Annotated in this window: 61 protein-coding genes, 1 tRNA gene and 2 pseudogenes (1 of these 64 cut by a window edge); 32 read left to right on the forward strand and 32 right to left on the reverse strand. The window is 61.2% G+C overall.

All coding sequences use genetic code 11. The features are described from left to right. Positions 1-399 (reverse strand): annotated as a pseudogene (gene gatB, locus LJD17_RS04240) (Asp-tRNA(Asn)/Glu-tRNA(Gln) amidotransferase subunit GatB); the annotation flags it as partial. A 223-nt stretch (positions 400-622) separates the two neighbouring features. On the opposite strand from gatB, the gene LJD17_RS04245 reads away from it, so the two are divergent. Continuing rightward, positions 623-928 carry a hypothetical protein gene (locus tag LJD17_RS04245; RefSeq protein ID WP_227382923.1) on the forward strand — a complete coding sequence of 102 codons (306 nt, stop codon included), beginning with the start codon at positions 623-625 and terminating at the stop codon, positions 926-928. Between the two features lie 63 nt (positions 929-991). On the opposite strand, the gene LJD17_RS04250 is transcribed toward LJD17_RS04245, so the two are convergent. Then, positions 992-1,909, reverse strand: coding sequence for a DMT family transporter (locus tag LJD17_RS04250; protein ID WP_227382924.1), 918 nt, complete (start codon positions 1,907-1,909; stop codon positions 992-994). 133 nt (positions 1,910-2,042) lie between these two features. Here LJD17_RS04250 and LJD17_RS04255 point away from each other — a divergent pair, with 133 nt between their 5' ends. Continuing rightward, the gene (locus LJD17_RS04255; RefSeq protein ID WP_227382925.1) at positions 2,043-2,759 is read left to right on the forward strand and encodes an ArsR/SmtB family transcription factor; all 717 of its coding nucleotides are present in this window, start codon (positions 2,043-2,045) and stop codon (positions 2,757-2,759) included. A 46-nt stretch (positions 2,760-2,805) separates the two neighbouring features. Beyond that, entirely contained in the window at positions 2,806-3,330 is a 525-nt protein-coding gene (locus LJD17_RS04260) for a hypothetical protein (protein WP_227382926.1), read from the forward strand. A 106-nt stretch (positions 3,331-3,436) separates the two neighbouring features. Here LJD17_RS04260 and LJD17_RS04265 read toward each other — a convergent pair whose 3' ends face one another. From LJD17_RS04265 to LJD17_RS04280, 4 genes are all read right to left on the reverse strand, one after another. Continuing rightward, positions 3,437-3,730, reverse strand: a complete 294-nt coding sequence (locus LJD17_RS04265) for a hypothetical protein (protein WP_227382927.1) — start codon at positions 3,728-3,730, stop codon at positions 3,437-3,439. Then, complete coding sequence (gene gatA / locus LJD17_RS04270; protein ID WP_227382928.1) at positions 3,727-5,247, reverse strand: Asp-tRNA(Asn)/Glu-tRNA(Gln) amidotransferase subunit GatA; 1,521 nt, start codon at positions 5,245-5,247, stop codon at positions 3,727-3,729. The genes LJD17_RS04265 and gatA overlap by 4 nt, the downstream gene beginning before the upstream one ends. A gap of 106 nt (positions 5,248-5,353) precedes the next feature. Beyond that, the gene (gatC, locus tag LJD17_RS04275) at positions 5,354-5,641 is read right to left on the reverse strand and encodes an Asp-tRNA(Asn)/Glu-tRNA(Gln) amidotransferase subunit GatC (protein WP_227382929.1); all 288 of its coding nucleotides are present in this window, start codon (positions 5,639-5,641) and stop codon (positions 5,354-5,356) included. A 108-nt stretch (positions 5,642-5,749) separates the two neighbouring features. Continuing rightward, positions 5,750-6,448: a metal-dependent hydrolase gene (locus LJD17_RS04280; protein WP_227382930.1), complete on the reverse strand. Its 699-nt coding sequence runs from the start codon at positions 6,446-6,448 to the stop codon at positions 5,750-5,752. A 223-nt stretch (positions 6,449-6,671) separates the two neighbouring features. Here LJD17_RS04280 and ruvX point away from each other — a divergent pair, with 223 nt between their 5' ends. Next, complete coding sequence (ruvX, locus tag LJD17_RS04285; RefSeq protein WP_227383641.1) at positions 6,672-7,199, forward strand: Holliday junction resolvase RuvX; 528 nt, start codon at positions 6,672-6,674, stop codon at positions 7,197-7,199. A gap of 13 nt (positions 7,200-7,212) precedes the next feature. Here ruvX and LJD17_RS04290 read toward each other — a convergent pair whose 3' ends face one another. Beyond that, complete coding sequence (locus tag LJD17_RS04290; RefSeq protein ID WP_227382931.1) at positions 7,213-7,578, reverse strand: hypothetical protein; 366 nt, start codon at positions 7,576-7,578, stop codon at positions 7,213-7,215. 384 nt (positions 7,579-7,962) lie between these two features. Between LJD17_RS04290 and LJD17_RS04295 the strand changes: the two genes are divergently transcribed. The 7 genes from LJD17_RS04295 (at position 7,963) to LJD17_RS04325 (ending at position 13,349) form a co-directional block, all read left to right on the forward strand. Next, positions 7,963-8,370 (forward strand): hypothetical protein, encoded by a 408-nt coding sequence (locus LJD17_RS04295; RefSeq protein ID WP_227382932.1) that lies wholly within the window; start codon positions 7,963-7,965, stop codon positions 8,368-8,370. 173 nt (positions 8,371-8,543) lie between these two features. Beyond that, positions 8,544-8,617: transfer RNA gene (locus LJD17_RS04300), tRNA-Gln, on the forward strand. A gap of 130 nt (positions 8,618-8,747) precedes the next feature. Continuing rightward, positions 8,748-8,924 (forward strand): hypothetical protein, encoded by a 177-nt coding sequence (locus LJD17_RS04305; RefSeq protein WP_227382933.1) that lies wholly within the window; start codon positions 8,748-8,750, stop codon positions 8,922-8,924. 825 nt (positions 8,925-9,749) lie between these two features. Continuing rightward, positions 9,750-9,989 (forward strand): DUF3302 domain-containing protein, encoded by a 240-nt coding sequence (locus tag LJD17_RS04310; RefSeq protein WP_227382934.1) that lies wholly within the window; start codon positions 9,750-9,752, stop codon positions 9,987-9,989. Beyond that, positions 9,986-10,921, forward strand: a complete 936-nt coding sequence (locus LJD17_RS04315; RefSeq protein ID WP_227382935.1) for an HlyD family secretion protein — start codon at positions 9,986-9,988, stop codon at positions 10,919-10,921. Before LJD17_RS04310 ends, LJD17_RS04315 begins: the two co-directional genes overlap by 4 nt. A 66-nt stretch (positions 10,922-10,987) precedes the next feature. Further along, the gene (locus LJD17_RS04320) at positions 10,988-12,292 is read left to right on the forward strand and encodes a DUF1214 domain-containing protein (protein WP_227382936.1); all 1,305 of its coding nucleotides are present in this window, start codon (positions 10,988-10,990) and stop codon (positions 12,290-12,292) included. Between the two features lie 22 nt (positions 12,293-12,314). After that, the gene (locus LJD17_RS04325) at positions 12,315-13,349 is read left to right on the forward strand and encodes a DUF1254 domain-containing protein (protein ID WP_406600761.1); all 1,035 of its coding nucleotides are present in this window, start codon (positions 12,315-12,317) and stop codon (positions 13,347-13,349) included. A gap of 75 nt (positions 13,350-13,424) precedes the next feature. Here LJD17_RS04325 and LJD17_RS04330 read toward each other — a convergent pair whose 3' ends face one another. Then, positions 13,425-13,727, reverse strand: a complete 303-nt coding sequence (locus tag LJD17_RS04330) for a heavy-metal-associated domain-containing protein (protein WP_227382937.1) — start codon at positions 13,725-13,727, stop codon at positions 13,425-13,427. A gap of 276 nt (positions 13,728-14,003) precedes the next feature. Here LJD17_RS04330 and LJD17_RS04335 point away from each other — a divergent pair, with 276 nt between their 5' ends. The 10 genes from LJD17_RS04335 to LJD17_RS04375 all read left to right on the forward strand — a co-directional run bounded on the left by LJD17_RS04335 (position 14,004) and on the right by LJD17_RS04375 (position 24,419). Then, positions 14,004-14,093: a K(+)-transporting ATPase subunit F gene (locus LJD17_RS04335; protein WP_227382938.1), complete on the forward strand. Its 90-nt coding sequence runs from the start codon at positions 14,004-14,006 to the stop codon at positions 14,091-14,093. 14 nt (positions 14,094-14,107) lie between these two features. Further along, a complete protein-coding gene (gene kdpA, locus LJD17_RS04340; RefSeq protein ID WP_227382939.1) occupies positions 14,108-15,823 on the forward strand; it encodes a potassium-transporting ATPase subunit KdpA in 1,716 nt (571 codons plus the stop codon). A gap of 1 nt (position 15,824) precedes the next feature. Next, entirely contained in the window at positions 15,825-15,959 is a 135-nt protein-coding gene (locus tag LJD17_RS23985) for a hypothetical protein (protein WP_264478271.1), read from the forward strand. A 31-nt stretch (positions 15,960-15,990) separates the two neighbouring features. Next, positions 15,991-18,102, forward strand: coding sequence for a potassium-transporting ATPase subunit KdpB (gene kdpB, locus LJD17_RS04345; protein ID WP_227382940.1), 2,112 nt, complete (start codon positions 15,991-15,993; stop codon positions 18,100-18,102). A gap of 13 nt (positions 18,103-18,115) precedes the next feature. Next, entirely contained in the window at positions 18,116-18,718 is a 603-nt protein-coding gene (locus LJD17_RS04350) for a K(+)-transporting ATPase subunit C (protein WP_227382941.1), read from the forward strand. A 49-nt stretch (positions 18,719-18,767) separates the two neighbouring features. Continuing rightward, on the forward strand, positions 18,768-21,473 hold the full coding sequence (locus tag LJD17_RS04355) for a sensor histidine kinase (RefSeq protein WP_227382942.1): 2,706 nt from the start codon (positions 18,768-18,770) through the stop codon (positions 21,471-21,473). After that, positions 21,470-22,162, forward strand: coding sequence for a response regulator transcription factor (locus LJD17_RS04360; RefSeq protein WP_227382943.1), 693 nt, complete (start codon positions 21,470-21,472; stop codon positions 22,160-22,162). Before LJD17_RS04355 ends, LJD17_RS04360 begins: the two co-directional genes overlap by 4 nt. 41 nt (positions 22,163-22,203) lie before the next feature. Beyond that, positions 22,204-22,668 (forward strand): PTS sugar transporter subunit IIA, encoded by a 465-nt coding sequence (locus LJD17_RS04365; RefSeq protein WP_227382944.1) that lies wholly within the window; start codon positions 22,204-22,206, stop codon positions 22,666-22,668. Between the two features lie 616 nt (positions 22,669-23,284). Beyond that, positions 23,285-23,818, forward strand: coding sequence for an AAA family ATPase (locus LJD17_RS04370; RefSeq protein WP_227382945.1), 534 nt, complete (start codon positions 23,285-23,287; stop codon positions 23,816-23,818). Between the two features lie 103 nt (positions 23,819-23,921). Continuing rightward, positions 23,922-24,419, forward strand: a complete 498-nt coding sequence (locus tag LJD17_RS04375; protein WP_227382946.1) for a hypothetical protein — start codon at positions 23,922-23,924, stop codon at positions 24,417-24,419. On the opposite strand, the gene LJD17_RS04380 is transcribed toward LJD17_RS04375, so the two are convergent. After that, positions 24,395-24,643 carry a DUF6894 family protein gene (locus LJD17_RS04380; RefSeq protein WP_227382947.1) on the reverse strand — a complete coding sequence of 83 codons (249 nt, stop codon included), beginning with the start codon at positions 24,641-24,643 and terminating at the stop codon, positions 24,395-24,397. The two genes, LJD17_RS04375 and LJD17_RS04380, sit on opposite strands and share 25 nt — an antisense overlap. 778 nt (positions 24,644-25,421) lie before the next feature. Between LJD17_RS04380 and LJD17_RS04385 the strand changes: the two genes are divergently transcribed. Beyond that, positions 25,422-25,937, forward strand: coding sequence for a GNAT family N-acetyltransferase (locus LJD17_RS04385; protein ID WP_227382948.1), 516 nt, complete (start codon positions 25,422-25,424; stop codon positions 25,935-25,937). A 79-nt stretch (positions 25,938-26,016) separates the two neighbouring features. On the opposite strand, the gene LJD17_RS04390 is transcribed toward LJD17_RS04385, so the two are convergent. The 3 genes and pseudogenes from LJD17_RS04390 to LJD17_RS04400 all read right to left on the reverse strand — a co-directional run bounded on the left by LJD17_RS04390 (position 26,017) and on the right by LJD17_RS04400 (position 28,739). Continuing rightward, complete coding sequence (locus LJD17_RS04390; RefSeq protein ID WP_227382949.1) at positions 26,017-26,835, reverse strand: c-type cytochrome; 819 nt, start codon at positions 26,833-26,835, stop codon at positions 26,017-26,019. Beyond that, positions 26,832-27,248, reverse strand: a pseudogene (locus LJD17_RS04395) (cytochrome C oxidase subunit I); the annotation flags it as partial. The gene LJD17_RS04390 and the pseudogene LJD17_RS04395, both read right to left, overlap by 4 nt. Before the next feature lie 444 nt (positions 27,249-27,692). Then, complete coding sequence (locus LJD17_RS04400) at positions 27,693-28,739, reverse strand: MerR family transcriptional regulator (RefSeq protein WP_227382950.1); 1,047 nt, start codon at positions 28,737-28,739, stop codon at positions 27,693-27,695. Between the two features lie 200 nt (positions 28,740-28,939). Between LJD17_RS04400 and LJD17_RS04405 the strand changes: the two genes are divergently transcribed. Genes LJD17_RS04405 through LJD17_RS04415 form a run of 3 tightly spaced genes read left to right on the forward strand, consistent with a single transcriptional unit; the run spans position 28,940 to position 29,973 of the window. Next, positions 28,940-29,263 (forward strand): ArsR/SmtB family transcription factor, encoded by a 324-nt coding sequence (locus tag LJD17_RS04405; RefSeq protein WP_227382951.1) that lies wholly within the window; start codon positions 28,940-28,942, stop codon positions 29,261-29,263. Beyond that, entirely contained in the window at positions 29,260-29,691 is a 432-nt protein-coding gene (locus LJD17_RS04410) for an SRPBCC family protein (protein WP_227382952.1), read from the forward strand. Before LJD17_RS04405 ends, LJD17_RS04410 begins: the two co-directional genes overlap by 4 nt. Positions 29,692-29,745: 54 nt before the next feature. Next, entirely contained in the window at positions 29,746-29,973 is a 228-nt protein-coding gene (locus LJD17_RS04415) for a hypothetical protein (RefSeq protein WP_227382953.1), read from the forward strand. 62 nt (positions 29,974-30,035) lie between these two features. Here LJD17_RS04415 and LJD17_RS04420 read toward each other — a convergent pair whose 3' ends face one another. From LJD17_RS04420 to LJD17_RS04430, 3 genes are all read right to left on the reverse strand, one after another. Beyond that, positions 30,036-31,628 carry a putative bifunctional diguanylate cyclase/phosphodiesterase gene (locus LJD17_RS04420; protein ID WP_227382954.1) on the reverse strand — a complete coding sequence of 531 codons (1,593 nt, stop codon included), beginning with the start codon at positions 31,626-31,628 and terminating at the stop codon, positions 30,036-30,038. 282 nt (positions 31,629-31,910) lie between these two features. After that, positions 31,911-32,849, reverse strand: coding sequence for a hypothetical protein (locus LJD17_RS04425; protein WP_227382955.1), 939 nt, complete (start codon positions 32,847-32,849; stop codon positions 31,911-31,913). Positions 32,850-33,106: 257 nt separating this feature from the next. After that, a complete protein-coding gene (locus tag LJD17_RS04430; protein WP_227382956.1) occupies positions 33,107-33,415 on the reverse strand; it encodes a putative quinol monooxygenase in 309 nt (102 codons plus the stop codon). 238 nt (positions 33,416-33,653) lie between these two features. Between LJD17_RS04430 and LJD17_RS04435 the strand changes: the two genes are divergently transcribed. Beyond that, on the forward strand, positions 33,654-33,860 hold the full coding sequence (locus LJD17_RS04435; protein ID WP_227382957.1) for a NepR family anti-sigma factor: 207 nt from the start codon (positions 33,654-33,656) through the stop codon (positions 33,858-33,860). 38 nt (positions 33,861-33,898) lie between these two features. On the opposite strand, the gene LJD17_RS04440 is transcribed toward LJD17_RS04435, so the two are convergent. The 8 genes from LJD17_RS04440 to LJD17_RS04475 all read right to left on the reverse strand — a co-directional run bounded on the left by LJD17_RS04440 (position 33,899) and on the right by LJD17_RS04475 (position 40,221). After that, entirely contained in the window at positions 33,899-34,591 is a 693-nt protein-coding gene (locus tag LJD17_RS04440) for a sigma-70 family RNA polymerase sigma factor (protein WP_227383643.1), read from the reverse strand. Positions 34,592-34,952: 361 nt separating this feature from the next. After that, positions 34,953-35,339, reverse strand: a complete 387-nt coding sequence (locus tag LJD17_RS04445) for a VOC family protein (RefSeq protein WP_227382958.1) — start codon at positions 35,337-35,339, stop codon at positions 34,953-34,955. A 76-nt stretch (positions 35,340-35,415) separates the two neighbouring features. Continuing rightward, positions 35,416-35,742 (reverse strand): hypothetical protein, encoded by a 327-nt coding sequence (locus LJD17_RS04450; RefSeq protein ID WP_227382959.1) that lies wholly within the window; start codon positions 35,740-35,742, stop codon positions 35,416-35,418. An 895-nt stretch (positions 35,743-36,637) separates the two neighbouring features. Beyond that, entirely contained in the window at positions 36,638-37,333 is a 696-nt protein-coding gene (locus tag LJD17_RS04455) for a formylglycine-generating enzyme family protein (protein WP_227383644.1), read from the reverse strand. Between the two features lie 154 nt (positions 37,334-37,487). Then, positions 37,488-38,174, reverse strand: a complete 687-nt coding sequence (locus tag LJD17_RS04460) for a hypothetical protein (RefSeq protein WP_227382960.1) — start codon at positions 38,172-38,174, stop codon at positions 37,488-37,490. Positions 38,175-38,304: 130 nt separating this feature from the next. After that, on the reverse strand, positions 38,305-38,583 hold the full coding sequence (locus LJD17_RS04465) for a GNAT family N-acetyltransferase (protein ID WP_227382961.1): 279 nt from the start codon (positions 38,581-38,583) through the stop codon (positions 38,305-38,307). A 158-nt stretch (positions 38,584-38,741) separates the two neighbouring features. Then, the gene (locus LJD17_RS04470; protein ID WP_227382962.1) at positions 38,742-39,458 is read right to left on the reverse strand and encodes a carbonic anhydrase; all 717 of its coding nucleotides are present in this window, start codon (positions 39,456-39,458) and stop codon (positions 38,742-38,744) included. Between the two features lie 127 nt (positions 39,459-39,585). Beyond that, positions 39,586-40,221 carry a GNAT family N-acetyltransferase gene (locus LJD17_RS04475; RefSeq protein ID WP_227382963.1) on the reverse strand — a complete coding sequence of 212 codons (636 nt, stop codon included), beginning with the start codon at positions 40,219-40,221 and terminating at the stop codon, positions 39,586-39,588. Between the two features lie 153 nt (positions 40,222-40,374). Between LJD17_RS04475 and LJD17_RS04480 the strand changes: the two genes are divergently transcribed. Continuing rightward, a complete protein-coding gene (locus LJD17_RS04480) occupies positions 40,375-40,602 on the forward strand; it encodes a hypothetical protein (protein ID WP_227382964.1) in 228 nt (75 codons plus the stop codon). Positions 40,603-40,632: 30 nt separating this feature from the next. On the opposite strand, the gene LJD17_RS04485 is transcribed toward LJD17_RS04480, so the two are convergent. After that, entirely contained in the window at positions 40,633-41,268 is a 636-nt protein-coding gene (locus tag LJD17_RS04485; RefSeq protein WP_227382965.1) for a pentapeptide repeat-containing protein, read from the reverse strand. 548 nt (positions 41,269-41,816) lie between these two features. Here LJD17_RS04485 and LJD17_RS04490 point away from each other — a divergent pair. Both LJD17_RS04490 and LJD17_RS04495 read left to right on the forward strand, forming a co-directional pair. Further along, a complete protein-coding gene (locus tag LJD17_RS04490; RefSeq protein ID WP_227382966.1) occupies positions 41,817-42,548 on the forward strand; it encodes an outer membrane protein in 732 nt (243 codons plus the stop codon). Between the two features lie 245 nt (positions 42,549-42,793). After that, entirely contained in the window at positions 42,794-43,081 is a 288-nt protein-coding gene (locus LJD17_RS04495; RefSeq protein ID WP_227382967.1) for a hypothetical protein, read from the forward strand. A 44-nt stretch (positions 43,082-43,125) separates the two neighbouring features. Here the strand turns inward: LJD17_RS04495 and LJD17_RS04500 are convergent, their stop codons facing one another. The 7 genes from LJD17_RS04500 to LJD17_RS04530 all read right to left on the reverse strand — a co-directional run bounded on the left by LJD17_RS04500 (position 43,126) and on the right by LJD17_RS04530 (position 49,592). After that, entirely contained in the window at positions 43,126-43,920 is a 795-nt protein-coding gene (locus LJD17_RS04500) for an ABC transporter permease (RefSeq protein ID WP_227382968.1), read from the reverse strand. Positions 43,921-43,929: 9 nt separating this feature from the next. After that, complete coding sequence (locus tag LJD17_RS04505) at positions 43,930-44,811, reverse strand: ABC transporter permease (protein WP_227382969.1); 882 nt, start codon at positions 44,809-44,811, stop codon at positions 43,930-43,932. After that, a complete protein-coding gene (locus LJD17_RS04510; protein ID WP_227382970.1) occupies positions 44,808-45,926 on the reverse strand; it encodes an ABC transporter ATP-binding protein in 1,119 nt (372 codons plus the stop codon). Before LJD17_RS04510 ends, LJD17_RS04505 begins: the two co-directional genes overlap by 4 nt. Positions 45,927-45,966: 40 nt before the next feature. Continuing rightward, the gene (locus LJD17_RS04515) at positions 45,967-47,007 is read right to left on the reverse strand and encodes an ABC transporter substrate-binding protein (protein ID WP_227382971.1); all 1,041 of its coding nucleotides are present in this window, start codon (positions 47,005-47,007) and stop codon (positions 45,967-45,969) included. A gap of 43 nt (positions 47,008-47,050) precedes the next feature. Next, positions 47,051-47,722: an RraA family protein gene (locus LJD17_RS04520; RefSeq protein ID WP_227382972.1), complete on the reverse strand. Its 672-nt coding sequence runs from the start codon at positions 47,720-47,722 to the stop codon at positions 47,051-47,053. 13 nt (positions 47,723-47,735) lie between these two features. Then, the gene (locus LJD17_RS04525; RefSeq protein WP_227382973.1) at positions 47,736-48,542 is read right to left on the reverse strand and encodes a carbon-nitrogen hydrolase family protein; all 807 of its coding nucleotides are present in this window, start codon (positions 48,540-48,542) and stop codon (positions 47,736-47,738) included. A 138-nt stretch (positions 48,543-48,680) separates the two neighbouring features. After that, entirely contained in the window at positions 48,681-49,592 is a 912-nt protein-coding gene (locus LJD17_RS04530) for a LysR family transcriptional regulator (protein WP_227382974.1), read from the reverse strand. A 250-nt stretch (positions 49,593-49,842) separates the two neighbouring features. On the opposite strand from LJD17_RS04530, the gene LJD17_RS04535 reads away from it, so the two are divergent. The 3 genes from LJD17_RS04535 to LJD17_RS04545 all read left to right on the forward strand — a co-directional run bounded on the left by LJD17_RS04535 (position 49,843) and on the right by LJD17_RS04545 (position 53,452). Further along, positions 49,843-50,505 carry a Crp/Fnr family transcriptional regulator gene (locus tag LJD17_RS04535; RefSeq protein ID WP_227382975.1) on the forward strand — a complete coding sequence of 221 codons (663 nt, stop codon included), beginning with the start codon at positions 49,843-49,845 and terminating at the stop codon, positions 50,503-50,505. A gap of 145 nt (positions 50,506-50,650) precedes the next feature. Next, positions 50,651-51,691: a Fe(3+) ABC transporter substrate-binding protein gene (locus LJD17_RS04540; protein WP_227382976.1), complete on the forward strand. Its 1,041-nt coding sequence runs from the start codon at positions 50,651-50,653 to the stop codon at positions 51,689-51,691. A gap of 51 nt (positions 51,692-51,742) precedes the next feature. Beyond that, positions 51,743-53,452: an ABC transporter permease gene (locus LJD17_RS04545; RefSeq protein WP_227382977.1), complete on the forward strand. Its 1,710-nt coding sequence runs from the start codon at positions 51,743-51,745 to the stop codon at positions 53,450-53,452. A gap of 472 nt (positions 53,453-53,924) precedes the next feature. Here the strand turns inward: LJD17_RS04545 and LJD17_RS04550 are convergent, their stop codons facing one another. Then, positions 53,925-54,589, reverse strand: partial view of a 3-oxoacid CoA-transferase subunit B gene (locus LJD17_RS04550; RefSeq protein WP_227382978.1) — the 3' portion only. The gene runs 16 nt beyond the window's last position; 665 of the gene's 681 nt are visible here — the last part of the coding sequence; the start codon falls outside the window, past its right edge; it ends in the stop codon at positions 53,925-53,927.

The following is a 54,589-nucleotide window of genomic DNA, read 5'->3' on the forward strand; positions in this document are numbered from 1 at the left end:
GACCGTGATCGTTTCGCCGGTCTCCGGCACGTCCACGATCACCTGTCCTTCGCCGACGATCGGGCTCTTGTACTGGCTGATCTGGTAGCCCTGGGGCAAGTCCGGATAAAAATAGTTCTTCCGGTCGAACGTGCTCTTGAGGTTGATCTGCGCCTTCAAGCCGAGGCCCGTGCGGATCGCCTGGCGCACGCATTCCTCGTTGATGACCGGCAGCATTCCGGGCATGGCGGCGTCCACCAGGGAAACGTGGCTGTTCGGGTCGCCGCCGAAGGCCGTGGATGCGCCGGAGAACAGCTTCGCTTGGCTGGTCACCTGGGCATGGATTTCCATGCCGATGACGATTTCCCAATCGCCTGTCGCACCCTTGATGAGCTTCTTTGGATTGACCGGAGCGTTCATGCGGCCTCGCGCCTTCCGAATGAAAGTAATTTGAACCGGAGTAAGAGGCTCGGGCCGCTTCGGTCAACCCTTTTTGAAGCTGAACATCCGTTCATATTAAAGCAGAGTATTGTTAAGGTCTTTTATAATTTGTGCACAGTTATCTCACCATAAAGCCGAGCCTCCATGAAACCACGATCCACATCAGGCGTTGTCCGGCTGGTAAATAGTCAAGGAGACAACAATGGCTGTAGATCCGATGGATCGCGATCCCAACCTCTACAACCGCGAGAATGAGGTCTATGACCGCGAAACTCGTGGCTCCAATACTCTTGCTTACTTGATTGGCGGTCTTGTCATCGCTCTCGGCTTGCTTGCCTTCCTGTTCTATGACGGCGGCAACCGCGACGTCAGCACGACCGGCAGCACCACGGCGCCGCAGACCCAGACTGCGCCGACATCTCCGAGCGCGCCGAGCACCGGCTCTTCCGGCAGCTCCACGACGGCTCCGGCCTCCCCGGCTGCTCCGTCGACCGGCACGACCCGGTAACCTCGCAGTACGCGAGAAGGTTCATGGGCCTGACAGAAGTCAGGCCCATTTTCTTTTCCGGCATCAAGTCACTTTGAAGGCAGGAGCGCTTTTCCGTCCCGGAAGCGTCATCAGGGCCACTCCCGCGAGGATGCATAGGAGCCCGATCCAGGCCGACGGATCGAGCCGCTCACCCAGGACATAAGCCCCGATGGCCACGCCGATCGGTGCCCGCAGATAGCCTTGTGCGGTCGTTCCCACCGATCCGAGCGTATGAATGAGCCGGAAATACAGCACGAATGCGAGGGACGTCGAGAAAACCGAAAGCCCGATCAGAGCACCGATCGAAGTCCCTGACGGGGACAGGGTCCAGGGCTGATCGACCAGAAGACTGACCGGGATCAGGATCGCGGCGCCTGACACCAGGGACCCGGCGGCCGGAACCATCGGGTCGAGGTTCTTGAAATTACGACCGAAAATCGCCGCTCCGGCGTAGCAGACGGTTGCCAGTACGACCGCAAGCTGGCCGAACAGTTCCTGCCCCACATGGTTGATGGCCTGAGTGCCGACGATCACGCAGGTGCCGGCAAGGCCGATGAGAACCCCGGCCATCTTTCGGAACGTGGTCGGTTCGTGCCGGGTCCAGAGAAACGTGATCAGGAACGTGAAAACCGGTGTCATGGCATTGAGAATGACGGCGAGCCCCGCATCCACGGACTGCTCCGCCCACGCGATCAGCGTGAAGGGAATGACGCTGTTCAGGCAGGCCTGGAAGGCGAACTTGCGCCAGGTCGCGGCATCCCGCGGCAGGCTGATGCCCCGCAGCCGCAGGATGGCCAGCAGGACGCCACCGGCAATGATGGTTCTCGCGGCGATGAGGGTCACCGGCGGGATGGTCTCGATGCCGAGCTTGATGAAGGTGTAGGACGCCCCCCAGAGGCTCGCCAGAGCGGCCAGAAGGCACAATTCGAAACCGTAATGGGGAGCTTTATGCGCACTCATTCGACTGCATCTTTCGTTGTTCAGGTGCCGCCGACCTTCGCACGCCCCTTCCCTCCCGTCCCGTCGGAACATTTCGGCCGCGAACGAAGCATGATTGGCTGATCTTTCCGCGCCATGGCGCTAAGATCGTCCCATGACAACCATGGTCTCCGGCACCACACTGGCGGAAATCGCCGCTCTCATCGGCGACGTCGCACGCGCCAACATCCTCTCGGCGCTGATGGACGGGCGCGCGCTCACCGCGAGCGAGCTCGCATGGCATGGCGGCGTGAGCGCCTCCACGACGAGTGGGCATCTGGCAAAGCTAGCGGACGCGAATCTCGTGGCCATGGCCCGGCAGGGACGGCACCGCTACTACCGCCTTGCTTCCCCTGAGGTGGCCCAGGCCATCGAAGCGCTGATGGCGGTCGCATCCTTCGGGCCGAAGCGTCATCGTCCGGTCGGGCCGAAGGACGAGGCACTGCGGCGCGCGCGGACATGCTACGACCATCTCGCGGGCCGCCTGGGGATCGCGCTCGCCGATACGCTCACCGAACGGCGCTATATCGTGCTGTCCGACAGCGCCGGAGCCGTCACCGACGAAGGCCGCCGCTTCCTTTGCGATTTCGGCATAGAGCTGGAACACGGCAATGGCCATGGCCGGGCCCTCTGCCGCACCTGCCTCGACTGGAGCGAGCGTCGCCCCCACCTCGCCGGACGTCTCGGCGCGGCCCTGTGCAGCCGAATGTTCGAGCTGGGCTGGGTGGAGCGGATCAAGGACAGTCGGGCGCTCGCCATCACATCTCAGGGGCGGCAGGGTCTCGCACAGACCTTCGGCGTGACGGAACCAAGCCAAGCTTCTGGCGATTGAGCCCCCGACGGCAGCCGCCGCAGCACATCATTCAGAGGGGAATCCCATGGCCAGCAAGTCGAACTTCACCGCGGACGAATGGGCCCGGCTCATGGCGAGCCCCATTGTCGCCGGCATTGCAATCACGGCTGCGGATCCGGGCGGTCTCTGGAGCGTCCTGAAGGAGTCCATGTCCAGCGGATGGGCTCTTCTCGACGTGAAGAAGGATCCCAACGCCAATCCCCTGGTCAAAGCGGTTGCCGACGATATCGGTGATCCCGCCTCCCGGGACGCCATGCGCCACTCGTTCCAGGAGCGCTTCAAGACTCATGATCTCAGTTCGGTGAAGCAGAAGGCGATTGAAGAGTTGCACGCGGTTGCCGGACTACTGGAGGCGAAGGCCCCGGAGGACGCTCCTGCCTTCAAGGCCTGGCTTCGGCATGTGGCGCAGCAAGCGGCCGAGGCCGGATCTGAAGGAGGATTCCTGGGATTTGGCGGCGTCGCCGTGAGCGATGCCGAGAAGGCGACCCTCGCAGAAATCGACACTGCCCTTGCGGCAACCGGCACGCCAGCCGGAATTCTGCCGACCTAGCGCATCGCTTCAAAAAGCAGCGCCGGTTTCCCGCGCCGAAAGACGCGCTCCTCAAGAGTGGAAGCGTCGGGCCTGCAAAGTGGCGCGTCCTTTGGGGCTCGATGCTCTAGCGCTTCAGGAGGCGGCGGATCGCGTAGGCGCCGCCTGCCCACACCAATGCCGCGACGGAGCGGACAGGCAGGAGGGTCGGCGTGTCATGGCTGACGGGAGCGAACCAGGGGATATCGAGCCCCGTGATCACCCACGAAAACAGCACCGCGATGCCGAGCGCCGCAATGGCTGCGATGAAGACCTTGCCGACCTGATCCGCTTTCCAGCCGAGCCATACGGCGGCAATCACCAGAACAGGGTCGAACGCTCCCCAGAGCCAGACCGCGAGGGGAATGGAGGGAGGCGTCACGCGCCCGCCCACCAAGCGCCCGGAAGCTCTATCCGGCCCGCAGCGTCCTCGATCACCTGGCCGGCGGCGAAGAGGGTTTCCTCGTCGAATGCCCGGCCGATCAGCTGGAGCCCGAGAGGCAAGCCCTGGGCGTCGAGCCCGGCCGGCACCGCGATGCCCGGCAGGCCCGCCATGTTCACCGTGACGGTGAAAATATCGTTGAGATACATCTCGACCGGGTCGCCCGATCCCTTCTCGCCGATGCCGAAGGCGGCCGAAGGGGTCGCCGGGGTCAGGATCGCGTGAATGCCCTGCGCATAGACTTCCTCGAAGTCGCGCTTGATCAGGGTCCGGATCTTCTGGGCGCGCACGTAATAAGCGTCGTAATAGCCCGCGGACAGCACATAGGTGCCGATCATGACGCGGCGCTTGACCTCGCGGCCGAAACCGGCGGCGCGGGTCTTTTCGTACATGTCGCTGATATCCTTACCGTTTTCGCGGATACCGTAGCGAACCCCGTCATAACGGGCGAGATTCGACGAGGCTTCAGCCGGAGCGACGATGTAGTAAGCCGGCAGTGCGTATTTCGTGTGCGGCAGCGAGACCTCGACGATCTCGGCGCCCGCGGCGCGCAGCCATTCGGTGCCCTGCTGCCAGAGCTTCTCGATCTCGGGGGACATGCCGTCGACGCGGTATTCCTTTGGAATGCCGATCTTCATTCCCTTCACGCCCCGCGACATCGCGGCCTCGAAATCGGGCACCGGCAGGTCGGCACAGGTGGTGTCCTTCGGGTCGGCTCCGGACATGGAGCGCAGCATGATGGCCGCGTCCCTCACCGTGCGGGTGATCGGACCCGCCTGATCGAGGGACGAGGCGAACGCGACGGTGCCCCAGCGGGAGCAGCGCCCATAGGTTGGTTTGATGCCCACGGTGCCGGTGAAGGCTGCGGGCTGACGGATGGAGCCACCGGTATCGGTCGCCGTCGCGCCCAGGCAAAGACGGGCTGCCACGGCGGCAGCGGAGCCGCCCGACGAACCGCCCGGAACCAGGTGCGTGCCTTCGATTGACCCCGAGGAGCCTGCGGAAACGTTGGAACCGACGCGCCGCCACGGGGACACCACCGGACCGAACGCGCTCGTCTCGTTGGACGAGCCCATGGCGAATTCGTCCATGTTGAGCTTGCCGAGCATCACCGCGCCGTCATTCCAGAGGTTCTGGGTGACGGTCGATTCATAGGGCGGCTTGAAGCCCTTGAGGATCTTCGAACCGGCGGTGGATTCCACCCCATTCGTGCAGAACAGGTCCTTGATCCCCAGCGGAATTCCCTCCAGGGCGCCGGCCTCGCCCTTGGCGATCCGCTCGTCCGAAGCCTTTGCCATGGCAAGAGCCTTTTCGGGCGTTTCCAGCACATAGGCGTTGAGCGCCCTCGCCTTCTCGATGGCGCCGATATGGGCCTTGGCGAGTTCCGTCGCCGAGAAGGTCTTGGACTTCAGCCCGTCGCGGGCTTCTGCAATGGTCAGGTGGGTCAGTTCTGTCACGGGACTTGATCTCAGTTGAGCGTCTCGGCCGGTTCGACTGGCCTTGATCTGGCAGGGATTCCGGACCGCGAAACGCGTCTCCGGGGAGGATCGAACGGCTCGCGGCCTATTCGATCACCTTCGGTACGACGAAGAAATCGTCCTCCCGGGCCGGAGCGTTGCGGAGGACCTTTTCGGCGCTGTCACCGTCCGTCACGCCGTCTTGGCGCTTCTTCATGGTCATCGGCGTCACCGAGGTCATCGGCTCAACGCCCTCGACGTTCACCTCGTTGAGCTGCTCGACGAAGGACAGAATAGCGTTCAGCTCCCCCTGAAGGTGAGGAACATCCTGTTCCTGGACGGCAATGCGCGCCAGATGCGCGATCCGGCGAACGGTTTTCTGATCGACCGACATGGATGGCCAAACCCTTTGATAATGCTGGGGCGGGCTATAACACCCGCCCGCATCGCGCCGCAATGTCGGAAAATATCCAGGCAGCCCGAAGGCTGGCCGTTCCCCTGCCTAGATCTTGAGGCCGACCGTCTTGTGCGGCACCACGACCTGCGTGCCCTTCCCGTCCAAGGCGGCCACGAACTTGTCCGCCGTCTGGTCGATCATCGGAAACGAGCCGTAGTGGCAGGGAATCGCCGCCTTCAGCTTGAAGAATCGCTGAACCGCCAGAGCCGCAACCTCCCCGCCCATGGTGAACCGGTCGCCGATCGGCACCATGGCCACGTCGGGCTTGTGGATTTCGGCGATCAGCTCCATGTCGCCGAAAATATCCGTATCTCCCATATGGTAGATTGTCGGCTCACCCGGAGCCTTGACGATGAGGCCGTTCGCGCTCCCGAGCGGGAAGTTCACGCCCATTTCCACAAGGCCCGCGGAATGATCGGCCCGGACCATGCTCACGGCGAATCCGTCCTGCTGGACCGTGCCCCCGGTGTTCATGGGATCGAAGCTCTCGACGCCTTGGGAAGCCAGGTACATGCAAAGGTCGAAATTGGTCACGACCTTCGCACCCGTGGCTTTCGCAATCGCGACCGTATCGCCCACATGGTCGCCGTGCGCGTGGGTGACGAGGATGTGGGTCGCCCCCTCATAGGCCTTCTCCATGCTGCCTTCGAATGCCGGATTGCCGGAAAAGAAGGGGTCGATCAGCACGACGCTGTTGGCGAAATCCAGGCGGAAGGCGGAATGCCCGAACCAGGTGATCTTCATATGAAAGGTCCTCGATGATGGGTGAGACATGGGGCGGCGACGGCGCCCGACCATATCCCGGTCGGCGCGCGCCCCCCCCGCATTCCACGGCAAGCTAGGCAACAAGCCGCGGCGGGAAAAGACCTGTCCGTCAGCCGGGACGACTTCCTCACCGTCTTCCTGTAAGGTGCCCCATGACAAGGAGGCCTCATTGCTCGCCACGGATCAGGAGCTCACGACCCTTATGGACGGCCTTGCGCCGCGCGCGCGTCTCATGGGGGTCGATCTTGGCACCAAGACCATCGGTCTTGCCCTCTCGGATGTGGAGCGGAGAATCGCCACGCCGCTGGAGACGATCAAGCGGGTGAAGTTCACGCCGGATGCCCAGCGGCTGAAAGTCCTGATCGATCGGTTCGACGTCGGCGGGCTCGTCATCGGCCTGCCGCTCAACATGGACGGCACCGAAGGTCCCCGCTCTCAGGCCACGCGCGCCTTCGTGCGCAACCTCAAGCCGATCTATCCCGGTCCGGTTCTCTTCTGGGACGAGCGGCTTTCCACGATGGCCGTGACCCGCACGCTCCTCGACGCCGATGCATCCCGCGCCACACGGGCCGACGTGGTGGACAAGATGGCGGCGGCCTACATCCTCCAGGGCGCCCTGGATCGCTATGAGCGCATTTCGGCTCTGGATGAGGACGCCGAGGATGATGCCCGCCTGAGATCGGAGCTCGACATGGATGCGCCGCCCGAAGGCGGCGCGATGGACGATTGATCGAGGCGGCGTCTTAGAACCCGTTACGACGGTTCCAGGCGCGGATCTGATCCTTTGTCATGTCCTTTTGAGCCCGCCTGTAGTCCTTCATGTATTCCTTCGCGGCTTCGCGGTTGTAATAGCCACGCCCGGGAGGCGGATAATAGCCGGGCGGAGGCGGCGGCGGACGGCGATAGCCCGGAGGCGGGCCGTAATAGCGCCGCGGGGGCGGATCGTAATAATCCGGGCCATCATCGAAGAACTGGGCCTTGTGAACCATCGCCGGCGCATTCGCGGCTCCGGCAGAGAACGGGGCCGCCTGCGCGTTCACGGCGCCGAGGCACAAGGCCCCTGCGACAGCCCCTAAGGTCCACCGAGGAACCCATTCACCGAACATCATTCTGTCATCTCCTGTCCGGCTGCCTTGTCGACGCAGCCGCGATGGGCGCCACAATGCTGCAGCCTAGTTGAACAAACTCTGAATCAACAGAGCCCTATCCCTCCGGCCAAGCGGATTGATCGCACGCAAGGAGCCCTTTCGCCGCTTGAGCTCGTGAATCTCGGCGCAGGTTGCATTGCCGATGGATCGGCGCTTTTCGGAAGGACGCTCCACGAATCGTGTGCCTGTTCTCCAATCGAGACTGACCCGTCCAAAGGCGCCTTTGTCGATTTGCTTGGGCATGAGCCGACAAAGGCACCGATACCTCTCTGTTTAGAGGGGGAATGCGGCTCTGCCTCATGCTATGGCGGCTCACTCGCATCATTCGACAACAGGCTCGGGCCAGTGCCGCTTCCCATCAGAATTGCCGCAAGTGCCGTGGTATCCCTCATGGCGCTCGTCGGGTGCCAGAGCGCCGGTCCGGCGGCAACAGCAACGCCTCACGGCACCGGCATCTTTGAGCAGGGAACGGCCTCGGCCAAGGCCGCGGCCGAGGCGGAGGCCGAAGCGAGCGCTCTCGGGACCGCTCAGGGCGTTGCCTCGATAGCGGCATCTCTGGACAAGACCGGCGCATCGTCCATTCCGCTCATGATCGGCGGCAAAGTTGCGCGGGAGGGATTGCGTGCCAAATGGGATGCCCGCATGAAAGCCGCCCAGGAAGAGGATTTGCAGGCGACCTACCGGTATTACGGCATGAATCCTGACGGAACGCCTTCCGGCAAGCCAGGGCCAGGATCAGCTCCCGAAAACTAGCTCCCTTGCCCCCTTGCAGCGTGGGGAAAAGTCGTGGCTGCGTAATCGCTGCAGCAGGGTTGACGATCAGCCAAAAAGCTCCTATTTCCAGCGCCACCACAGACGCTGATGAAAGAACCTTGGCCCCGGATCGCAGAACGATCCAAAAAGGCCAACACATTCAGCAGGTTCGGTGGGGGATAGTTTAATGGTAGAACAGCGGACTCTGACTCCGTTAGTCTTGGTTCGAATCCAGGTCCCCCAGCCACTTTATTTTCCAAGATCTTGACGCAGAAAGCCCGCTCTCTTTCGAGAGCGGTTAGGCGCGCCTTTTGCGCGAAAGCTAGACAAATCTCTTCGCGCCTCCGCCCTTCCCTTTCTTGTTCTAGGAGGACGGGATGAGGGGGAACGTTATGGCTTGGCTGAAGTCCGGGCAGTATCTCCCGGCCTCCCTTCGCGACCTCCACGATCGGAAAGATGTGTTCAAGGGGCTGGACGAAGGCCTGTTCACGGTTGCCTTCCCGCTCGCCGGGCGCAGAACGCCTGAGCTGCAACAGCTCATTCTCGTAAAGTAATAACGCCGGCGGGAAATACTTCCCTCGCTCAAACTGGCAAAGCTCCATGTCATCACAAACAAAAATGTGAAAATGCTTACCTTCAATAGTTAGCGTTCATGAAACTGGGCTTGCCGTCGCCAGGTTGGAACCTAACTACTATCAAAAGACAAGCTGTCCAGCGTTGCTAACTCGGCTCTCGACGAGCCGCATTTGATCGACAGGCCTGTCGAAGTCGCTCCAGTTACATGCGGTCGCGTACCCCTATAGCGGAGCCCCCGTCTATGCCGAGACCATTTGCGTCCGCGTTCGCCGTCGCGTTTCTGCTGTCTCCCTTTTTTGGCAGTCCGCAGGGGCCGCGATGCCGGTGGGAGGTTCGTCCGTGACGAATACTCCTCCTGCCCTCATCGAGATTGTGCAGCCTCGCGATGGAGCTGCTCGAGGCGGCGTCGTCGTCCGTGCCCCCCGGGGTGACACGGTCGCTGGGTGCAGGCCAGGCGTTGCAAGACCCGGATACCGCCCTGCCCCGGTCCGGCCTGTGGGGCCCGCATGGGTCCGCCCGCCAGGCTGCTGGTGGCGTCCCGGTGCAGCGGTCGCCGCAGGAGCAGCCGTAGGATTCGGGACCGCCGCGGCCGCTACGGCCCGTGTTACCTCGCCGCCACCTGCGCCAGGCTATGGCTGGCTCTATACCACCCGCAGCGAATTCAGGGTTTCTGGGATGTCCGCCGCCGTTGAATTTCGCGTCGCTTGTTACTCAAGAAGTTCAAATCCCAGGACCATCAACGGAAGCTGGAAGCCGGGCGATTTCGAGCAGACCAATTGAGCGCACATGGCATGGAGGTCTGAATGTCGGGTCTCGACATCTTCGCCTGGATCGTCCTGATCGTCCTCGTCGCGACGGTCGTCGCGGTCTTCATAGCGCTCGGGATGATGCCGGGGCACATCGCCCGCAAGCGTGGGCATCCTTGGCCCGAGGCCGTCACGGTCGGGAGTTGGGCAACACTGATCCTCGGCTTCGTCTTCTGGCCACTCGTGCTCATCTGGGCCTATGTCGACGTGCCGGAGCGACGGGAGATATCCAAGTGATCGTCGTCCTGCTCAATTCCTACATTGCCCTTCTGGCGCTGTTCGTCTGGCTGCGATTCATTCCGTTCAACACATTCTGGAAACTGTCTCCTGTCCTCGTGCTGCTGCTTCTCCTGGTCGGCCTGTTCATCCCTATGGGATGGGGGGCGCCTTCAGGACCGGCGGCGGTGTTGCGAAACTCGGTGCAGATCATCCCCTCCGTAGCCGGTGAGGTCGTGGATGTGCCTGTCGCGGCGAACAGCCCGGTCAAGGCTGGCGACGTGCTGTTCCGGATCGATCCGACCACCTACCAGGCGCAGGTCCAGGCCATCGAGGCGCAGCTCAAGCTCGCGGAACTGCGTCTGTCCCAGTTCTCCGAGCTGCAACGCCGCGACACAGGCCGCGCCTTCGATGTGCAGGAGCGGCAATCCGAGGTCGATCAACTGAAGGCCCAGCTTGAGGGTGCCAAGTGGAATCTCGACAAGACTACCGTGCGAGCGCCGACCGATGGCTACGTGACCAATTTGGCGTTGCGCAAGGGCGCGCGGGTCACCGGCCAGTCACCCGTCATGGCCTTCATCGACGCTTCCGAGGCGATCTTCGGCGTCGAGATTCCGCAAATCGGCGTGCGGTATGTCGAGGTTGGACAACCGGTGGAGATCACTTTCAAGACGCTCCCGGGCGAGGTCTTCGCTGCGAAGGTGGAGACGGTGTTGCAGGCGATCGCCACCGGGCAGTCGCAGCCCGGTGGCCTCGCCGTCATGCCTTCGGAGGTCCAAGCGGCCCCCTTCATCGTTCGGGTCACGCTGAACGATCAGAATGTAGCGAAGCGTCTGCCGGCCGGGAGCACAGGCGTAGCCGCCATCTTTACCGAGCGCGTCAAGGCAAGTCACGTCATCCGGCAAGTGTTGCTGCGTCAAACGGCAATCCTGAACTACATCAATCCGTTCTGATTGGCCTCAGCGAGGCGGCAGGACCTGGGAGGAGAAAGCTCGATGGTTCCGAACCGCAGATATGCGATGGCCATGCTGGCTATTGTGTTCGCCGCACCGACGTTCGCTCAGGCGCCAACCAGCGTGCCGGGGCCCAATGAGGCCACCCTAGCCGATGCATATATCTACCTGCTCGGCCGCGCCCTTGTGATCAGGCAAGAGCATATGGACCGCAAGGCGCCCGGCTTCGCCTACAACACCATCCACTACAACCCGCTGGGATCGGCCGACTTCGTCAACCCAAACTTTGACGTCGCCTACCTGGAGGCCTGGTTCGCGGTGGATGATCGCACCCCGGTCATCCTGGAGGTGCCGGAGGTCAAGGACCGCTACTACACCGTCCAGATCCTCGATGAGTGGGGCGAAGTCATCGTCAACATCAATGAGCGCACCTTTCCCTCAAAACCCTTCGGCAAGTTCGCCCTGGTCAAGCCCGGCTGGAACGGCGCGCTTCCGGAGGATCTCTCGCGGATCGAACTGCACTCGAGCAAGGCCAAGATGCTCGCCCGGATCGAGCTGAAGGGAGATCCTGACGGCGCAGTGAAACTCCAGCGTCAATTCCAAGCCGCTCCGCTTGGAACTCCGATGATTGCCCAGCCCCCGGCGATGCGGATGTTCGGAAACAAGGAGCTGCTTGGGGTCGAAATATTCGATGATGTGGAGCAGACACTCGCGAGCGCGCTCGATGTGTCGCCGAACGCTGCCGAAATGCAGCAGCAAGTCCGCTCCGTCGCAGCCTATGTGGCATCGGGCGACGAGGCCAGGACCGCCGTGGACGCCCAGCTCCGCAAAATCATCCCTGAGTTCCAGGAATACGCCTTTACCAAAAGCGCCCCCTATCGCAACCACTGGATCGGCGGAAGCACAACGGGCAACTACGGCAAGGACTACAAGCTCCGCACCGTCGTCAATTTCGCCGGCATCTGGGCCAACACGACGGACGAGGCGGTCTATTTTGTGGCCACCCGCGACGCCGACGAGAACCCGCTCACCGGCAACAACAGCTACGTCATGCACTTCCCGGCGGACCGGCTCCCACAATCCGCCGTCGATGGCTACTGGTCAGTCATCCTGGTCGGCGTGCCGGACTACCGGGTCGTGCCCAACCCACTCAACCGCTTCAACTTCGACACCTACTCGAACCTGACGACCGAAGCCGTTGGTTCGCTCAAGATCGGCATCGGCCCCAAGCCCGTTGCCGGCGTGCCCGAGTCGAACTGGCTCCCGTCCCCGGAAGGCAAGCCGTTCTCGCTGACATTCCGGACGTACGTGCCCAAGGACATCGTGAAAGGCGGTCAGTGGCAGCCCGCAGCCGTAACGCTGGTGAGGTGAGCAACCAACGCAGGAGACGATCATGATCCGGATGAGACATGCAGCCTTCGCCATCGCAGCGGTGCTGCTCCCCATGCAGACACAGGCCCAGGCTCCTTCGGCCGGCACCGTTCCGGTCAACGCCGACAATTTCGCCAGGGCCGAGAGCGACCTGTACATGAGCAACATCATCAAGGATGGTGGTTTCGGCAAGTTCGTGCATCGTCGCGAGCCTGCCGCTATCGACAATCAGACGGTCATCCGTCTCAACCGCGATACCCTCTACTCCGCGGCAGTGTTCGACCTCGATGCCGGCCCCGTTACGATTACTCTGCCTGAAGCAGGCACACGGTTCATGTCGATGCAAGTGATCGACGAGGACCAGTACACGCCGGAGGTCGCCTACGGCACCGGAAGCCATACCCTGACCAAGGAGAAGATCGGGACGCGCTACGTTCTGGTCGCCATCCGGACTCTGGTCGACCCAGCAGATCCGAAGGACGTGGCCACCGTTCATACCTTGCAGGACGCGATCCGGATCGACCAGCCTGGAGGCCCTGGAAAGTTCGAACCACCGAAATGGGATCAGGCCAGCCAAAAGACCGTCCGCGACGCGCTGCTGGTCCTCGCCTCGACTCTGCCCGATACGAAGCGCATGTTCGGGCCGAAGGATGCCGTCGATCCGGTCCGGCGGCTGATCGGCGCGGCCTCGGCCTGGGGCGGGAACCCGGAGACGGATGCGCTCTATCTCAACATCACGCCATCCCGGAACGACGGCAAGACGGTATACAGGCTGTACGTCAAGGAGGTGCCGGTTGATGGGTTCTGGTCGATCAGTCTTTACAATGCCCAAGGCTACTATCAGCCCAACCCCTACAATGCCTACTCGATCAACAACATCACGGCCCGCAAAGGTGCGGACGGTTCAGTCGCGATTCAATTCGGCGGCTGCGATGACAAGGCCGTCAACTGTCTGCCGACCATGCCTGGCTGGAACTATATGGTCCGGCTATACCGTCCAAAGCCCGAGGTTTTGAATGGGACATGGAAGTTTCCGGAAGCGCAGCCCGTGAATTGATGTCTCGTTTTTCGGACATACGTCGGCTCTTGGAACAACGCGCGCCGACGCCTTGGCGCAAGCGACGAGGCGTGGTCAGCTCCATATCTCGAGCTGCGCTCGCATGACCGCTCCAGCCTTCGCAAGCCCGTGAATGACCAACCTCCATGCGGTGGGATCGGCCGCGACGCTCGTGCCAGGCAAGCCTGTCTCGATGGTCTTCTTGATCGTACCGGCGCAGTGGCGACAGGTCGTATCCTCGACCTGTAGGGTCAGGGCATCCGCATGATGCTCGACAAGGGGGTGGCTTGGCTCTGGTGGGGACCGCATCCGCACAATGCGCGACCAATCGTGATACCCGATGCCGTCGCCGCTTTTCCCATGGGCGGTGCATCTCATGCTCGCGGAAGCCCGTTCGGCCTAGCACGTGCCGGCTCCGCGCCGCGCTCCCGCGAGGCCCAATCTTTATAACAATTTTATACCCACCGCCGGGCAGCCCTCTCGAATCTTTATACGAGTTTCGACATCTCTACGGCACAGGCGAGCGGCGTTCCTGCGGCACGCCTTACGCATGGAACCTTATGATGGACATCCTGATGCTTGCGCTTGGGCTCGGCTTCTTCGGCCTTGCCATCGCCTATACCACCGCCTGCGACTGGCTCTGAGGACCTCGCCATGACCCTCGACTACACCCTGGCCGGCCTCGTGACGGCTGGCCTTGTTTTTTATCTCACTTACGCTCTCGTTCGACCCGAGCGGTTCTGACGGAGGCCGCCATCATGACTATCAATGGATGGATCCAGATCCTCATCTTCTGCGCCATCGTGGTCGCACTCGTAAAGCCCCTGGGCTGGTACATGATGCGCGTGTTCAACGGCGAGCCCACCTTCCTGTCTCCCATTTTGCATCCTGTCGAGACCATACTCTACAGGCTGTCGGGCACGAGCGAGCGAGAAGAGCAGCATTGGCTGACCTACACGTTCGCGATGCTGGCCTTCAACCTGCTGGGCTTTGTCGTGCTCTATGCCCTTCAGCGCTTCCAGGCGGTGCTGCCGTACAATCCCATGGGTATGTCGGCCGTCGCTCCTGATCTCGCCTTTAACACCGCCGTCAGCTTCATGACCAACACGAACTGGCAGAACTACGGCGGCGAGAGCACGATGTCGTACCTCGTGCAGATGGCCGGCCTGACGGTGCAGAACTTCGTCTCGGCCGCGACTGGCATTGCCATCGCAGTGGCGCTCATCCGCGGCTTCTCGCGCACCTCGGCGAGGAGCGTCGGCAATTTCTGGGCCGACATGACGCGGGCGACCCTTTATGTGCTGTTGCCGCTCTGCGTGGTGCTGACCCTGCTCTATGTCTCACGCGGTGTGCCTCAGACCCTGTCCGCCTATATCGATGCGAGGACGCTCGAAGGCGCGAGGCAGACGATCGCCGTCGGACCTGTGGCGTCGCAGCTTGCCATCAAACTGCTGGGCACGAATGGTGGTGGCTTTTTCAACGCAAACTCGGCCCATCCGTTTGAGAACCCCGACGCATTCTCAAACCTCCTCCAGATGGTGTCGATCTTTGCCATCGGCGCAGCGCTGACTAACGTCTTCGGCCGCATGGTCGGCGACCAACGTCAGGGTTGGGCCATCCTTGGTGCCATGGGTCTCATCTTCTTCGTCGGCGTTCTGGTGGCCTACTGGGCAGAAGCCGCTGGCAATCCTCTCGTACATGCCCTTGGCGTCGACGGCGGCAACATGGAGGGCAAGGAGGTCCGCTTCGGCACAGCCATGTCCGCACTCTTTGCAGTGGTCACCACCGCTGCGAGCTGCGGTGCGGTCAACGCCATGCATTCGAGCTTCATGCCGCTCGGTGGCATGATACCGCTCATCAATATGGAGTTGGGCGAGATCGTCATCGGCGGCGTGGGCGCTGGTCTCTATGGAATGCTGCTCTTCGTCGTGTTGACCATGTTCGTAGCTGGCTTGATGGTCGGACGCACGCCGGAATATCTCGGCAAGAAGATCGAGGCCAAGGACGTGAAGATGGCGATCCTGGCCATCCTGTGCCTGCCACTCGCCATGCTGGGATTCACGGCTCTAGCCGTGGTTATGCCCACAGGTCTTGCCTCGATCGGGAATCCAGGCCCGCACGGGTTCTCCGAGGTGCTCTATGCCTACGTCTCGGGAGCTGCCAACAACGGCAGCGCCTTCGGCAGCCTCTCAGGTAATACACTATGGTACAATCTGACCATCGGCGTCGCCATGCTGATGGGCCGATTCCTGGTCATTGCTCCGGCCCTTGCGATTGCCGGATCCATGGCGGCCAAGAAGACCGTGCCGACCTCCGCTGGCACCTTCCCGACCCATGGTGGCCTGTTCATCGGCCTTCTTGTCGGCGTCATCCTGATCGTCGGCGGCCTGACTTTCTTCCCGGCTCTCGCTCTTGGTCCCATCGTCGAGCATCTCTCAATGATCGCCGGCCAGACCTTCTCTGCGGGGGGCTAGCATGGCCCGGCCCCTCCATCGCTCCCGCCTGAGAATCAGGTCCTGGAGCCCACTTGGTGTCGTCCTGGCGATGACCGTCGGGATAACGGTCCTGATTGGTCTCTTCCATTTCATCATCCGCATCGCCACCGCCTGACGGCCCGATCACGTTTGCCAGGAGTTCATTCATGAATACCGCACACACCCATGGCGGCGCCCCGCAGGCTTCGCTCATGGACTCCAAGATCATCATCTCCGCACTTGGGGCAGCCTTCACCAAGCTCGACCCCAGGGTCATGATCCGTAACCCGGTCATGTTCGTCGTCGAGGCCGTGGCGGTTCTCACAACCGTGCTGTTCTTCAAGGATCTGGCGATAGGTGGGACGGGTCTCGGCTTTTCGTTCCAGATCATTCTCTGGCTCTGGTTCACCCTGCTCTTCGCGAATTTCGCCGAGGCGGTGGCCGAAGGCCGGGGCAAGGCCCAAGCAATGTCCCTAAGAAAGACGCGGACGGAGACGCAGGCCAAGCTGCTCTCCGGCGCGTCAGGGCGCGACTACAATGTCGTTCCCGGCACGCAGCTCAAGGTGGGCGATGTCGTCCTCGTCGAGGCCGGGGACATCATCCCTAGCGACGGCGAAGTGGTCGAGGGGGTCGCCTCCGTCAACGAGGCCGCCATCACGGGAGAGTCAGCTCCCGTCATCAGGGAATCGGGCGGCGACCGCTCTGCGGTCACGGGCGGCACCCAAGTGCTGTCGGACTGGATCCGGGTACGGATCACCGCAGCACCGGGCTCGACCTTCATTGATCGCATGATCGCGCTGGTCGAAGGCGCGTCACGTCAGAAGACCCCAAACGAGATTGCCCTCAACATCCTGCTCGCTGGTTTGACGCTCATCTTCATCATCGCTGTTGCGACGATTCCGAGCTTTACCGCCTATGCAGGCGGCGCCATCCCGATCACTGCGCTGGTCGCTCTTTTCGTGACGCTGATCCCTACGACGATCGGCGCGCTACTGTCCGCCATCGGCATTGCCGGCATGGACCGTCTGGTGCGCTTCAACGTGCTCGCCATGTCCGGACGTGCGGTCGAGGCCGCTGGTGACGTCGACACGCTTCTGCTCGACAAGACCGGCACAATCACGCTGGGCAATCGCCAGGCGACGGCTTTCCGGCCCGTCAGCGGCGTGAGCGAGCAGGAATTGGCGGACGCCGCCCAGCTGGCATCGCTCGCGGACGAGACGCCCGAAGGCCGCTCCATCGTGGTGCTCGCCAAGGAGAAGTACGGCATCCGCAGCCGCGACATGACCGAGCTCCATGCAACCTTCGTGCCGTTCACCGCCCAAACCCGCATGAGTGGTGTGGATCTCGGTGGGAGCTCGATCCGGAAAGGTGCCGTGGATTCGATCCTGGCCTCGCTGAGCGCCGCAGACCCCGTTGCTCGGGGCGGTGCAGCACAGGCACTCAAACCTTCGGTGAGCCTGGAGCAAGCGCGTGAGCTCCAGGCGATCTCGGACGAGATCGCGATGGCCGGCGGGACCCCCCTGGCCGTATCCCGAGGTGGACGCCTGCTGGGCGTGGTCCAGCTCAAGGACATCGTCAAGGGCGGCATCCGCGAGCGCTTTGCCGAACTGCGGCGTATGGGGATCCGCACGGTCATGATCACCGGCGATAACCCCATGACGGCGGCCGCCATTGCCGCTGAGGCCGGTGTAGACGATTTTCTTGCCCAGGCGACACCGGAGGACAAGCTCCAGCTCATCCGCTCGGAGCAGGCGCAGGGCAAGCTCGTGGCCATGTGCGGGGACGGCACCAACGACGCGCCCGCTCTGGCGCAGGCCGACGTCGGCGTTGCCATGAACACCGGTACGGTGGCCGCGCGCGAGGCCGGCAACATGGTCGATCTCGACAGCGATCCCACCAAGCTGATCGAGATCGTAGAGATTGGGAAGCAACTCCTGATGACACGCGGCTCATTGACGACCTTTTCGATCGCCAACGACGTCGCCAAGTACTTCGCGATCATCCCGGCCATCTTCGCTGGGATCTACCCCCAGCTAAGCATTCTCAACATCATGGGTCTCGCGACACCTGAGAGCGCAATCCTATCCGCTATCATCTTCAACGCGCTCATCATCATCGCGCTGATTCCGCTGGCTCTCAGGGGCGTTAAGTACCGGGCCGTCGGCGCCGGGCCTCTCCTGCGCCGCAACCTGCTCGTCTACGGTCTCGGCGGCATCGCCATCCCGTTCATCGGCATCAAGGCGATCGATCTTGCGATCAGCGCCATTGGCCTTGCCTGAAAGGAAAACCATCATGCTTCGTCAACTTCGCCCCGCCCTTGTGATGATCGTCGCCATGACGGCGCTCACGGGACTTCTCTATCCCCTCGGCATGTCCGGCATCGCCCAGACCGTCATGCCCGACAAGGCGAATGGCAGTCTCATCACGGTCAACGGCCAAGTGGTCGGATCCGAGCTGATCGGCCAGAACTTCACGGGCGAACGTTACTTCCATGGCCGCCTATCTGCTACGGTAGGCCCTGATCCCGCAGATCCGAGCAAGATGTCCTCCGTGCCGTACAATGCAGCGAACTCCGGCGGCTCAAACCTTTCGCCCACGAACCGCGCCCTGATTGACCACATCAAGGGCGAGGTCGAGGCCCGCAAGAGCCAGAACCCGAACCAAGGCGTCCCCATCGATCTCGTGACAACCTCCGGCAGCGGTCTCGATCCACACATCTCGCCGGAAGCAGCCCTGTTCCAGGTGCCGCGGGTGGCCATGGCGCGACGTCTGCCGGAGGATCTGGTGCGTCAGCTTGTGGCGGAGCATACCGAGGATCGGATGTTGGGCCTGCTGGGCGAACCGCGGGTCAACGTTCTCAAGCTCAACCTCGCCCTGGACCGTGCAAACGGGTAATGTCACGCCGGAGGCGGCTTGGGATAGGCCCCTCCTTTCCTGAGAGCCCATGTCAGACAGCCGTTCAGCTTCCGACCAACGCCCTTCGCCGGACGCTCTGCTTCAGGCAGCCCGGCAGGAGAGCCGTGGCCGTCTCAAAATCTTCCTCGGCGCCGCGCCCGGTGTCGGCAAGACCTACGAGATGTTGCAGGAGGCGGCGGCCAAACGGCGGGAGGGCGCGGACGTCGTCATCGGAGTGGTCGAGACCCACGGTCGCCAGGAGACGCAGGCGCTGGTGAAGGGGTTCGAGATCGTGCCGAGGCAGGTGCGCGACTACAAGGGTCACCGTCTCGAGGAGATGGATCTCGACGCCGTTCTGAAGCGTCGGCCCGCGCTCGTCCTCGTGGACGAGTTGGCCCACACAAATGCCGGGGGAAACCGGCATCCCAAACGCTACATGGACGTGGAGGAGCTTCTCGCGGCAGGGATTGACGTGTTCACCACAATGAACGTCCAGCATGTCGAGAGCCTGAATGACGTGGTCGCGCAGATCACCCGCATCCGCGTGCGCGAGACCGTCCCGGACGCAATCCTGGAGCGCGCGGACGATATCCAAGTCATCGACATCACGCCCCAGGACCTGATTCAGAGGCTCAACGAAGGCAAGGTCTACGTTCCGCAGACGGCACAGCGCGCCGTGGCCCACTACTTCTCGCCTGGCAATCTGACGGCCCTGCGGGAGCTGGCCCTTCGGCGCACGGCCCAGCGGGTGGATGCGCAGCTCCTGAACCATATGCAGGCCAACGCGATCCCTGGACCCTGGGCCGCCGGGGAACGGATCCTGGTCTGCGTCGACGATACCCTCGGCAGCGAGGCCCTGGTCCGCTATGCCCGCCGCATGACCGAGCGGCTTCAGGCGCCCTGGACGGTGCTGCACGTGGAGACGGCGGCGTCCCTCCGGCGTCCCGATACCGCGAGCGACCGGATCAGCGAGATGCTGCGCCTTGCCGAACGCTTGGGCGGCGAAGCAGTGACAATTCCCGGTCGCGATGTGGCCAGCGAAGTCATCCGTTATGCCGAGACCCACAACGCGACCCATATCATCATCGGCAAACCTGCCAAGTCACGCTTCCAGGAAATGATCCAGGGCTCTGTCGCCCATGACATCATCCGGCAGGCCGGAGACATAAGCGTCCACGTCATTGCGCTCCGCGACGAGCAGGAACAGTCCATGCGGCAGCGTCGTCTTCTGCCCGTACATACGGAACGTGACGCGCGCGCCTATCTTGCGAGTACGGCCTTCGTTCTCGGAGCCCTCGTCTTGGGCATCGTCCTTGACCGTTTCATGGACGTCCAGAATATTGCCCTGGTCTTCCTGACGGCAATCCTCGGCGCGTCTGTCACGTTCGGCCTCTGGCCAGGTCTTTATGCCAGCATCATGAGCGTGCTGGCATTCAACTTCTTCTTCCTGCCACCCGTCCGGACCTTCACCATCGCCGATCCCGAGAACATCTTCGCCTTCTTTTTCTTCCTGCTCGTCGCCCTCATCGCCAGCAATCTGACGGCCCGGGTGCGCAGCCAGGCGATCGTCGCGCGCCAGCGCGCCAAGACCACAGACGATCTCTATCTCTTCAGCCGCAAGCTCTCGACCGTCGGCTCCCTGGACGATCTTCTGTGGGCGACATCGTTCCAGATCGCTTCGATGCTCAAGGTCCGCGTCGTCGTCCTGATGCCGGAACATGGTCGACTGGAACTGAAGTCCGGCTATCCGCCGGAGGATGTGCTCGACGAGGCCGACCTAGGCGCCGCCAAGTGGGCCTTCGAACATGATCGCGAGACAGGGCGTGGCTCCGACACGCTCCCGGGAGCCAAACGCCTTTTCATTCCGATGCGGACGAGCCGGGGGACGGTGGGCGTGATCGGCATTGACCGCGACAAGCCAGGTATCCTTCTCTCGCCCGAGCAGCGGCGCCTGTTCCATGCCCTCGCCGATCAGGCCGCGCAGGCCGCGGAACGCATCCGTCTGGTTGACGATGTGGACCGCGCCCGCCTTGCAGCCGAGTCGGATCGCCTGAGGTCCGCGCTCCTGACGTCCATCTCCCATGACCTGAAGACCCCGTTGGCTGCGATCATCGGCGCGGCGGGAACGCTAAAGGGCTATTCGGCAGACTTGGACGAGGAATCCAAGGAGGACCTGCTCGCGACCGTGCAGGACGAGGCGGAAAGGCTGAACCGTTTCATCGCCAATCTGCTCGATATGACACGCCTGGAGGCTGGGGCTATCGCTCCGAACATCGCGCTCAATGACCTGAGCGACATGCTCGGCGCTGCCCTCCAGCGTGCGCGCAAGGTCCTGTCGAATGACCGGGTCGAACTTCACCTCGCCGCCAACTTGCCCATGGTCGCCGTCGACCCGGTGCTGTTCGAGCAGGTCCTCTTCAACCTGCTCGATAATGCGGCCAAGTACTCGCCGCCGCAAGCAATCGTCCTGATCCAGGCATGGGAGGAATTGGGAAGCATTGTCCTCCAGGTCCTGGACGAAGGAGACGGCATTCCGGAAGAGGATGTCGAGAGGATCTTCGACAAGTTCTACCGTGCGCGGAAGGGCGACCGCGTCAGGGCTGGAACCGGCCTGGGTCTGCCGATCTGTCGTGGCTTTATCGAAGCCATGGGAGGAACGATCGTGGCCTTGAACCGCACCGACCGAAAGGGAGCGGTCTTCACGGTAAGACTGCCGGTTCCAGATCAAGGAAAATTGGAGCAAGACGTGGCATGACCGCATCCAGCATCAAGGTCCTCGTGGTTGACGACGAACCGCCGATCCGGCGGCTCCTGCGCGCCGGGCTGACCACGCAGGACTACGACGTCCGCGAAGCCGGCAGCGTAGAGGAGGCGCTCCGATCCATCAGAGACGGTGCCCCGGACGTGATGCTGCTCGATCTCGGCCTTCCGGACCGCAACGGCATGGACCTGCTGGCCGAACTCCAAGGCGACGGCGCGCCTTTCCCTATCGTCATCCTGTCGAGCCGCGCCGATGAGGCTGGCATTGTCCAAGCCTTGGAATTGGGCGCGGACGACTACATCACCAAGCCGTTTGGCATGAAGGAGGTGATCGCTCGCCTCCGCGTCGCCATCCGCCACCGCTTGCAGCAGCAGGGTGAGCGGCCGATCTTCCAGGTTGGCGGGCTGAAGGTAGATCTTGTGCGCAGGATCGTGACGGTCCATGACCAGGAGGTGAAGCTTTCGCCACGCGAGTACGACATCCTGCGTATCCTCGTTCAGCATGCCGGCAAGGTCCTGACACATCGCTTCATCATCCACGCAGTCTGGGGAGGCATCGCGGAGGCCCAGAATCTGAGGGTCCATATCCGCCAACTGCGCCAGAAGATCGAAGACGATCCTGAGCAGCCTGCTCTCATTCACACAGAGACCGGCGTCGGCTATCGCCTTCAGGCACCGGACTGACCCAAACGGCCTGCCCTATTGAAAATAAACTCAAGGCAATCATGAGGATCGAAGAGTTTTTGCAGCTGGCCAACGTGATCATCGATCTGCAGGCCCACCGCAAGGAAGACATTCTTGAGGAGCTCGCACGAAGGGCGGGCGCGGGGCTTCACCGGGATTGGCAGACACTGTTGAAGGCGATGTACGCGCGTGAGGCCTTGGGTACGACCGGGGTGGGCGATGGAATTGCGATCCCGCATGTCCGTCTTGACGGCATCGATAGGCCGTTCGGGATCCTTGCCCGCCTGAAGCGGCCCATCGAGTTCGAGGCGGTTGACGCGAAGCCAGTGGATATCCTGTTCTTCCTCGTGCTGCCACATATGGTGCCGCGTGGAGAGCAACTGAGTGCGCTAGCCTGCGTGGCGCGCCGCCTGCGCGAGCAGAATACGGTGGGGGCCATCCGGCGAGCACCTGACGCCGAAACCGCCTATCATGCGATCGTCAGCCCATCCCGCAGGTCTTTGTGACATCTCTCGATCTGCGGGCTTGGCGCCCTGCCGACCCATTATACGCCGATCCCTAAAATACCAACTCGATTGGCCGACAGCCTGACATCGGACTTGTTATGTGCAGAGGCAACAAGCCCGCTATCCGGATCCACGAACTCTGCCGCTGTTGAACAGGACGCGGGAGATGGCGGCTCATGCATTCCCTAAAACCGGAACATAACAAGAATAACGGACGCAGGCAGGGACAGGGAAAAGCCGCTGCGAGGCGGCTACGAATTGTTTACAATCAAAGGCGCAACATGCGGGTGGGCGCGTTGTGTATCAGCCCGATAGGTCCCCCCCGACCTATGAGAAGCGTCCCCAGCTGGGAGCTGCATTCTCCTGGCTGGGGATCGATTTGCTAGGGTCAGGCCTGATTTGCCGAGCCAGGGGATGACTGCCGCGGCCATGCCGATCGCTCTGAAGAAGGTATGCGCAGCGGTCAAAGCGAATGGCGAGTCCGTGCCAATCTTCGAGCTGTGCGAACATGTTCTGGATCCTGTGGCGCTCCACCCACAAAACCGCCCCATGCTGCAATAGCAACCGGCGAAACGACCAGGCCACGAGCGCAAGACGACCAAGCCACGAGCGCAAGATGTTCAGACCCGAAGAGATTCTTATCGTGACCGGAACCCCTGGTTCAGGCAAAACGACTGCCGCGAACAGCATTGCGCAGCTGTCCGGCAGCCCGAAGGTCCACCTGCATTCGGACGAATTCTGGCATTTCATCAAAGCAGGCTCGATTCCACCGTGGCATCCCGAGGCCCACCGCCAGAATGCAACAGTGATCGACGTACTGGCCGGGGCTGCTGCCCGCTATGCGAAGGGCGGCTACTTCGTACTGGTGGATGGCATCATTGGGCCTTGGTTCCTAGACGCGTTCCGAAATACCGGAGCGGTCCTGCACTATGTGATCCTTCGTCCGGATCTGGAGGAGGCGATCAGACGATGCCGCGAACGAGGCGGTGACACCCTTTCAGATCCGGTTGCAATTTCTGCGCTGCACCAGCAGTTCGGGAATTTGGGCGCATTGGAGCGCCATGCGCTGTCGGTGGCAGGCCTGAGCGCTGACGAAACCTGCGATGCAATCGGCAAGGCGGTGGAAAGCGGACGCTTCCGGCTGAGGTAGACCTGAAAGTGCTTGAGAAGAATGTCCGCTCAAGGGTCGAAGCCTTCATCCGACGCTTCCACTCGTTTTACAGGTCCTGAGCCAAGAAAGAAGATCTCTTCGAGTGCAGCAAAATCCGGTGCGGGTTCAGTATCGAGCTGGGGCTCGACACCCGCTGCAAGCAGGCCTCCGCTACGACGTGCAGGATCTAGAAGCTTGGATCGATAACCTCGGCAATGGCGGGGACAAGAGAACTAAAGAATGGCTGGCAGCTCTCAATGACGGAAAAGATGAAGGTTCCGGGCATCAAGGCATGCGCGTCGAAAGGGGCGGTCTCGTCACCCTCTATCGAGAGATCGGCCGTTTCGCTGGCCTCGCACACCGCACGAAGGAAGACCCATTCGGCGTCCTGGACTGGACCAAGCCCCTTCGTGACATGCCGCTGGACACGTGCACACGCGGCTCCGTGGCTGGACTACGCAACAAGGCGCATAAGCCTTCAGCCTTCCTGTTGAAAATGCCAGCCACCCACATCCCTGGGCTCGATCTGGCGATGGAAGCCCAAGTGTCCGCTTGTTTGTTGACTGGTATGGAGCGTCAGTGCGGTTGCTGTGTGAACTGAACAGCTTCCAAGAACGGAAACTCCAGGACAATCTCACCGGCCTCGTCTATTACCTCGATATGACAGGTCGACCAGTTTACCGGCTTGGAAAACTCAGTGGCCATGAGGTCCTGAGCCATCGCCTTGGCCGCCTCCCACGCCTCACTCGCATTGGGGAAAACTTGTCCCTCAGGGTCGCTGATGAGGTGTTCACCGATATGCACATTGAAGAAATAGCGAGACATGGCGTTACCTCGGGTCATCGGTTCAGGCTGCGGCTTGGCATATAGTTTCGCCGCACCCAAAGCCCAAGAGCCAGAATAAGGACCTGATAAATAATGACGGTCGTGAGGAGTCCGTTGAATGTTTCAGCCGGCAACCCAGACGCCTCATAGGCATCGTTGCGATGCGCAACCGTCGCTATTGGCCGGAAAGGCCAAGCCCTATGGACGCCGAACGGCCAGGATCATACTTCCACTCATTACCTTCGGACATATCCGAGCAGAACCCGCTGCACAGCAACCTAGGCCGAGACTCTTCGGAATCGACCGGCAGAATGGGAGCATCGTTCTGGGAGTGGCCAGGCGTTTTTATAGGATTGGCGTTTTGGATCGCTGTCGGCTGCTTCGTCCCAAGCGTTGCTTGCTCTGGTCAAATTGTAGACGCAGCCGACCTTCTGTCGATTACCTGTACAGCCCCGGTCACTTCGAACCGATCTTGTGGTTTATCGCGTTGGCAATATTGTTCCTGTGAAACACATGCCGGTTGTAAACTGTCGAGCATTTACGGTTGCTATGCCATTGATGTGAACGGCGCCTGATGCGGTTCCTGTGTCGTCAGCGGCGTTGACGCTTCCGTAATGCCAGTCAAGATCGATGCCCTCAGCATTCCCCCCTTCGTCAAGAGGGCCGATAAGCCCGCAGAATTCGAAAGTTGCCGAAAAATCTTCTGACTATCAGACAGCGCATAAGTTGTGCCGAGAGTGCCGGGCCGTTATTCCTATTCCGACAGGGATGAAATCCGATGATCCGAGTAGCGACGGCCGCCGATGCAGGAAACCTTGCGGCCTTATCCGTCCAGGTTTGGCTCCACACTTATGCAAAGCAGGGGCTCCGGAGCGCACTTTCCGACTATGTCTTGGAAGAGTTCACAGCTCAAAAGCTGGCGGCAAGCATCGACGACAAGAACCAGGTCTTCTTTGTTTATGAAGAGAATGCGCACCTTGTCGGCTATCTGAGGCTGCTTCTGAACTCGCCCTCTCCTACTGACCCGGAAGCCCGTGTCGAGATTGCCAGGCTTTATGTTCAGGAGCACTTTCTCAGACGCGGCATCGGCAGAGCGCTCCTCCAACACATGTACGCGTACTGCGCGAGGTTTGAGATTCCCGGAGTCTGGCTTGCCGTCAATCACGAGAACACGCGGGCGATACGCTTTTACGAGCAGCATCGCTTTGAGCGGACGGGCTCGGCGTTTTTCCATCTGGACAATGAACGGCATGAGAATTTCATTCTCTACAAGCCGGTCCCCTCGCCCGCCTGAGAGCAGGAAAACGCGACAAGCGAACGATGCCGCACGACGCTTGCCATCCCGACAAGAACGCCGATCGAAGCAACGTGCCTTATGGGGTGCTTACCCGCTTCGTCTGCGAGGGTTGCGCCGAATAGTACTGGGCGACCTCGTCGATTTCCTCGGGGGTCATCTGGCGCGCGATATTGCGCATCTGCTGGCTGATGTCGTTACGCCGCGCTCCTGACGTGAAAGCTTCGAGCTGCGCTTTGATGTAGGCTGCCGATTGGCCCTCCAGCCACGGACTGCCGGCCTTGTTGTCGAGAGCTCCATGGCACGACCCGCACGAGGCGACATTGCGCAGCGGTGCTCCGTTCACGACGATCCGTGGCGCCGGCTTATCCTGTTCGGGATGGTAGGCCGGAAGACGCGGCAGGTAAGCGTAGTACGCTGAAAGGTCCACCATGTCCTGCTCGCTCAGCGGAACGGCGAACGGCGTCATGATCGCATTGACGCGAGCGCCCGTCTTGAAGTCCTTGAGCTGCTTGTAGATCGCGGGGGCGTATTGGCCCGCAAGGTTGGGAGAATCCGCCCGGCTGACTCCGACCGGGCCGTGCCAGATCGCGCATTGCTGCGCGAGGGTCGCGCCCCGTCCGATGGATTCCTGGCTCGGATTGCTCAGCATCGTCGCGGTTACGACCACCGTGGAGAGCTTGAAGTCCGGCTGCACCGGGGCGGCGCTCGACCGCGTCAGTGGAACGCCCGCCGCGCTGCAGATCGCGTCCCAGATCCCCTCGAAAGTCACGTCACGCTGGGCGAAGGGCAGCTCGATGAGCCCGAGGATGGCGGTGAAAACGAACAGGCCCGCAGCGAGGCCCACGGCGCCAACGAACCAGCGGTTCTTCAACGAAAAGACGGAGTCCGTACTCATCGTTGCGCTCCCACGTAGACGGCCGGCACCGATGTTTTCGGCCGGACCAGAAGCTGCATGATCGGGAAACCGTAATTCGTAACCGTCAGGCCGACCATCAGTGCGACCCAAAGGGCATAGCCGTTGAGGGCAGCCGGAAGCGCCACAGGCGGATGGATGGCTGCGGCGAAGCGGTATTCGCCCGCGTCCACCTCAGGCGCCCGATGGCCCTGGAGCAGCACCACGAAGAACAGAACGCCGGAAGCCACCAGGATGAAACCGCCGAAGGCCGACATCGTCACCGACATCGCATCCGCCGCGAGCGCCGGGCTGCTGTAGTCGAAGAACGCCATGCGGCGCGGCGTGCCGAGAATGCCGACCCAGTGCCACGGGAACGTGGTCACGATCATGCCGATGAACCAGAGCCCCAGCTGGTTTGCCTGCAAGGCATGGGAAGTACAGATCGTTCGTCCCCTGCCCCTGCGCGCCGTGACAGGGAGCGCAGCCGAGCACCCGAGCTGCCGGGGTATCGGGGGCGTGATCTGTCGTCTGTGCGAGGGCTGTCTCGGAAAGTGCTGAGCTGAGGATGAGCCATCCGAGTGCGGAGAAGAGGGACAAACGGAGAAGGAGGGAGCAGCGGGATGGCAACGTGACGATCTGCTGTAATCTTCCAGCGCAGACCTACGTGATCGTAGGGTTCACCGACCCACTGACAACCCCTGATGCAACCGTCGCGACTGCAAATCGATCAAAGTCGTGCGCAGGCTCCACCTCCGGCTTGGTTCGGACAAGCCCTGCCCGGCTGTCGTCGACCGTTGTTCGAAACGAGGAAAAAACTCGCTCGAATGTTCGTCACGAAGCCGCCGTGAAAGATGGTTTCACGAAACATGGGTTCCTGCATGGGGGCGCCACGCGATGACGCCTTCGGTTCGCGCCCTGACCTCGGGCGAGGCCAAGCACGTCGCGACGGCCTCGTAGCCCGGAGCACCCGGATAGGGAGGGACGCGAACAGGCGGACTATGGTTCGCGGGACAGAGGATGATCGCCTCGTTGTCACCCACGGCAGTCAAATCGAGAATCGCGCAGGAGCGCGTGAGAATGAAGAGCCGCTTTCCACTGCTGCCACGGCGGCGCAGATGAGCGATCAGAGCTTCCTGCGTCCCCTGGTCCAGCCCCTGCTCGATCATGTCGATGACGAGGACAGACGGCTCCTCGGTTTCCAGCCACGTGATCAACGACGTCAGTGCGTCCGACTCCGTAGCGCCATCCTCGACGAGCCATGCCATGGTCCGATCGACTCGGATCTTGAGAGCCGCGTCACCCTGCAATCGCTCCTGAGCCGCGACACCTCCCTCGATTTGTCGTTCAAGCCCGAGGAAGGCGGCATCGGGCAACGCTCGCGCCAAGCATTGCGCCAGCCGGGTCTTTCCACTGCCAAGGGGGCCGATGATGTAGTTCAGCGGCCGAATATCGCGCAACTCGAACCTCTCGCCTCCCCAAGGCCAAGGGAGATCGAAAGCGACCTGAACCTCGGAGGCTGGCGCGATCAGTCGGGTGAGTTCCCCGACCGTTGGCTTCTGGCCCCGCGCGAGACCGTCGCTCAGGCTCCGCAGTGTCTCGATGCGACCGGCAAGCTGACGCATCTGCCCTTCGAGCATCGCCCGATGAGTTCCGAGAGCCGATTCCAGGCACCTGGGATCTCCCTTCAAAACCCGCGCCACCTGCATGAGGCTGAAGCCGAGCGCCCGCAGCGCAACGATCTCGCTGGCCCGTTGCATTTCGTCCGGCCCATAGGCCCGCCATCCGGCCGCAGTGCGAAGGGGCGTGATGAGGCCGCGCTGCTCGTAGAGCCGCAGGGCCTTCGCGGAAACACCGAGCCGCTGGGCGGCTTCAGCTGGGCTCAGGAAGAGAGCGGAAGTGCTCATGAATCACCTTGTCATCGACGGACCGCGTTCCGTCATCGGGGCTTCCCCAGGGGCCGGGTCAAGGGAAATGTGACTGCCCTTCCGACACCACTTGGCCGGCGGTTGGGTGCGGGAACATGGTAGCGCTTCATGGGGTGCTTGACTCATACATAACTCGACGGTTATTGGTCCAATCAATAACCATCGAGTTATCAATCAAGATGCCACAAACCCATAACGTCCTTTTCAGAGCGCTTGCCGATCCGACGCGGCGAGCGCTTTTCGAGCGGCTGTGTCGCGACGGAGACCAGACCGTGGCCGCCCTGACGGCGCAAGCCAAGGTCTCGCAACCGGCCGTCTCGAAGCACCTCGGGGTCCTGAAGCAGGCCGGGTTGGTGCGCCACCGCCATGAAGGTCGTCAGACGCATTACAGTGCACAGCCTGGAGCCCTGGCTCCGCTGATCGACTGGACAAGCCAAATGGCCGGCTTCTGGGAAAGCCGGTTCGACGACCTCGAAGATCTGCTGAAAAGGATGGACCAATGAACGAAACGTCGACCGAAATACGCTCCGTCGTTGTTCAGCGGGAGATCCCCCATCCACCGGAAAAGATCTGGCGCGCGCTCACCCAACCGCACCTGATCGCGGAATGGCTGATGAAGAACGACTTCAAGCCCGCTGTAGGCCACCGCTTCAATCTGCGGGGAGACTGGGGCGGCGTTTTGGATTGCGAAGTCCTGGCCATCGAGCCGCACCACACCTTGTCCTACACCTGGAATTTCACGCACGACGATGCGGCGTTCGACCTGAAGAGCGTCGTGACCTTTACGCTTACCCCGACGGGCACAGGGACGCTCCTGCGCATGACGCAGGTGGGCTTCCGGCCGGATCAGAAGCAGGCCTACGGGGGCGCAAGGGCGGGATGGCAGGGGTTCTTCGCGAACCTGGAGCAGGTCCTGGCGCGCATCGATTGAAAGCTACGGAGCGGATCGGGCGATCCGCTCGGCTTATCTTCAGAGGACGTTATCATGAACTGGAACAACTGGGTCCGACAGGCACACCGCTGGCTGTCGATCGCCTTTACGGTGACCGTCGTCGCCAATTTCGTCGCCATGGGGCTAGGAGAACCACCCGCGCTGGTCGTCTATTCGCCACTGCTCCCGCTTTTTCTGCTGCTGTTCACAGGCCTTTACATGTTCGCCTTGCCGTACGTGGCCAAGGGGCGCAGCCGGCAGCGCCCTGTCGGACAGGAGTGAGACGGGGCCAATGACGCACTGACCCGGCGCTGTGACGTCGGGCGGTGCCGAAACCGCTTCGCTCAAACGACCGAGGGCACCACGAACTGATGCAGCTGTGCCTTCTGGTAAGCCCGGTGCGCCGCGAAATAGGCTCCGGCCTGATCCGCCGGCAAAGCGGGACTGAAGAAATACCCTTGTCCGTAATCGCACCCGAGCATCTGAAGGCTCTTGAGCTGCGCGGCGTTCTCCACGCCTTCGGCTATGGTTCTGATGCCGAGGCCCCGGGCCAAGCTCAGGGTGGCGCGGACGATAGCCCGGTCGTGCGCGTCGGTCATGAGGTGCACGATGAAGGAGCGATCGATCTTGATTTGATCGACCGCATAGCTCTTGAGGTGCGTCAGGGAGGCAAAGCCGGTCCCGAAATCGTCGAGGGATATGGACGCACCGAGCTTACGGAGATCGGACAGGGTCCGACCGATCTTCGACGTCATATCGTCCAGAAGCACCGACTCGGTGATCTCGATGGTGAGCTGGGACAGCGGGACCTTGTTCGCCGCGAAGAAACTGGCGACCTTCTCGGCATAATCCCCCCGCCGGAGCTCCGGCGCGGCCGCGTTGACGGAGACCTTGCAGGTTGGAATGCCGATACTGCGCCAGTGGCGCAGGTCCTGGCTGACGGACCGGAGCATATGCTCGCCCAGCAAGACAACCGCATCAGGGTCGTCGAGGGCAATCTTGAAGTCGGCCGGGTGGAGAATCCGGCCATCCGCGTGCACCCACCGCGCCAAAGCCTCGAAGCCGTAGGAGCGGCGATCCGAAAGGCGCATTTGAGGCTGATAGAAGGGCTTGATCTCGCCATTCTCGATGGCTTTCCGGAACCCGGCGAGCTTTCCCAACCGGTCCAGGGTCGCATCCCGCATGTGGGGCTCGAAGATCTGCGCCTGCCCTCTGGTTTCGATTTTTGCGCGATCGAGCGCCATGTCGGCACTCTGGATCAGCTCGTCGACCTCGCTCCCGTGATCGGGAAAGAGGGCGATGCCCGCGCTCGCTCCGGACTTCAATCCGGGCATATATCGGCGCATGGCGCCTGTCGCGGCCTCGAGAAGACCGCGCACGGCGGACATCACGTCGCTTTCGTCGGACGGGCTGCTCAGCAGCAGCGCAAATTCATCGCCTCCGAACCGGCCGATGCGGTCCCCATCGGCGAGCAGGGCGTTCAGGTTTCGGGCAATGTCGGCGAGCACTTCGTCGCCCGCCTTGTACCCATGGGCATTGTTAAGATCCTTGAACCGGTCGAGCCCCATCAGGATGAGCGCCAAGCGGTGCCCGGCGGCGCGCGCCTGTCCGACCAACTCGGCGCACTGATCCTGGAAGTGACGGCGGTCGTAGAGGCCTGTCAGGATATCCGGCCTCGCCGAGCCCGGCGTCTGCTGATCGGCCGTGCCGGCAATTCTGTTAGCATCAGGTGTCTGGCCCTTGTAGTGCTTCACCGAGCGTCCCGACTTTGCCGCCGATTTGGAACGGTTACGTATCCCAGGCTGACGGACATCCATCCCGGGTTCCGGTTGTGTGCCTGAGGGATCCGCGGGGGCACTCAAGAGCTGAAGCGTATCCTGGCCGGATGAATTGTAGAGAGCCAGGATATTGTCCCGCGGGATCAGCGTGCGAGTCATAAGGCAGCCTTCCGCCGTAAACACAAAGCCCTACTTGGCCGTCAGGACTTGTGGCGACGAAGTTCAGACGTCCAGAAGTGATGATTTTCCAAGATCGGAATTTTATCATCTCATCCGGGTTCAATAGATCCTTGCGGTTCAACCTTAAAATTAATTGAATCAACAAAGTTAACTTCACCCGTCCGGATGCTGGGCGACCGCTTCAGCGCCGTCCGCATTCCGTATGAATAGCCTAGCCCTAGTTATCTTTCTCTTACGAGTCCGGCAGTCGCAGTGCCTGAACTAGTTTCGCACGAACCGCCACGTCAGAACGCCGCTGACGGGCGCGACCGTGGAGCCGGAATTGTGTGAAATGCTTCCCAGTTTGGCGACCTGCAAGGTTCCGGAGGCCTGATTGCCTGAACCGAGCGGCTGATTCAGGATCTCGATCTTGCTGCCGCCTTCGAGGAACGGCACGGATTTCTCCGTGGTGAAAGCCTGTCCCTGCAGTTTGACGGGAACCGAGAAATCGAACTTTCCGAGCCTCAAACTCAAGAGACTTGCCTTGGTGTCGACGCTTACCTCCGCTTGGCAAACTCGCTCGATGACAGCCTCCGAGTCCGCCGGAAACGTGATCTGGCCGACGCGCTTGAAGCGGTAAGGGGCCGCGGGAGACGGAGGCGCGATATTGACTCCGTCGCCCTCGTCCTCGACGACGGCGGTACCCTTCGCGCAGGCGCCACGCCGGTCCACGATCCAGTTTTCATAGCGGGAATTGTCGAACGCCATTTTGCCCATGGCCTTTGGGTTCGCCATCATTCGCGCCGCAAAGGCCGCACCGATCCGCTGCTGACAAGCCTCATCGCCATCACAACTCTTCATGGCCTTGCCCATGGCCTCGAAGCCGGATGGGTATCCGGAGCTGCTTGTATCCTGGCCCCCGACAGGAATTATAGGGGCGAGACTGGGACCCGGTATGACGAGCGCAAGCTCCACATCGAGCTTCCGACTCGCGCTCAGACGGGACCACTCAACCTTGTTCGGAAGGTCCCTCCGGCCCGATCCCTTGAATTCGAGGGTCAGATACAATCGCCCCGTCGGCGCTCCCGCGAATGGATCCCGCGCTTCCTCGGCCATCGCCTGATTGGTGCTGCCGGAGACGGCGAGACACACCGTGAAGAGACCGGCCCAGGCCGGCAAGGTCCAGCGTGGCGGGTGCAACCGACCGCGATCTCGAAACATAGCTCATTTCCGCTAAAGAACACACAAGATGACGTAACGGTATACAGCACAGCTTCCGATGCGTCGATACTACATTTCAGGATGGTCGAAGCTGCTGAGCCACGCCGACCTCAGGCCGGTCGAGCAGCAAAAGGATCATCTTGGCCGGTCCCCCTCACCCGTGGGAACAGCTCGCATGACGCCTGGATGCCGGAGCGGTGACGATGGCGATGTCGGCCAGGGCCGAGGCAAGCTGGCACATTCCCGGTTCCCGGGACCTAGCCGGGCCGATGAGGTTTATGGGCCAGGATTTCCAGGCGCTGGAGCTCCGGAGGGTCGACAAAAAGGTCAGGTGCCTGCTGGACCAACCCAACCGCGACCTTTCCCGCCAGATGAGCGTCCCGAGCCGCTTCGTCCGGAAAAGCATCGAAGATTGCGAAGGTATTGTGGTCGAACCGGACCGCATACCAGGTCGTGGTGCCAGGCTCCTCCTCAGCGAAGGGGAGCAAGGAGCGCAGGAACGCAGCCGCCTCCTCCTCTTTCCCGGGCTTGGCCTCCAAGGCTACATAAAGGGCAAGCTTTGTCATGCCGATGTCTTTCCCCTGGCTCCAAGCGTGGCAGCTGAATAGATGAGGCATCGAAAGCGGATTTCCAGACGATGTCCATGATCCAACGATCCGAGTTCGGGCGGGGATGGAGGCAGACGTCGCCGTGCTCTCGAAAAAACTTTCATGGACAATTCAAGCCACGCTGAAACCCATCGAAATCGGATTCGTTGGGTCAGTAACATAAGTTAAGCAAACCCCGGATCACCGAAGCGTTGCCATGAGACATGATGAAAGAGAGTTACAGGGACTGAAGCTCCCCAACACCTTAAAGCTCACCGATCACCACACAGCCCTCGTGATCGGTCACTTGCTGCGGAAGCTCTATACGGATGTTCTGCATGAAGAGCACCCTCAACGCCTTCGCGGCTTGCTTGAACAACTTGACGCCAGGGAGCGTACCAACATGCAGGCAAGCCGGCGCTGACCGCGCCGGCTTGTAACATCATTCATTTCCCAGGAAGCCTAGAGGGCATCTTCCGCATCGATGCCCATGATTTCAGCGAGCCGCGCACGCGCACGGTTGACCCGGCTTTTCACTGTGCCGACGGCCACACCCATTCTCATGGCTGCCTCTTCGTAGCTGATCCCCTCGGCTGCGACCATGAGCAGCGCTTCACGATGCTCCGATGAAAGCTTGCCGAGTGCTTCGTGCAGGTCTTGAAGATCGAGCCGGCTCATCTGCTCCGGCATGACGATCTGCTTGGCCGCATAGCTGCCGTCGCTGTCTTCGACCTCCTTCGAGACCTTGCGGTAATGCGAATAGAAGGCGTTCCGCAAGATCGTGAAGAGCCAAGCGCTCAGGTTGGTCCCAGGCTCGAACTTGTCGCGTTTGTCCCAAGCGCGAAGGATCGTCTCCTGAATCAGATCTTCCGCACGGTCGCTGTTACGCGTGATCGATATGGCAAAGCTTCTCAGGTTCGGCACAGCATCCAGCAGTTCGCGCATGAAGGCAGGATCCGGCGCGTCGGTTTGGGCTTTGATCGCCCGTTCCAGGCGCTTTACGAGTTTTGCCAGATCGCCGGGAAGATTTTCCGGAATGACATCAAGATAAAGCTGTCTGAGCTGCTCACCGAGATGCGTTCGGACAGCCTGATTGAGAGTATCTTCGGACAGTGGAAAATTAGAAGGTCGGCCGTCTGACTTGCTGCTTTGCATTGGCACCTACATTATCCCCTTGTACTTCGGGCCATGTGCAGCCGAAAACTAACGTATGTTAAAATAGTTCCGCTTGGCAGACAGCCTTTATGGAGAATCTTTTGTCTCGTCTGGAAGTCGTCCCCGGGCGCGCGAGGAAAAATTCTCCTAAAGAGTGTCGCGGTCAGCCATGGATCGTGTACATGGCGATCAGGATCACCAACGCCGACAGGGCGGTGCCGGAGAGCAGCGCCCATAACGCGCCGCGGGCATGTTTGTCAGAGAGAGTCATTGTCCGACAACGCGAACCGTTATCGGACGGATTCACCTTGGCCTTAATTTAATTCGAGAAACGAAGGCTAAAGTGAAGCGGCCACCGGCTTTACTCCTGAAGATGATTTGAGACTTCCACGAGGTTGTCGTCCGGATCATAGAAATAAACGGACAAAAGGGGGCCGGTCGCTCCGGTCCGGCGCACCGGACCGTCGATGATCGCAATGCCGCAAGCCCGCAAGTGAGCCATGACGGTTTCCATGGGAAGATCGGTCAGAAGACAGAAATCGGCGGCACCGGGCGTAGGATGACGGTTGAAGGGATCGACGCTGAGACCGACCTGCTGAAGGTTGATTTTCTGCGAGCCGAAGTGAAGAGCCCAGCGGCCAGGGTGCATCTCGTGCGCGGTCATGCCGAGCACACGCGAGTAGAACGCGCAGGTTGTATCGATATTCTTCACGACCAGGACGAAATGATCGATTCCCTTGACCTGCAAGAACTGCCTCCTCCGAGTCGAGACCATGAAGGAGGCAGATATAAGCTTAAACGGACATAAGGGATGCTAAACCGCATCAAGGTGCGTGGATTTCCACTGTTGGTTTTCCGGCATCCTTCAAGGCGCGGTTGCGACGGTAGCGTCTTACCAACGCGTAACCACCGGCCAGAAGAATGAAGGGCAAACCGGCACCGGCGATTGGACCGGGTGCGCCCCGGTTGGAGCCGCCGCCTGGAGACCCGCCCGGAGACCCTCCTGGGGACCCGCCAGGGGATCCGCTGTGACCGTTATGGTAACCCCACCAGGCCCGCCATTTTCCCATGGCCTGGGCAGGTGGAGCGGCCGTGGCTGCAACGGTGAAGATGGCCGTTGCTGCAATAAGGGCTTTTGGCAAGGCGCGCATGAAGTTCTCCCGTGCACGTAACATTCCCCCACATGTTAACGCGCTCCTTCACGTTTCGAACGGCGCCTTATCCCGAATGTAAGTTCCTTAATCCTTCTGAGCTACAGATAAGACAACTGACAAAATACTCGCGCCAAAGACATTGGCGAGCTCTAAGCAATCGTGAAGATGTGATCAGTCATCTCTTTTTGTTCTTCTTGCCTTAGCCAGAGCTGTATATGGAACTTAACATATGTTCGTTTTTCGTTCGGCTTTTCGCGCAGCCGCCAAAAGCGGAATGTTAACATAAGTGAAAATCGCCCAGGAGACGTCGGTTCAGGGGAAGGAACGCGCAAGGCGCGAAAAATCAACCTTGTGCCATTGTCCCAAATGCGGAGAATGGCCGAAGCAGGACGTATACTCTACAATAAGCTCAAGCAACCCTGGCCTTCCGCAAAAGAAAAAGCGCCTATAAAGGCGCCTTAAGTCAGTTTATTTTACCGAAGGAAATTCATTGATCTCAGTATTTTTTAATCGCCCCCTTTGAAGACACTCAGATTTATGCAGTTGCGCTACCTAAATCTGCCTCAAAGGCCATATTTCGATTTCCACCATGTCCCCTGAGATCGGATCGAAGACAAGCATCAGGGAATCCTTTCCTCAAGGAAGGGGATGTTCTTTGGGTGACGGTAAAAAGTAACGAGACTCAAGAAAAAGTCAGTAGAACGACTGACCACTTCCCATGCAGAACGAGGCGGTACATCCGCGCCTCGCCTGCATTTTGGGAAGATCTCTGACCGAACACTCGATCAGCAAGCCGATGTTCGCCTCGACATGGTTAACAAATGGTTAACGTCCCGATAATTCCCTTACGGAAGCCACCTATGAGCCTGTCCTTTGGCAGGCCATTCAGCTCTCAGGGCTCCTGAACTGGGTGGATCGATCTGGCCACCCGAAAACCGAGATCGTCGATCGTAAAGGTCGGATGGCTGCGGCGGCGGTTCGTTGCAAGGCAACCCCGTTCCGGATCTGCCCATCCTCCCCCACGAAACACGCGATATGAGCCGTAAACCTCCGGGTCATATTGATCGGCGCACCACTCCCAGACATTGCCCAGCATGTCATAAAGGCCCCAGGCGTTCGGTTGCTTCTGGCCGACACCGTGCGTGCGTCCGCCCGAGTTCTCGCGATACCACGCGATCTGGTCGAGTTCAGCATATCGTGGACCGCTGATTCCAGCGCGGCAGGCATATTCCCATTCGGCTTCCGTGGGCAAACGATAGCCGTTGCTTTGAGGATCCAGCGTGGCGCCTGTTCCGTCGGCATGCACCGCATAACTCGTCTGAAGTCCCCGGGCCTGGGACAACGCATTGCAGAACCGAATGGCGTCGATCCAGGATACGCTTTCGACAGGGCAATTCGCGTCGGTAAGGGTCGAAGGCCATTGTCCCGTCACCGCCGCATATTGCGCCTGCGTCACGGGATAACAACCGATCGCAAATTCGCGGATCTCGACGGACCATCGGCGGCCGATCCTGTCATCCCGCAACTCGATGATCCCCGCCGGTATCTGCACCATCTGCACATCCGTCGGTTCGGGCCCGTGTTCCATTGTCAAAAAACGCTCTGCTTTGATGCGCGGACGAGTATCGCCGTACGCGAATTCTGACAATGCCGGTCATGGGGCGGAAGCGACAAGAACGACCGCCGATGGTTCAGACAACTTGCGTCGCCCGAAGCGCAGGGGATCGCTCTCATCGATGCCCCTACGGCTCCTCGGCCTTTTGCCGAGCCAGGCGATAAAGCTGCTGGTCGAACGTCAACAGGACATCCGGATTGGGAAAGCTGACATAGTAATGGCTCTCCTGAAATCCACCGATGGCTTCGGCGGTCCCAATGATCACCGACTGACTGTCCGCCATCCGGGAATAGACGAACTCGTCATCCCAGCTTTCGCTCGAGCCGTCATCCACGATGCGCCCATCGGCGCCATAGAGCATCGACCGCGTGGCTCTGTACGAAAGTCCGTCGACCTGCTCCGCCCGGCGAACGATGATCGTCCCCTCAGTGACGGCTTCTTCGAAACAGGCGAGTTGCCGGCGGTCGACTTCGGCTCCCGTTGCTTCCGCTTCCTTGACCAGTCCCTGTCGGACGACGCCGATGACGCGGGCCTGAAACTCCTCGTCGAAGAGTTCCGGAATCGCCAGCTCCTCCGTCGGCTCCTCGTCGATCCCTTTCTCGTCCAACGCCTCAGTGGCGGTCGCGTCCAAAACCGCGGCCTGGAGCTTTGCCGCAATATCTCGCACCAGGACGGCCTGCGGATCCGGCTCATCCTTCGATTCAGGGGATTCGGGAGAAGCGCTGGACTTATGCCGGGACAGCAGCGTCTCGAAGTTTTCGAGAACATCCTTGCCGGCGACGCCGCGCCGGATTTTGGGGTGTTCGGAAGACATGCCTCCCTCCTGATGCATCCCGGCGCAGTCACTCATTGACGGCACGGCGGAAACGATCTCCAAGCATCATGACTTGGGAGCACGGTATGAAAATGCCTGAAATCCTTAAATTTGGAAAGAGCCCGAGGATCTACCCGCCGACGAGGTCGTGAAACTCCCTATGCCGCCGGAGCCAGACGCTCGCATAGCTGCACAGGGGCATGAGCGTTCGCCCCTCCGTCCGGGCAATGTCCACGATGCCGCGCATGAGAGCATCGGCGGCGCCCGTTCCTCTTAAGGCAGGCGGCGCCTCGACGTAGCGAATGACGAGGGTCGCGTCTCGGCGATCGTAATTGGCGAATACAACCTGTCCGTCGATCTCCAATTCGAACCTGCTTCTTGCAACATTATCGCGAATGTCACCGTTCATCTTTCACCGTCCAGATTACTGACGATGGAAACGCGCCTTCCATAGTCTACGTTCCGCTGCCGCCTTGGACCATAAGCCCGGCTTCTCATGAGAAACGGCATCGACCAGGAAGGTCGATGCCGCATGAGATGACGCCTTTAAGATTGCTGACGGGCCGGTCAGACCATGTTCACCTTGCCCGTGGCGATGTCGTAAACGCCACCGACAACCTTCAACTTCCCTTCCTTCACGAACCCGCTCAGGATCGGCGTCGACGTCATGAGCCTCTTCACATTGAGGCGAACGTTCTCGGCTGTGGCTTCGGCGAGAAGATCCGCCGGGTTCTTCTTTTTGGCGGCCTCGACGGCGGGCTTGATCGAATTGATCAATCCCGGAAGATGTCCCGGCAGTTTGACGTTGTCCTTCAGGACCTTGATTGTCGCATCCACGGCCCCGCAGCCCGTATGCCCCAGCACCATCAGGGCGGGGATGCCGAGGAACTTCACGCCGTATTCGATACTCGCCAAGCCGTCGTCGTTGACGAAGTTGCCGGCGAGACGAACGACGAAAAGCTCACCCGGCCCCTGATCGAATGCGAGTTCCGGAGCAACGCGCGAGTCGGCGCAGCTGATGATGCCTGCAATCGGGAACTGTGCCGCAGCGCGGGCGGCGCGGTTCGCCGAAAAATCCTTGTTGGTGGACGTGTTGGATGCATACCGCGCATTCCCGTCCATGATCCGCTTCAAAGCCTCGTCCGGGCTGATCGCGTTGGGGGCGGCTCCCGCGGTCTGAGCTTCGGCCCGGAGCGGCAGCTGACTCGCGGCAAGCGCGGCGCCCCCCATGGCAAGAAAATGGCGGCGCGAGAGACGCGATCCCGTTTGGCATTCGATGCACATAATCATTCCCCTGAAAGCAGACTTCAGCAGGAATTTTTGCATTAGCCCAAAAGAATTGTCCAGTTCCTTTAAGTAATCACCCGGCTAATATACCTATTGTGGCATTAACACAGTTGCATTTACCGAATTATACATCGGACGCGCCGGCCAAACCCGAAGTCGTTTTCGCCTGCGTTTGCTGTCGATGAAACAGAAGGGTCGGCGTGTCCTTGTATGTGGCGTTCATCCACAGCGTATAGCCGCACTTCTCGGCGACGCGGAGCGACGGCCCGTTTTCAGGAGAGATAAGGCAGACAGTCGTGATGGGTCCGAAGTGGGCATCACCCCATCGGAGCGCGGCTTGAACGGCCTCGGTCGCATAGCCTTGCCCTTGAGCCGCGGGAGACAGGACCCAGCCAATTTCCGGCATCCCATCGAGAGGAGGATCGATCGCCCGCTTGAAGTCGGCAAAGCCCGTTTCTCCGACGAAGGCTCCCGTTGCCCGGTCCTCGATTGCCCAATACCCATAGCCGAGCGCCGCCCAGTGCCCGATGTAGCGCAGCAAGCGGGACCAGATCTCCTCCCTGGTCGAGGGACGAGCGCCGATAAACCGGGTCACTCCGGGATCCGTCCACAGAGCGAAAGAAGCCTCGAAATCTTCAACGCGGTGAGCCCGCAGGCGCAGGCGCTCCGTTTCGAGGGTCGGCACGGGACGGAAGATGTCGCTGGAGGATGGGTGCAGGTTCATCGACGGGTCCATCATGAGAATCGGCGAACGGGTCATGCAGGATAGTCGAATTCCATCCCGCTGCCCCTCCCCGTCCGTTGCGGAGTACCCATCTAGAGGACTCAGAGTGCCCCTCACGCTGGGCTATCGTGAAGTCTCTCTGCGGCGGTCGTCCGAGACGGTGCCCCGTATCAGCATGGAGATGGCATTATGGCTTCGGATCTGCACCTGCCTCACGCCCTGCCTTTGGGCCAGACCGAATTCGCAGCGGGCAGTCTTTTCAGGCTTCTCAAGGATGCGGTTGGCGACGCCGATCTGGCCAGCGACATCACGGCTGCCATTGAGCGGATGATCGACGCCAAGATTGCATCGCGTCCCGCTCCCGACGCAAACCGTCGGCCGGATTGGACGGACTTGTTCGGTCAGACGCGGGACTAGCCGCAACCGGCCAGGGATATTCTCGCGCTTCTACTCTTCCGCATCGCTGCCGGTACAGGGCCATCCTGCGGGCTGCGTCAGTCCGGCAGGCAATCTGGTCTGCGGGGTGCCGCACGCAACATCGATTTGTGCCTGGGCCAAACCTACGACACCGGAAAGATCCGCCGCTCCGAGGCGGGTCAGAAACAGGTACGAGCCCGTCAGGTTGACGCCTTTGAGATCCGCTGTGCTGAGATCGGCCCGCGACAGATTCGAATAGCTGATATTGGCGCCGGAGAGTTTCGCATTTCGAAACGACACGCGCGCCAATTCGGCCTTCGACAAATCGGCGCCTGAAAGGTCCGCGCTATTGAAATCGGATCGGTTGAGTTCCGATTTCGAAAGATTGGCTCCCGTTAGCCGAGCCCGGGCGAAGCTCGATCGGCTCATGTCGGCGAGCGTCAGATCAGCTCCCTGAAGATTTGCGGCGATAAAACTCGTCCGCCACCCCATCGTCTTGCTGAAGCTCGCCTTCGTCAGGTTGGCGCCGTCGAATCGCGTGCGGCTGACCTCGGCCCCGATGAAACTTGCTCCCGACAAGCCGGAATTGGCGAAGTCGCTCGCCCCAAGAGAGGCGCCATTGAAGACGGCCCCTCTCATTTCATCCCCGCTCAGCACGACGCGCACTTTCGAGCATCCAGTCCAATTCACGCCCGGACCGGGCGAATCCTGGCATCCCGCGCTCGCGGATCCGGAGAAGCATGTAAAAAACAGTACTGTACTCAGGAAGCAGGAGCTCGTCGCGTTCCACAGCAATTGCTTTGTCGCTGCGTGGCTCATCTTCTCGATGTGTTTCTTATGGGAACGCATCACATTCACCGCCCGGTTGGTTCAACTGGCTGATATCAGCCGAATTCTGAGGCGGCGTCGAGACGAACCAACGAAATCAATAACCGCAAGAATAGAAAAAGCCCTGCCGCAAAAGCAGCAGGGCTAAGTTCTCTCCTCAAGGCAAGTTCCCAGTGTCGCTGGAAAGTCGCTAATGTATTGGTACACAAGGTACGCACTCCGTCAACTTGCTACTCCTTAATAATATTAACAATTCCAATTCGTAACTAAGTTACATACAACATTATCATTTTAGTTTTTGTTAGTGGTGTTGCTAAACAGCAATACCCAAACCGATGAACTCTGAGTAATGTGCGGCCTCTCAACTCAAGCAAGAGGAAGCTCTCATGCGTTCGTCTCTCCTCAGCCTGCTCGCCGGTACGGCAGCTCTGGCTATCGCTGCCTCGGCCGCTCAGGCCGCGGATCTTCCCTCCCGCGCTGCACCGGTTCCGGTGATCGCTGCGGTTCCGGTCTTCACCTGGACCGGCTTCTACGTCGGTGTGAACGCCGGCTACGGCTGGAACACCAACGACAACAACCGCTACTATGACCCCTTCCTGGGTTACTACGGCGGCGGCGGCAGCGACGGCGGCTTCGTCGGCGGTGGCCAGGTTGGCTACAACTACCAGACCGGCATGTTCGTGCTCGGCGTTGAAGCCGACCTCCAGTACGCCGACATCGGCGGTGGCAACCAGAACTACTACCTCGGTGGCTACTACCGTGATTCGAACAACGGCAACTGGTTCGGCACGGTTCGTGCTCGCGCTGGTGTGGCCTTCGACCGCGCCCTCATCTACGTGACCGGCGGTTTTGCCTACGGCGACGTCGCCAACGGCTCCAGCTCTGCTTACTACCCGGGTCTGGCCTACTACTATGGCTCGGACAACGGCACGAGCACCGGCTGGGTCCTCGGCGGTGGTGTCGAGTACGCTTTCACGAACAACCTGACCGCGAAGATCGAAGGTCTGTACGTGAACCTCGACACGAAGAACAACTACTACGGCTACTACGGCGACAAGAACAACGCCGAGTTCGGCGTGATCCGCGCCGGCCTGAACTACAAGTTCTCGTCGTACTAAGATCGTTCGCTTCGGCGACCGACAAGAGGCCCGGTGGAAACACCGGGCCTTTTTCTTGTCTTGAGAATGTCTTGAGACATGGACGGACCCGCGTTTCGGTTTACCGGGCAGGCATGCTCCACCCGGCCACGGCCGGTGGCGTCATGCACCTCGATCGTTTCAAGGTGACGCCCTCTCCATGACCGGAGACTCGACATTCCTGCTCAATGGATTACCTAACTCAGCGTCAACAGCGGAACAGCACCATGCGTATCCTGGCGTCCATTCCCGCCATTCTCCTGCTCTCCGGCACCCTTGCCGCCTGCAATACGGGCGCTCCTCAGGGCGTTCTGCCCCGCACGCCCGTTCCGCCGCCGCCTTCCGTGAGCGGCGCTCCGCAAAAGTCGACCCCGGCCTCCCGGCAGGCGGCCACGGCCGCGCAACGTCGGGCCATCGATGTGCCTGATAGGCTGGATTCACCTGCCCGAACGACGACACCCGCCGTCGAGCCGGTCATGACCGGACGAGGCGTCGGAGCCGGTTTCCGATTCTGATGTCGGGCGGAAAAGGGAGAGCCGGCGGCAATCGCCGGCTCCTCTCATTTTACGAAGGTCTTTGAGAGCCCCACGGTTCGATCGACGACCATGACGACGGCGAGCGTCAGCAGAATCAGCAGGACGGAAACGCTTGCCACGAGCGGGTCGGCGCGACTTTCCACGTGATGGAACAGCTCGACCGGCAAGGTCGTCAGGCGCGGCCCGGTCAAAAACAGCGTGATCACCACCTCGTCGAAGGATACGAGGAAGCACAATGCGGTGGCCGCCACGATCCCTGGCGCCATCATCGGAAGGGTCACGCGCCGAAACACGGTGAGCGGTCGCCCTCCCAAGGTCGAGGCGGCTTCCTCGCAAGCGAGCGGAAGGTTGCCGAGAGTGGTGGCGAGCACCCGCAGGGCATAGGGCAACGTGATGACAAGATGCCCGATGACGAGGCCCCAGAACGACCCCAGAAACCCGGCCGAGGCGAAAACGATCAGAATCGCCAGGCCGAGGACGATCGTCGGCAAGAGGAGCGGCGCGGTGAACAGGTTGTAGAGAAAACCTGAACCCATGGTCCTCATGCGAACGATCACGTAGGCCGCCGGGATCGCCGCCGCGAGGGACAGGACGGTCACGATCGCGCCGAGCAGCAGGCTCGTCCAGAATGCCGAGATAATCGCGGAGTTTCCAGCAAGCGCCGTGTACCACCGTAGCGACCAGCTCTGCGGCGGGAAGGATAGAATCTGCTCGCCGCTGAAGGAAATCGGGACGACGAGAATCACCGGAGCGAGCAGAAAGAGAAACAGAAGAAACACCAGGATCTTCATGGGCAGCGAAGTTGGATTGGTTTCCACGTTGCTCTCCTAATCGATGGCCCGGAGAATTCGGGCGTAAACGGCAAGCGCCGCCCCGAAGATCACGAGAACCAGAATCGACAATGTCGCGGACAGCGGCCAGTTCAGGGTGACGATCGCCTGATCGTAGATCTCCGTTGCCAGGAGAAAGACCCGTCCGCCGCCCAGTAGCTTCGGCGTGATGAAGGATGAGACCGCGAGAACGAAACAGAGAAGGCAGCCGAGAGCGATTCCCGGGAGCGTGAGCGGAAGAACGACCCGCCAGAACACCCTGACCGGCCGAGCGCCCAAGGTCATCGCCGCCTCCTCGACTCGCGGATCGAGACGCCCGAACCCGGCAAGCAGGGAGAGAATCATATAGGGCATCAGGATTTCGACGAGGCCGATGACAACCCCTGTCGTGTTGAACATCAGCCGTGGCGGAGCGAAACCGAACGACGTGATGGCCTGGACGATCGGACCCTGGTCGGCCAGAAGGGCAATCCACCCATAAGTGCGCACGACCGCCGAGGTGAGCAGCGGAGAAATCACGAGCACCGTCAGGAACGTGCGCCACCGCCCTGAGCTTCGGTGAAGATAAAGCGCGATCGGATACGAGAGGATGAGCGTGAGGACAGTGATCGTCAGGCTCACCACCACGGAATTGATGATCAGCTCCAGGTAGAATGCGTCGCCTGCGAGACCGAACCAGTTGGCCAGAGTGAAGGTCTCCCTGATGCCGCCTCCGGACAAGGCCTCGTTGAAGGACATCCGCAGCAGATTGAGGACCGGCAGGATAAATCCGACCACGTTCACCAGAGCGATCGGCAAAAGCAGGAGCGTCGCGGCTCCAAGCCGCCCAAGGGCCGGCCTGGGAATCGCAGCGATCGGCTCGGAGACGGCGACGCTCATGCGGTCCTCCCGAACACCATCGTGTCCTCGACCCGCCACATGAGCGAGACCGGGGCTCCGACGGCCCGAAACACGCGTCCGTGATCGGACGCGGCCTCGACAACCAGTTCCGTGCCGCTCACATCCACATGATATTGCAGCAGATCGCCGACAAAGGTGACACGGCTCAGGCGGCCATCGAGGCGATTCGTCCCCTCGCCCCCAGAGGCGGAAGCGCCATCCGAATCGGTCAACCGGACACGATGCGGCCGCATCATGATCTCGACGGGTCCCTGGGCTCGGCTCGGGATTCGCAGCACGGCGCCGCCGGCAATCGCGGTTCCGTCGCCCTTGCCCATTGCCTCGAGGCGATTCGTGCGGCCGACGAAGGACGCGACGAACGGCGTCGCCGGATGCTCATAGACGTCGACCGGCGTGCCGACCTGTTCGAGCTTCCCGCCCTTCATCACCACAACCTTGTCGCACATGCTCAGAGCTTCGACCTGATCATGGGTGACGAAGACGGCGGTGATGCCGAGGTTCTGCTGGATGTCTCGGATTTCGTTGCGCATTTCATCGCGCAACTTCGCATCGAGATTGGACAACGGCTCGTCGAGAAGCAGGATCGAAGGGCGAATGACCAGAGCGCGGGCCAGGGCAACGCGCTGTTGCTGGCCGCCGGACAACTCACGGGGCCGTCGTTCCGCGAGCGGTTCGAGCCGCACCATCGCAAGCGCCTCCCTGACCCGCTGCTCGATCTCGGGCTTCGACACTCCACGCATTTCGAGCCCGAAGGCCACGTTCCGAGCAACCGTCATGTGCGGGAACAGGGCATAGCTCTGGAAAACCAGCCCCATGTCACGCCGGTACACAGGCATCTGGGTGATGTCGCTCCTGCCCACCACGATGCGTCCGCCGCTTGGCGTAATCAGCCCCGCGATCATGCGCAGGGTCGTTGTCTTGCCGCAGCCCGAAGGCCCGAGGAGCGCCACGAGTTCACCCTTCGGCACGTCGAGGTTCAGGGCCGCCACGGCTTCCGTATCGCCGTAGCGCTTCGTGAGGCCGTCGAGGCGCAGATGCGCATCGCGGCTGGTCAGGGCGGTCGGGGTTCCAGACAGGATTGTCTGATGCATCATGGCGCGCTCCATCAACGTTCTCGGGCTGCGGCGGACAGGATCAGCGGCTGAGCGGAATGACGCGACGGCGCCACTGCTCCGTGATCTTGTCACGGACTGACGCGACCGCGATCCAGTCGATATCGATCATCTTGTCCATGGATCCCGCGGCGGTTCGCGCCAGCGCGGCCTGGGAGATCTTTGCCTTGGAATTGGTGGGCGCGTAGAACATTTCCTCCGTGAATGCCGCCTGCGTTTCGGGCTTGAGGGCATAGTCGATAAAGGTCTTGGCCGCCTTGCTGTTGGGCGCGCTCTTCACCAGGTTGATGGTGTTGATCTGGAAGCCGCTGCCTTCCTGAGGCAGGACGACGCCGAGCTTGCCACCGGAAGAATCGGCATAAACCTGCGCGCGCGCATTCCACCCGATGCCGAGGGCGGCCTGGCCATTGGCGATGGGCGCGTAGACGTCGGGTTTCGGATCCCAGGTCTGGACGTTGGGCGCGAGCTCTCCGAGTTTGCCGATGCCGGCATCGACGCTCTTCTTGTAATCGTCGCCGCCCGCCATCTTATTGGCGATGATCGTCAGGGTCGTGCCTTGAATGTCCGGCACCGCGGGAATGGCGACCTTGCCGGCATATTGCTTGTCCCACAACACGTTCCATGATGTCGGCGCGGTCTTGACCTGATCCTTGTTGTAGAGAAGGACCAGGTTATCGAAGGTCACGGCAACGCCGTTGACGCCTTGCGCCTTCGCGGCCGGATAGAGGTCCGCGACGTTGGGCGAGACACTCTCGTCGACCTTGTCGAACAGGCCCTCGTCGGTGCCGGCTTTCGCGACGGACACATCCATGATCACCACATCGATCTGCGGTGCCGACTTCTGGGCCCGCAGGGTCCCGAGCATCTGCGCCGAGTTCGGCATGCCGTAGAACTCGACCTTGATGTCCGGATGAGCCTTCATGAAAGGTTCGACGACCGCCTTCACGTAGTGATCCTGGAAGATGCCGCTATAGGCCGCCAGGGTCACCGTTTCCGCCCAGGCCGGGCTGGAAACCGTGAAGGCGATGGCCGAGACACCGAGTAAGGTACGCATTTTTGTCATGGTTCATTATCCCTCTGTTGCGTGACTTCTCGTTCCCTACGCGTCAGGCGACGCGAAGGGCCTTTTCTTCAACGATGCGGGTCGCTCCCGATATGTCGGGCAGCTTTTCGCCGTTGCGCAGCCGCTCGAGCAGCTTGATCTCGTTCTCCTGCATGCCGATGGCGCGTTCCGCGACCGCCCTCGCCTCCGACGGATGCAGAACGATGACGCCGCTCTCGTCCGCCAGAATGGCATCGCCCGGCTCCACGACTTGGCCGCCGACCGTCACGGGCACGTTGATCGCCCCCTCGAGACCGAGGATCTTCGTGGTGATCGGGGACGGACCACGGCACCACATGGGCATCTGCACATTGCGGATCTCGGAGAAGTCCGTGGCCGGACCATCGACGATTCCGGCCTTCACGCCGGCGATCTTCATGGCGTGGGTCACGACACCGCCCCAGCAGGCGTGGCGCGTGTCGCCGCACCGATCCACCACGACGATGTCGCCGGGCCTCACAAGCTTCGTTAGGTAATGGAGGATGGTGCTGTCCGCGTGAGGCAGGCGTACGGTCACGGCCGTGCCGGCGACACGTTTCTCCGGCAGCACCGCCCGCAATTCCCGGTCGACGAAGCCGGAGTGAAGAAAGTGGCCGACGGTCGCCGTCTCGACCCGCTCCAGAAGCGTGATGAGCTCCTGGGAGATCTGCTTGGGCATATCATTGACGATAAACATCGCGCGAACCTCCTCAAGACAGGACGTGGTGCCGTTCGACGGGCACGTTGCGGCGAACATGAGAGATGTAGTCGAGCTCCAGGCGCGCGGCGGTGCTGCTGACCCGGTCGGTGCTCTGGGCCACGATGTGTCCCCACGGATCGATCACCATGGAGTGCCCCCAACACCACTTCTTGCCGTCCGAGTGAGCGCCGACTTGGCCCACGGCCAGGAAGTAGGTCTGTGTCTCGATGGCGCGGGCGCGGGCGAGCGTCTCCCAATGGTCCTTGCCGGTCATGAGCGTGAAGGCCGCAGGCAAAACGATCACGTCCGAGCCGGCATCGCGCAGCTTGCGGAAGAGTTCAGGGAAACGAATGTCGTAGCAGATGGCGCAACCGACGGTCACGTCTCCGACCTTATAGGTCACGACCTCTTCGCCACGGCTGATCGTATCGGATTCGCGATAGCTGGTGCCGCCCGGAATATCGACGTCGAACAGGTGGATCTTGCGATAGCGGGCAATTTCCTTGCCGGTCGGGCCGAACACCACTGTCGTGTTGTAGTGATTGTTGCCATGGCGCTCGACGACGCTGCCCGCGTGGATCGTGACCTTGTGGCGCGCGGCGAGATCCGACATCAGCCGGTAAGCGTCGCCGTCCGGGAACGACTCGGCGCTGGCATGAATGTTCTCACGCCCCTCCCCGAGGAATGCATAGTATTCAGGCAGCACGATAAGGTCCGGAGCTTCGTCCTTAACGGCTTTTTCTATCATCGCAGCGGCGGTCTTCAGGTTCTCCGCCTTGTCGTTCTGCGAATTCATTTGGATTAAACTGACTTTCACGTCATGCCTCCGTTGAAACCGGGACCGGCATGTGAGCGTGGGCTCCGAAGCCTGACAAACGTGAAATACTTTGCCTGTAGACCAAGTTTTGCTTATTTCGCAGTTGCAAAATAAACTTTTCCCTTACAGATCAGATGCTTACCATGACGCTCCATCGGCCTGGGCCGCAGAAAAGACCCGGGCAACCTCCTGTGCCATCGTCGCAGCGACCGCTGAGATCAGATTATCGGGGTGGTCCGAGTAGACCGCGTGAAATGACAGGGGCGGAAACGGCGGAGCCACATCGAGCTCGACGAGCGCTCCCGTCTCCAGCTGATCCCGCACGATGACCTTGGGCAGAGGCGTGATGCCGACCCCATCCTTTGCGAGGCGAATGATGGTTGCCAGCGAGTTGGAATTGTAGATCGTCGGGTCCTCGATCCCCGCGTCCGCCAACTGCCGCAACACCCGGTGATGGGGCATGCTGTCCTTGGAATACGCGAGAATGGGATGATCGGCGATCTCGGCGAGAGTCAGCGCTCCTTGAGGCAGGTTGAGGCGCGGGCTCGCGAGCCAGGTGCAGGCGAAGGTGCAAAGATCGAGGTTGATAAGGCCGGATCCGATGACAGGTCCGATGATCAGCGCCAGATCGATTTTCCCGTCCGCCACCTCCCGGGCCAGGTTGAGACTGGTGTCGGTGTTCAGGTCGATCGCAACGCTCGGATACCGCTCCCGGAAACGTTCGATGAACTGCGGCAGCCAGGCGTGAACGATCGAATCGATGGTGCCGATCCGAATGGACCCGCGAAGGCTTCCGGGTTCGCTGACAGCCTCCCTGAATTCGTTCGCGACGCGCACGAGTTCCTCGGCTTTGGACACGGCCTGCTGCCCGAGCATCGTCAGCCGGATGCAACGGGCATCCCGCTCGAACAGACGGATCCCAAGGTCGCGCTCAAGGGTTGCGATTCGGTTCGAGATAGCGGCTTGTGTCGTGTTGAGCCTGTCGGCCGCGGCGCTGAAGCTTCCGAGACGGGCGACCCAAAGGAAGGTCTCGACAAATCGAAGATTCATCTCCTCTCAATCTCCACCTTGCTGCAAAACACCAAAGCCGCGCGAGAGATTGAGAAACAAAATATCAATACAATACTCGTGTTTGTTCATGTCAGAAAGAGTAAGACCTGCCTGACGAATGATCCATACCCCGCAGAGTACCTCCGGAGACTAGATCTGATCGCATCACAAATGTGCGACAACGCATATCAGCCTGACGTCGTCATCGAAATGTTATATGTGACGCCTGCAAATCATAAGAGGGAGTGCCATGACCTGGATCGAAGCCATCGGTTGGCTGGGGGCGGCGCTGGCAATCACCGGCAGCGCCATGCGCACGATCATCCCGCTGCGCTGCATCGGGATAGCGACGAATCTCGTGTCCCTGACCTATGCCAGCCTCATGCATCTCTACCCGAGCATGACCGTCAACCTGATCCTGCTCCCGCTCAACGGATTTCGCCTCTACCAGATGCTGCGCCTGATCCAGAAGGTGAAGGTCGCGTCGAAAAGCGATCTGTCCATGGAATGGCTGAAGCCTTTCATGACCCAGCGTTCCGTCAAGGCCGGGGAGGTTCTGTTCGCAAAAGGGGATGTGGCGAACTGCATGTACTACACCCTCTCCGGCGCGTTCCGGCTGCGGGAGCTCGGGATCGATCTGCCACCGGGGCGGGTTGTTGGGGAAATGGGCTTTCTGTCGCCCGACAATAAACGAACCCAGACCCTCGAATGCCTGGAAAAGGGCGATGTCCTGAGCATCACCTACGACGAGGTCCGCCAGCTCTACTTCCAGAACCCGGAATTCGGTTTCTATTTTCTGCGCCTCACGACAGAGCGCCTCTTCACCAATATGGAGAGAATGGAAAATGAGATTACCCGGCTGCGGGGCCGCTCGACCCATGCCTCGGAAGCGGACAATGCGATATCAGCCTAGAATGACTCCAATCTGCGCCTAGTTTAGAATTCCTATAAACCATTGATATCACGGATATTTTCGTTGACCCACCGGTAACCGCATGGTTCTTCCGGGCCGATCGGGATGCTCCGTCCCTATGTCAGGCATAGGTTTGAGGAATTTCATGACGATGAACACGATGTTTGCACGAGCCCTGCTGCTGGGAACGATCAGTCTGTCCACGGCGGCCGGAATGGCCTTTCCCGCTGCGGCCCAGAGTGTCGTGAACGTTTATACGAATCGGGAGCCGGGCCTCTATTCGGCCACGCTCGATGAGTTCACCAAGGCGACGGGCATCAAGGTCAATGCCATCTTTTCGGAGCAGGGGCTGTCGGAGCGCATCAAGGCCGAAGGCGAGAACAGCCCGGCCGATGTGCTGATCACCGTAGACATCGGACGCATCCAGGAAGCCGTCGACCTCGGAATCACCCAGCCGGTGAAATCGGAGGCGCTGAACAGCGCCATTCCCTCGCAGCTCCGCGACCCTGAAGGGCGCTGGTTCGCCCTCTCGATGCGCGCCCGTTCCATCTACGCCTCCAAGGAGCGCGTGAAGGACAAGGCCATGACCTACGAGGACCTGGCCGACCCGAAATGGAAGGGCAAGATCTGCACGCGTTCGTTCCAGCACCAGTACAACATCGCCCTGACGGCCGCGATGATCGTCAAGCATGGCGAGGCGGCAACGGAGGAGTGGCTGAAGGGCGTGAAGGCAAACCTTGCCAAGAAGCCTTCCGGCGGCGACCGTGACGTGGCCAAGGATATTCTGGCCGGCGTCTGCGATATCGGCCTGGGCAACACCTACTATGTCGGCCTGATGACCAACGGGACCAACCCGGAGCAGAAGAAGTGGGCCGAGGCGATCAATGTGATCCTCCCCACGTTCAAAGGCGGCGCCACTCATGTGAACGTCTCCGGCATCGCCATGATGAAGAATGCGCCGAACCGCGAAAACGCGCTCAAGCTCATGGAATACATGGCGACACCCGCCGCCCAGCACGTGTTCGCCGACGTGAACTATGAGTATCCGGTCCGCGCCGGCATCGAGATCAACCCCCTCGTCAAGTCCTTCGGCCCCCTGAAGGCCGAAGAGATGAGCCTCGCGGAAGTGGCCAAGAACCGCGCCAAGGCCAGCGCGCTCGTCGACAAGGTCGGGTTCGACCGGTAAGGAAACTCCTCACCGCACGTGGGAGAGCCGCTTTCCGGTCCACCGATCCAAATGAGAACGCTCGCTCCCACGCACCTTCCCGCGACAAGCCTCCGGCGCGCCCTGAACGGCGCGCCGCTTTGGTCTGTCGTCGTCGTCGTCGCTGTCGCGGCCCTGGTGCTGGCGCCTCTCGTTTCCCTGATCCGTATTGCCTCGCAAGGTGAGGCGACCCTGTGGGCCCAGGTGACCGTGGACATCCTGCCCGCGGCCCTCCTCGATACGGGAATGCTGCTGGCAGGCGTTGCGGCCCTTGCCGGCACGGTCGGGATCGGCACCGCCTGGCTCGTCACGGCTCACCGGTTTCCAGGGCGGCGGCTGGTCGCCGCCATGCTCCCCCTGCCGCTTGCGGTGCCCACATACATCACCGCCTACATCTACGTCGAAATTTTCGATGCCGCGGGCCCCGTCCAGATGGGGTTGCGCAGCCTCATGGGCTGGACGTCCCGGGGCGACTACTGGTTTCCCGAAATCCGATCCGTCTACGGCTGCATCTTCGTGATGTCGGCAGTCCTCTACCCATACGTTTACCTTGCGGCCCGGGTGATGTTCCTCACCCAAAGCGCCAGCATGATCGAGGTGGCGCGGACACTGGGCGCCAGCCGCCTGCGTCTGTTCCGAGCCATTGCGATCCCGCTTGCGCGCCCTGCCCTTGCGGTCGGCCTCTCGCTCGTTCTTCTGGAAGCGTTGAACGACATCGGCGCCAGCGAATATCTCGGCGTGAGGACGCTCACCGTATCGATCTTCACCACCTGGCTGAACCGCGGCAGCCTTGCAGGGGCGGCGCAGATCGCCTGTGTCATGCTCGCCATCGTGATCGTGCTGATCGCAACCGAGCGGTACGGACGCCGCGACAGGCGCTATACGCTCTCGACACGCCGTCCGCGCGTCACGCAGCCTGTCGGCCTGTCCGGCGGAGCGGCTTGGTTGGCGACATTGTCCTGTGCTCTCCCCGTCCTGATGGGTTTCGTGCTGCCGATCGGCTTCCTGGTCCGGGAGGTCCTGCGGCGTGGCTTCGCGGAGCAGGTCGATGATGCTTTTCTGGGTCATCTTTTGACGACGATCGGTCTCTCGGGCGTCGCGACCCTCGCAACACTGGCCTTCGGGATCATTTTGGTCACCGCCTCGCGCCTCGCCCGCCTCCATCTGACGAAGGTGGCGCTCGCCATTGCGGGAATAGGTTACGCGGTGCCCGGAACGGTTCTGGCGCTCGGGCTTCTCACGCCCCTCGTGTCCATCGACACGGGTCTCGGGACTTTGTGGCGCCTGCTGACCGGAGAGCGGATCGGGCTGATCCTGATGGGGTCGGCTGGAGGCATCGTCGTGGCCTATCTGATCCGTTTCCTGCCGATCGCAACCGGCTCCCTCTCGGCGGGCCTCGACCGGGTCTCACCCGGCCTGGAGGATGCCGGCCGCATTCTCGGCGCGAGGCCACGGGAGCTGGTTCTCAGAATCCAGATTCCGCTCCTGCGCCCGGCCCTGGCGAGCGCCGCGCTCCTGGTCTTCGTCGACTGCATCAAGGAGCTGTCGGCCACGCTCCTGCTGCGGCCGCTGAACACCGAAACCCTCGCGACGCTGGTGTATGGGCACGCCTCCCGCGGGGCATTCGAGGACGGCTCGCTCGCCGCCCTCGTGATCGTGCTCGTCGGCCTTCTCCCAGTCATCCAGCTGGTCCGAAGTGCCGAAGCCGCCCCCCGGAAGGCCGGAAGCCCGTCCGGTTCCTGAGACGGCACCCTGTCATTCCGGGGCCGCGCAGCGGAGCCCGGAACCCAGAGCCGCTGAGGATCCCGGAAAAGACGCATCGGCTGCCGTGGTGCCTTATCTCGAACCGTTAGCGGATATGGGTTCCGGGCTCTCCCTTTGCTCGCCCCGGAATGACGGGGCGTTACCGTCATTCCGGATTGCCGTCAGGCAAGTCCGGAACCCATAAACACGACGCTTTGCGACGTGAGTGCGCGGCGGTCGTTGCGTCTTTTCCGGGAGCGTTAGCGGTTATGGGTTCCGGGCTCTCGCTCTGCTCGCCCCGGAATGACGAGGGGCGCTGTCATTCCGGGACGGCCCAAAGGGCCGGGCCCGGAACCCAGAACCGATGACATTTACGACATAAGCTCACGGCCGCCGTGAGGCCTTTTCCTGAACTGTCGTGGTTATAGGTTCCGGGCTCGCCCGCGGCGCCCCGGAACGACGGAGCGTCCCGTCACGCCGCGTCTGATTGCGCGCCCTGGAGAGCCACACGAAAATCGGCAGCCGTCTTAGCCTTGATCTCGTCGACGGTCACGCCGTCGGCCAGTTCGATCAGCTCCATTCCGGTTCCGCCCTTCTTGTCGATGGCGAAGACGCCGAGATCGGTAATCACCAGATCCACCACGCCGGCACCCGTCAAAGGCAGATTGCAGGCCTTCAGGAGCTTGGGATCCTCGGATCCGTCCTTGCCCTTGGCCACATGCTCCATGACGACCACGACGCGCTTGACGCCCGCCACCAGATCCATGGCGCCGCCCATCCCCTTCACCATTTTGCCGGGGATCATCCAGTTGGCGAGATCGCCGTTCTGCGCGACCTGCATGGCACCGAGGATGGACAGGTCGATATGACCGCCCCGGATCATGCCGAAGGAATCGGCACTGGAGAAATAGCTCGTGGTCGGCAGCTCGGTGATCGTCTGCTTTCCGGCGTTGATGAGATCGGCATCCTCCTCGCCCTCGAAGGGAAAGGGGCCCATGCCGAGCATGCCGTTCTCCGACTGGAGCTGCACGCGCATTCCCTTGGGAATGAAGTTGGACACCAGCGTGGGAATTCCGATGCCGAGATTGACATAAAAACCGTCGCGCAGCTCCTTGGCCGCACGGGCTGCCATCTGTT

Source organism: Microvirga rosea, from assembly GCF_020595095.1.
In the GTDB taxonomy this organism is placed as follows: Bacteria; Pseudomonadota; Alphaproteobacteria; order Rhizobiales; family Beijerinckiaceae; genus Microvirga; species Microvirga rosea.

Excerpts from the sequence above, each read along its gene's own strand:
- LJD17_RS04325 (WP_406600761.1), top strand. The coding sequence starts at position 12,315 with ATGATCCGGATGAGACATGCAGCCTTCGCCATCGCAGCGGTGCTGCTC.
- LJD17_RS04250 (WP_227382924.1), bottom strand. The coding sequence starts at position 1,909 with ATGAGTGCGCATAAAGCTCCCCATTACGGTTTCGAATTGTGCCTTCTG.
- LJD17_RS04515 (WP_227382971.1), bottom strand. The coding sequence starts at position 47,007 with ATGACAAAAATGCGTACCTTACTCGGTGTCTCGGCCATCGCCTTCACG.
- LJD17_RS04390 (WP_227382949.1), bottom strand. The coding sequence starts at position 26,835 with ATGAGTACGGACTCCGTCTTTTCGTTGAAGAACCGCTGGTTCGTTGGC.
- LJD17_RS04330 (WP_227382937.1), bottom strand. The coding sequence starts at position 13,727 with ATGAGATGCACCGCCCATGGGAAAAGCGGCGACGGCATCGGGTATCAC.
- LJD17_RS04400 (WP_227382950.1), bottom strand. The coding sequence starts at position 28,739 with ATGAGCACTTCCGCTCTCTTCCTGAGCCCAGCTGAAGCCGCCCAGCGG.
- LJD17_RS04540 (WP_227382976.1), top strand. The coding sequence starts at position 50,651 with ATGACGATGAACACGATGTTTGCACGAGCCCTGCTGCTGGGAACGATC.
- LJD17_RS04495 (WP_227382967.1), top strand. The coding sequence starts at position 42,794 with ATGCGTATCCTGGCGTCCATTCCCGCCATTCTCCTGCTCTCCGGCACC.
- LJD17_RS04475 (WP_227382963.1), bottom strand. The coding sequence starts at position 40,221 with ATGACCCGTTCGCCGATTCTCATGATGGACCCGTCGATGAACCTGCAC.
- LJD17_RS04530 (WP_227382974.1), bottom strand. The coding sequence starts at position 49,592 with ATGAATCTTCGATTTGTCGAGACCTTCCTTTGGGTCGCCCGTCTCGGA.
- LJD17_RS04465 (WP_227382961.1), bottom strand. The coding sequence starts at position 38,583 with ATGAACGGTGACATTCGCGATAATGTTGCAAGAAGCAGGTTCGAATTG.
- LJD17_RS04320 (WP_227382936.1), top strand. The coding sequence starts at position 10,988 with ATGGCCATGCTGGCTATTGTGTTCGCCGCACCGACGTTCGCTCAGGCG.
- LJD17_RS04365 (WP_227382944.1), top strand. The coding sequence starts at position 22,204 with ATGAGGATCGAAGAGTTTTTGCAGCTGGCCAACGTGATCATCGATCTG.
- kdpB (WP_227382940.1), top strand. The coding sequence starts at position 15,991 with ATGAATACCGCACACACCCATGGCGGCGCCCCGCAGGCTTCGCTCATG.
- LJD17_RS04460 (WP_227382960.1), bottom strand. The coding sequence starts at position 38,174 with ATGTCTTCCGAACACCCCAAAATCCGGCGCGGCGTCGCCGGCAAGGAT.
- LJD17_RS04535 (WP_227382975.1), top strand. The coding sequence starts at position 49,843 with ATGACCTGGATCGAAGCCATCGGTTGGCTGGGGGCGGCGCTGGCAATC.
- LJD17_RS04470 (WP_227382962.1), bottom strand. The coding sequence starts at position 39,458 with ATGTGCATCGAATGCCAAACGGGATCGCGTCTCTCGCGCCGCCATTTT.
- LJD17_RS04355 (WP_227382942.1), top strand. The coding sequence starts at position 18,768 with ATGTCAGACAGCCGTTCAGCTTCCGACCAACGCCCTTCGCCGGACGCT.
- LJD17_RS04360 (WP_227382943.1), top strand. The coding sequence starts at position 21,470 with ATGACCGCATCCAGCATCAAGGTCCTCGTGGTTGACGACGAACCGCCG.
- LJD17_RS04425 (WP_227382955.1), bottom strand. The coding sequence starts at position 32,849 with ATGTTTCGAGATCGCGGTCGGTTGCACCCGCCACGCTGGACCTTGCCG.
- LJD17_RS04290 (WP_227382931.1), bottom strand. The coding sequence starts at position 7,578 with ATGATGTTCGGTGAATGGGTTCCTCGGTGGACCTTAGGGGCTGTCGCA.
- LJD17_RS04350 (WP_227382941.1), top strand. The coding sequence starts at position 18,116 with ATGCTTCGTCAACTTCGCCCCGCCCTTGTGATGATCGTCGCCATGACG.
- gatC (WP_227382929.1), bottom strand. The coding sequence starts at position 5,641 with ATGTCGGTCGATCAGAAAACCGTTCGCCGGATCGCGCATCTGGCGCGC.
- LJD17_RS04510 (WP_227382970.1), bottom strand. The coding sequence starts at position 45,926 with ATGATGCATCAGACAATCCTGTCTGGAACCCCGACCGCCCTGACCAGC.
- LJD17_RS04520 (WP_227382972.1), bottom strand. The coding sequence starts at position 47,722 with ATGTTTATCGTCAATGATATGCCCAAGCAGATCTCCCAGGAGCTCATC.
- LJD17_RS04335 (WP_227382938.1), top strand. The coding sequence starts at position 14,004 with ATGACCCTCGACTACACCCTGGCCGGCCTCGTGACGGCTGGCCTTGTT.
- LJD17_RS04450 (WP_227382959.1), bottom strand. The coding sequence starts at position 35,742 with ATGCGCGCCTTGCCAAAAGCCCTTATTGCAGCAACGGCCATCTTCACC.
- LJD17_RS04310 (WP_227382934.1), top strand. The coding sequence starts at position 9,750 with ATGTCGGGTCTCGACATCTTCGCCTGGATCGTCCTGATCGTCCTCGTC.
- LJD17_RS04255 (WP_227382925.1), top strand. The coding sequence starts at position 2,043 with ATGACAACCATGGTCTCCGGCACCACACTGGCGGAAATCGCCGCTCTC.
- LJD17_RS04430 (WP_227382956.1), bottom strand. The coding sequence starts at position 33,415 with ATGACAAAGCTTGCCCTTTATGTAGCCTTGGAGGCCAAGCCCGGGAAA.
- LJD17_RS04385 (WP_227382948.1), top strand. The coding sequence starts at position 25,422 with ATGATCCGAGTAGCGACGGCCGCCGATGCAGGAAACCTTGCGGCCTTA.
- LJD17_RS04435 (WP_227382957.1), top strand. The coding sequence starts at position 33,654 with ATGAGACATGATGAAAGAGAGTTACAGGGACTGAAGCTCCCCAACACC.
- LJD17_RS04380 (WP_227382947.1), bottom strand. The coding sequence starts at position 24,643 with ATGTCTCGCTATTTCTTCAATGTGCATATCGGTGAACACCTCATCAGC.
- LJD17_RS04260 (WP_227382926.1), top strand. The coding sequence starts at position 2,806 with ATGGCCAGCAAGTCGAACTTCACCGCGGACGAATGGGCCCGGCTCATG.
- LJD17_RS04490 (WP_227382966.1), top strand. The coding sequence starts at position 41,817 with ATGCGTTCGTCTCTCCTCAGCCTGCTCGCCGGTACGGCAGCTCTGGCT.
- LJD17_RS04410 (WP_227382952.1), top strand. The coding sequence starts at position 29,260 with ATGAACGAAACGTCGACCGAAATACGCTCCGTCGTTGTTCAGCGGGAG.
- LJD17_RS04480 (WP_227382964.1), top strand. The coding sequence starts at position 40,375 with ATGGCTTCGGATCTGCACCTGCCTCACGCCCTGCCTTTGGGCCAGACC.
- LJD17_RS04420 (WP_227382954.1), bottom strand. The coding sequence starts at position 31,628 with ATGACTCGCACGCTGATCCCGCGGGACAATATCCTGGCTCTCTACAAT.
- LJD17_RS04545 (WP_227382977.1), top strand. The coding sequence starts at position 51,743 with ATGAGAACGCTCGCTCCCACGCACCTTCCCGCGACAAGCCTCCGGCGC.
- LJD17_RS04245 (WP_227382923.1), top strand. The coding sequence starts at position 623 with ATGGCTGTAGATCCGATGGATCGCGATCCCAACCTCTACAACCGCGAG.
- LJD17_RS04415 (WP_227382953.1), top strand. The coding sequence starts at position 29,746 with ATGAACTGGAACAACTGGGTCCGACAGGCACACCGCTGGCTGTCGATC.
- LJD17_RS04505 (WP_227382969.1), bottom strand. The coding sequence starts at position 44,811 with ATGAGCGTCGCCGTCTCCGAGCCGATCGCTGCGATTCCCAGGCCGGCC.
- LJD17_RS04440 (WP_227383643.1), bottom strand. The coding sequence starts at position 34,591 with ATGCAAAGCAGCAAGTCAGACGGCCGACCTTCTAATTTTCCACTGTCC.
- LJD17_RS04370 (WP_227382945.1), top strand. The coding sequence starts at position 23,285 with ATGTTCAGACCCGAAGAGATTCTTATCGTGACCGGAACCCCTGGTTCA.
- ruvX (WP_227383641.1), top strand. The coding sequence starts at position 6,672 with ATGGACGGCCTTGCGCCGCGCGCGCGTCTCATGGGGGTCGATCTTGGC.
- LJD17_RS04405 (WP_227382951.1), top strand. The coding sequence starts at position 28,940 with ATGCCACAAACCCATAACGTCCTTTTCAGAGCGCTTGCCGATCCGACG.
- LJD17_RS23985 (WP_264478271.1), top strand. The coding sequence starts at position 15,825 with ATGGCCCGGCCCCTCCATCGCTCCCGCCTGAGAATCAGGTCCTGGAGC.
- LJD17_RS04280 (WP_227382930.1), bottom strand. The coding sequence starts at position 6,448 with ATGAAGATCACCTGGTTCGGGCATTCCGCCTTCCGCCTGGATTTCGCC.
- LJD17_RS04305 (WP_227382933.1), top strand. The coding sequence starts at position 8,748 with ATGAGGGGGAACGTTATGGCTTGGCTGAAGTCCGGGCAGTATCTCCCG.
- kdpA (WP_227382939.1), top strand. The coding sequence starts at position 14,108 with ATGACTATCAATGGATGGATCCAGATCCTCATCTTCTGCGCCATCGTG.
- LJD17_RS04455 (WP_227383644.1), bottom strand. The coding sequence starts at position 37,333 with ATGGAACACGGGCCCGAACCGACGGATGTGCAGATGGTGCAGATACCG.